This window comes from Enterobacter sp. RHBSTW-00975, from assembly GCF_013615235.1.
GTDB classification, from domain to species: Bacteria; Pseudomonadota; Gammaproteobacteria; order Enterobacterales; family Enterobacteriaceae; genus Enterobacter; species Enterobacter ludwigii.
In genome coordinates this window covers 1,259,785-1,317,455 of record NZ_CP055883.1, presented here as the reverse complement: position 1 = coordinate 1,317,455, position 57,671 = coordinate 1,259,785, and the positions used below count along the sequence as shown (strand labels likewise).

Below are 57,671 nucleotides of genomic sequence, written 5' to 3'. Positions count from 1 at the left end.
CAAGAAGCGTCCCTAAAATCCATGCGAAATACCACATATTCAGCTCCTTACTTAGTACAGAGAATGAGTGTTGCTTTCAATATCTTCTTTCGTGATACGACCGAACATTTTCCAGTAACACCAGGCGGTGTACAGCAGGATAATCGGTACGAACACGCAAGCAACATACGTCATCAGGTTAAGCGTCAGCTGGCTGGACGTTGCATCCCACATGGTCAGGCTTGCATTCATCATCGTGCTGGACGGCATGACGAATGGGAACATCGCGATACCTGCAGTCAGAATAATGCACGCCAGCGTCAGTGAGGAAAATACAAATGCCAGGGCACCTTTTTCCAGACGTGACGTCAGTATCGTCAGCAGCGGCAGCAACACACCCAGTGCCGGAATAGCCCACAGAACAGGCATATTATTGAAGTTCACCAGCCACGCGCCAGCCTGACGCGCCACTTCTTTCGTCAGCGGGTTAGACGGTGCCGTGTGGTTCATTGCAGACGTAATGACATAACCGTCGATACCGTACATCACCCATACGCCGGCCAGTGCGAAGCACACCAGGGTAATAAGCGCAGCAACCTGCGCCGTTGCACGAGAGCGAAGATGCAGTTCACCTACGGTACGCATCTGCAGATAGGTCGCACCCTGGGTAATGATCATTGCCACACTCACCACGCCTGCCAGCAGACCAAACGGATTCAGCAGCTGGAAGAAGTTACCGGTGTAGTAAAGACGCATGTATTCATCGATGTGGAACGGTACACCCTGCAGCAGGTTACCGAACGCCACGCCAATCACTAGCGGTGGAACGAAGCTACCAATGAAGATGCCCCAGTCCCACATGTTGCGCCAGCGGGTGTCTTCAATCTTGGAACGGTAGTCGAAACCAACCGGACGGAAGAATAAAGAAGCCAGCACCAGAATCATCGCCACATAGAAACCGGAGAACGCAGCCGCGTAGACCATCGGCCAGGCAGCGAACAGCGCGCCGCCTGCGGTGATCAGCCACACCTGGTTACCGTCCCAGTGCGGGGCGATGGAGTTAATCATGATTCGACGCTCGGTGTCATTACGACCGAGGAAACGGGTGAGCATCCCCACCCCCATGTCGAAACCGTCAGTGACTGCGAAACCGATCAGCAGAATACCGACCAGCAGCCACCAGATAAAACGCAATACTTCATAATCGATCATTTGATGACTCCTGTCTTAGCGTGCCGGCTGAGTAGTCGCACCGGACTGCTCGTAATGATAGCGACCGGTTTTCAGGCTGCTTGGGCCAAGGCGCGCGAACTTGAACATCAGGAACAGTTCAGCCACCAGGAACAGGGTGTACAGACCACAAATCAGCAGCATGGAGAAGATCAGATCGCCTGCAGTCAGAGAGGAGTTCGCTACCGCCGTTGGCAGCACCTCACCGATCGCCCATGGCTGACGGCCATATTCCGCAACAAACCAGCCGGATTCGATAGCAATCCACGGCAGTGGAATACCATACAGCGCGGTACGCAGCAGCCATTTTTTCTCACCGATGCGGTTACGAATCACGGACCAGAAGGACGCCGCAATGATCAGCAGCATGATGATGCCGCAGCCCACCATGATACGGAATGCGAAGTACAGTGGCGCCACGCGTGGAATGGAGTCTTTGGTCGCCATCTGGATTTGCGCTTCCGTCGCGTCGGAGACGTTCGGGGTATAGCGTTTCAGCAGCAGACCGTAACCCAGATCTTTCTTCACATCGTTGAACTGGTCACGCACGGCCTGGTCGGTAGAACCCGCACGCAGCTGCTCCAGCAGCGCGTAAGCTTTCATACCGTTACGGATACGGCCTTCATGCTGCACCATCAGCTCTTTCAGACCCGTCACCTGCTTGTCGACGGAGCGGGTAGCAATGATGCCGAGCGCGTAAGGAATTTGAATGGCGAAGCGGTTTTCCTGTGCATCCTGGTCGGGAACACCGAACAGAGTAAAGGCAGCAGGCGCGGGTTGGGTTTCCCATTCGGCTTCGATAGCGGCCAGTTTGGTTTTCTGCACGTCACCCATTTCGTAACCGGATTCATCACCCAGCACGATAACAGAGAGGATTGCAGCCATACCGAAGCTTGCAGCGATAGCAAAGGAGCGCTTAGCAAACGCGAAGTCACGACCACGCAGCATGTAATAAGAGCTGATGCCCAGTACAAACATCGCGCCGCACACATAGCCAGACGCCACGGTGTGAACGAATTTAACCTGTGCGACCGGGTTCAGCACCAGCTCGGCAAAGCTGACCATCTCCATACGCATAGTTTCGAAGTTGAAATCAGATGCGATAGGGTTCTGCATCCAGCCGTTCGCGACCAGGATCCACAGTGCGGACAGGTTCGAACCGAGTGCCACCAGCCAGGTCACCGCCATATGCTGGACTTTGCCCAGACGGTCCCAACCGAAGAAGAACAGACCTACAAAGGTGGATTCGAGGAAGAAGGCCATCAGACCTTCAATGGCCAGCGGCGCACCGAAGATATCCCCAACGTAGTGAGAATAGTAAGACCAGTTAGTCCCGAACTGGAACTCCATGGTCAAACCGGTAGCCACGCCCAGTGCAAAGTTGATACCAAACAACTTGCCCCAGAACTTGGTCATATCTTTATAAATCTGTTTGCCGGAGAGGACGTAGACCGTTTCCATGATGGCCAGCAGGAACGCCATACCGAGCGTTAGTGGCACAAACAGGAAGTGGTACATCGCGGTCAAGGCAAACTGTAAGCGCGACAGTTCGACTATATCTAACATCATGACTCCTTGCTCATCGCATGAAGACTCCGAGAGTGAACCCCGTTAGAAAAGGATTCACACACATGCCCCAATACAAATTATTCGCATCCATGTCGTCGCGCTTAGCCTGAGAAAGGATAAAAGCAATGACGATAGGTTACAAATACGTTAATAAAAAACTCAAATTGATCCCGCAAATATAATACGCTGCAAAACCCTTACAATAAACAGGTTTTTATTGAATCACATTTACGTTTTTCGACGGCGATCAATTTATAGCAAAATTACCACTTTTCAGCCATTTTGATCGGGGACAATTTACCGCCTTTCGACACCTTTTTCCAAGGATTAAACTTTGATTTAAATCAAAAATCACCGTTTCTGTTAACCATGTTTAAATGTGGTGTGAATGGTAAAAACCTTGTTAATGCTATGTGTACGACGAGATATTTGGAGTTATCAAAAGCAAGAAAGAATATAAACAGACGTGATTTATTTTAACGCTGAAGAACAACGCATCTTTACATTCGCTTTAACGTATAAAGGTAGTCGTCAGCACGTTTTTTTTCCATTGTGCGACGACAGCCGCAGATAATTACATTTATTTTACCTGCGACACGCTTAAAATTAACACCTCAATGTGACTATTCAATAAAAAAGGCTGCCCTGCGTGCAGCCTTTTGTTCACTTCAGACGCTACCTTTCCGTTTTCAGGCTAAAAGTCCGCGATTGCCCAGGTCTGAACAGGCCCGTAATGCCCTTTTCTTCTCCCCTGCCAGTCAGCACCTGTTCATTTAAATCCGTCTCGCAACAGCCTTTAAGCGCCTGATTCCACGATAGAGAGGCATCACAGGACACAGATTCCGACGGATTGAACAGACGAAGGATAAGCGCGTCCCGATCCTCCGCCTTTTTTATCGCGCTCATAACACAGCCTGTCGGCGAAAGGGTCAGCAGGCTGTATCTGTCTGGCGTGCTGAACGACGCACGGTTAAGCTTCATGGCATCCCAGGGGATTTTGTTATAACACTGGACGGGGGTAAGCCACGCTTTCGCCTGCTGAGCAACGCCGGCGTTCTCGGGAGAGCCGCTAAAACTCAGAAGGCTAAAACGGCAATCGAGACTGCCCCGAAGCTGCGAGTCCGGAACGGCCATTTTTATGCCGGACGGTCGGCCCGGGCGCAACAGCAAATCTTCCTTTCCCAGCACGCCCACACCGCGTAAAAGGGTCAGAGCAAACGCTTTTTCCGCCTCCCCCACCACTTCAAATTCGCGTAACCCTTCTGTGAACAGGGCAAGCCCGTTTCGTTCCTGCTGCAGCACGGCGTAGTTAAGTAAATTCCAGACGGGAACCGGTGCCTCTTTCCAGCCTTCTTCTTGCCAGTTAGCCATCGCGTCATCGCGAACCGGGCGCGTTATGGAGCCAAACTGCGTATCTGACAGTACCTGCTCCGTCATAAACGGCGTCGGGATAAGCACGCGGACCCGGTGATCGTCAGCCTGATTATCCAGACGCGCCACAACATCTACACGCCTGCTGTTATGGCTGAGAGTAACCTCAAATTCAACCGCAAGAGCGCCATTGCGCAGGCGGGCCGACCGCTCGACCAGGTTTGCCGGAACGGCGATGCGATGCTGGATCACCGCCCTGCTCTGCCAGGCTTCCTGTATCACCTCAACATGATGCTGCCCGTGCGCTGAAGTGAGCCGCCACTCTTCCCGGGAAGGCGAGTAGTCGTACTCATCGCCATCATCCGACCCCTCTTCAATTTCCAGTACGCGGTCATAAATAAGTCCGGATTCTTTATCACGCAGGCGCAGCGTGCCATCGTCATTTATATCAATTTGCCAGAAGGCGTTTTCCAGCAGAGCATCCGTTTTTGCCCTCGCGGGAAGCCTCTTTTCAGGAGCCTGGGGCTCGATGTAAAGCGTGCGGTATCCCATCGCGGGCAGGATCTGACAGATTTGGATATCAAACTCCATAAACGGATCGTAATTACCATAGTGCACGATTTGCCGGTCAATCAGCCCCGGGTCAATTTCCCGGGCGCTGCGAATAAAACAGGGGATCTCATTGCCTTTATCATCCCGCAACCGGAACTGGCTCGCGCGCAGACGAAGGGTGGTGTTAATCACCTCTTCACGGGGCCAGGGCATCAGATTGAACATCACCAGCTTGTCGGCCTCGCTTTGCGGCATATTGTCGACAATCTTGCGCATCGAGAAGCGCGTGAGGTTATCGGCCATGTCTTCAGCGAGCGCAAACCGGGCCATAATCTCACGATGCACTTTGTCGCTGCAGCAGCAGCCAATACTGTCGTGAGCATGATTCTTGAGGATCTCTTTCCACATTTTCTCCAGCAAACCGTGGTGATACTCGAAGCCCAGCATCCAGGCGAGCGCCGCCAGCGGTTCGAGGATATTCACGATTTTGTTTTCAATGCGGGCGTGGGCAATTTTGATGTCCATCCGTGTGGAGCCGATTGTCCGGTGTACACGCATGTATTTGCCGTCGATAAACTCCCCTTTCAGCGTCGCCAGTTCGTCACGGTGCGCTTCAGTATGTTCAAAGACCTCCTCGAACCGGCTCATCACAAATTTCCGCTGCGGGTACATCTTTCGAAGGGTATCCATCACCGCGAAAATGTTCTGCTGGAGGGGCATCTGGTCGTGACCGTTAGGCAGCAGAATCTCTTTCGTCACGGAAGCGTTTTCCAGCAATGTAAGCCAGGTATCGAGCCGTTTACGCAGCCCCGCTTCATCCTCCGGTAAGTACTTACCAATCGCGTAGCCCAGCGGTAGTACCTGCGCCGTAACTTCGCTGCCGTCTGCGCTCTGCCATAAAAATTCTGTTTTATCGGTGCCGTGACGCTCAGAACATCCGCGCCAGAACAGCGTGCGGGTGATACCAAAGCCGTTATAGATATGCGGAAGTTGCCCGGACATGCCAAACGAATCCGGCAGATACCCTATTTTCATCGGCTCACCGAATTCCATGCAGTCGCGTATCCCGTACATCAGGTTGCGAACGATCGATTCGCCGCTGACTATCGTGGTGTCGGTCTGGGTATACCACGGCCCGATAATCAGCTTTCCGCGCTCAACCAGCGCTTTTACCCGGGGCCGGTTGTCCGGCACGACGGCGAAGTAATCCTCCAGTACCGCGGTCTGTCCATCAAGAACGTAGTATTTATACTCTTCGTCCTGCTCCAGACGGGTCAGGATCTCCTCCATGTTATTGACCAAAAGGATCCGCGACGCTTCGGTGGTGAAATACCACTCACGGTCCCAGTGCATATGTGGCGTGATATGAACGCGAGATACAGCTTTCATCTTCGTTTCCTGTAAATGAATTTATGGCGTGACGTCTTCCGTCAGGTATTTGCCTTTTTTTACGCCCTGACGTCGCCAGAACAGTAAGATGAGCGTAGAGAGCATCGTTCCCGCCAGCGCAGCACCAAACCAGCCTGCCGCCGCGATCGCGCCACCCATCCCCGCGTCATGCAGTAAAAAGAGAGAGAAGATGCCCGCCCCCGGCGTAGACAACCCGATACCCATTGCACCGATAATCGCCCCTGTTGCCATCGAGCCAACAACAAACGAGCCAATCACCCGCAGCGGATCTTCAATGGCCATCGGAATTGCCCCTTCGGTGATGCCCGCAAGGCCCAGTAGCCACGTCGACTTGCCGGTTTCGATTTCAAACGGTTTAAAGAGATGCGGCGCCAGCATGGTTGAAGCCGTGACGGTAAAAGCCGAGACCATTTTGACGGAAGCAAAAATGGCATACGGCCCGTAAACGCCGTTGGCCATCGCCCCCAGACAGAACGCATAGGCCGCTTTGTTGACCGGTCCCCCCAAATCGAACGAGCACATAAAACCGAGCAGAGTGCCCAGTAGCAGCGCATTGGCACCGGAGAGCCCGTTAAGCCATGCCGTGAGGGAGGAGTTGATCCACGCGACCGGCTCGCCGATCACGAACAGCATCAGGCTGCCCGCGCCCAGCACGCCAATCACCGGGTAGAGGTAATAGGTTAAAAAGCCGTTATAACGCTGACTCAGACGGATATGGTTTTTCACCCAGCGCATCAGATAGCCGGCAATCAGGCCACCTGCAATCGCCCCTAAAAAACCTGAACCGATCATATTGGCGGCAAGACCGGCCGCAAAACCCGGCGCCAGAGCAGGTTTATCTGCCAGCGAGTAGGCGGTATACGCGGCCAGCACCGGCACCATTAACGTGCCTAACATCCCCCCGCCGAGTTTGCGATACATCCACAGCCATGAGTTCTCCTGCTCAAACAGATGCTGTAATCCCAACATCTGTGCCAGCAATACCGCAACGGCCAGCACCGTGCCTCCCGCCACAATCAGCGGCACGGCAAAGGAAATACCGCTGAGCAGGGCCTGCTTAAGCTCCGTCTTAAGGCTCTTGCTCACATCATTGCCGGTGTGCACCTGGCGATCCGTTTCCGCGGGGGGTAAGGCCAACGCACGCTTAATAAGCGCTTCGGCATGGCGAAGCGGTTCCGCGACCGGCACGGACAGCGTCGGGATGCCCTGAAAACGCTCGCTCTCTTTGAGAGCCACTTCTGCGGCAATGATACAGGCCTGCGCAGTGCGTAACTGCTGCGCGGTCAACCGCCCTTCGATACCGTTCGCCCCCTGCTTTTCCACCACCACGTTTACGCCAAGCTTACGCCCCGCTTTTTCCAGATACTCAGCTGCCATATAGGTATGCGCAATGCCGGCGGGGCATGCAGTTACACAAACGATGGTTGGCGCATCCACGAACGCGACAGCGTCATCTTCCTGTGGCACATCGTCCAGCGCGGCGAGTAGCGCTGCTGCCGTGGTAGCCGCCATGACGCGCGCCCGAAGAGTTTCATCCGCCAGACGAGAAGTAAGTTCCGTCAGCACCTGGATATGGGTTGAGCCAGCTTCAGCCGGCGGAATGGCAAGCAGGAAAATCAGCTCGACATTTTCCGGGCCATCCACGCCTTCCCAGCTCAGCGGTTCACACAGGGTGGCTACGGCAAAAGCCGCCTCTTTCACCACCGCTGATTTACCATGCGGGACTGCCAGCCCTTCGCCAAGCGCGGTAGGGCCTAGCGATTCCCGATGAAAGACTTCGGTTAAAAACGCATTGCCGTCGGTAATTTTGCCGAGCGTCACCAGCCGCATCGTGAGCTGGCGTATTGCTTCATCACGACTGGTGTACTGCGCCTGCACGCAGACAGCGTCGGGATGGGTCAGGGTCGTCAGGTTCATCAGGATCCTCACACTCAAGGGGAATTATTCCGGATCAATTGTGACAGACAAACTGATACCTTTATGTGATCATTTTCACTAACACCAACAATTTGTATTTAACTTGTATTATTTACAAATTCTGTGCTGGAGGCATAATTCCGTGAAAAGGTATTAGAAGGCAGACGACATGGGCAATAAACCGATGTACCGGCAGATAGCGGATGCGCTTCGCGAGAAAATTACCGCCGGTGAGTTAAAACCCGGTGATGCGTTACCGACGGAATCCAGCCTGCAGGAGACATTTAGCGTCAGTCGCGTCACGGTGAGGCAGGCACTGAAACTCCTCACTGAAGAGCAGATTATCGAGAGCATTCAGGGCAGCGGCTCCTATGTGAAAGAGGAGCGCGTCAATTACGACATTTATCAGCTTACCGGCTTTTATGAAAAACTGGTGGACCGAAACGTCGATACCCACAGCGACGTAAAAACATTCGAAGTGATCAAAGCGGATGTGAAACTGGCTGAGACGCTTAACATTCGCCCGGATGACAAAGTGTGGCATGTCAAACGGGTGCGCTTTATTAAGCAAAAACCGGTGAATCTGGAAGAGACGTGGATGCCGCTGGCGATGTTCGCCGACCTCACCTGGGAGGTGATGGAAAATTCCAAATATCACTACATCGAACAGATCAAGAAGATGGTTATCGATCGCAGTGAACAGGAACTGGTTCCGATCATGCCCTCTCAGGAGGCGATCGACGCGCTGGCGCTGGATCCGGCAAAACCGATACTGGAAAAGGTGTCACGCGGCTTTCTGAAGGATGGGCGGGTGTTTGAATACAGCCGTAACGTGTTTAACAGCGACGATTACAAATTCACGCTGGTCGCAAAACGCAGGCATTAAAAAAGGCCGCTTTACAGCGGCCAACCATGTCGAAACGGACACTTATTACTTCAACGCTCCCTTTTACAGGGAGCAGAGAGGATTTACTTAATGATGGATTTCAGTGCTTCGCCGATATCCGCCAGGCTGCGAACGGTTTTCACACCTGCGGCTTCCAGCGCGGCGAATTTCTCATCAGCCGTACCTTTACCGCCTGCGATAATCGCGCCTGCGTGACCCATACGCTTACCTTTCGGCGCTGTCACACCTGCGATATAACCGACGACCGGCTTGGTCACATGTTCTTTGATATACGCAGCCGCTTCTTCTTCTGCGCTACCGCCGATCTCACCGATCATCACGATCGCTTCGGTCTGCGGATCTTCCTGGAACATTTTCAGGATATCAATGAAGTTAGAACCTGGGATGGGGTCACCACCGATGCCCACACAGGTGGACTGGCCGAAACCGTAGTCGGTAGTCTGCTTAACCGCTTCATAGGTCAGCGTACCGGAACGGGAGACGATACCCACTTTACCCGGTTTGTGAATGTGACCCGGCATGATGCCGATTTTACATTCGCCTGGGGTGATAACGCCCGGGCAGTTCGGGCCGATCATGCGCACGCCAGCTTCATCCAGCTTCACTTTCACGGTCAGCATATCCAGCGTCGGGATACCTTCGGTGATGGTGATGATGAGCTTGATGCCCGCGTCAATCGCTTCCAGAATCGAGTCTTTGCAGAACGGAGCCGGAACGTAGATAACGGTCGCGGTCGCGCCCGTCGCTTCAACCGCTTCGCGCACGGTGTTGAATACCGGCAGGCCCAGGTGCGTGGTGCCGCCTTTACCTGGCGTTACGCCGCCAACCATCTGCGTGCCGTAGGCAATCGCCTGTTCGGAGTGGAAAGTCCCCTGGCTACCGGTGAAGCCCTGGCAGATAACCTTGGTATCTTTATTAATTAAAACTGACATTATTTCCCCTCCACTGCGGCAACAACCTGCTGAGCTGCATCCGTCAGACTTTTCGCTGCAATAATATTCAGGCCGCTGTCAGCCAGTTTTTTCGCGCCGAGTTCAGCGTTGTTACCTTCCAGACGCACCACAACCGGGACGTTAACACCCACTTCTTCTACCGCACCGATGATACCGTCTGCGATCAGGTCGCAACGCACGATACCGCCAAAGATGTTAACCAGCACGGCTTTGACGTTGTCGTCAGAGAGGATGATTTTGAACGCTTCGGTTACACGCTCTTTGGTTGCGCCACCGCCCACGTCGAGGAAGTTTGCAGGCTCACCGCCGTGCAGCTTAACGATGTCCATGGTGCCCATCGCCAGGCCTGCGCCGTTAACCATGCAGCCGATGTTGCCATCCAGCGCCACGTAATTCAGTTCCCACTGTGCAGCCTGCGCTTCACGCGGGTCTTCCTGAGACTGGTCGCGCATTTCACGCAGATCCGGCTGGCGGAACAGTGCGTTGCCGTCAGCGCCCAGTTTGCCGTCGAGGCAGATCAGGTCGCCCTGAGTGGTGATGACCAGCGGGTTGATCTCGATCAGCGCCAGGTCGCGCTCCAGGAAGATGGTGGCCAGACCCATGAAGATCTTGGTGAACTGCTGAACCAGCTTGCCTTCCAGGCCCAGTTTGAACGCCAGCTCACGACCCTGGTAAGGCATAGGGCCTGCCAGCGGATCGATCGCCACTTTGTGGATCAGGTGTGGCGTCTCTTCTGCCACTTTCTCGATTTCCACGCCGCCTTCGGTAGACGCCATGAACACCACACGACGGGAGCTACGGTCAACAACCGCGCCCAGGTACAGTTCTTTCGCGATGTCAGTTGCAGCTTCAACCAGGATCTGGTTGACAGGCTGGCCGTTCGCATCTGTCTGGTACGTTACCAGACGCTTGCCGAGCCAATGTTCAGCAAACGCACGAATCTCTTCTTTACTCTTAACAACCTTCACACCGCCCGCTTTACCACGGCCACCAGCGTGAACCTGACACTTAACTACCCAAGGGCCGGAACCGATTTTAGATGCGGCTTCTTCTGCTTCACGCGGGGTAGTACAGGCATAACCCACCGGAGCCGGTAAGCCATACCGGGCAAACAGCTGTTTGGCCTGATATTCATGTAAGTTCATGTGTTCTATCCATCCTTCAGGTAATCGTTAGGTAGTGCTTTTGTAGGCCCGGCAGACAACGCGCCGCCGGGCAAGACTGCTAAAACTAGACGTCCAGCAGCAGACGCGTTGGATCTTCCAGCAGCTCTTTGATGGCAACCAGGAAGCCCACGGACTCGCGGCCGTCGATCAGACGGTGATCGTAAGAGAGTGCCAGATACATCATTGGCAGGATCTCAACTTTGCCGTCTACCGCCATTGGACGATCTTTAATGGCATGCATACCCAGGATCGCGCTCTGCGGCGGGTTGATGATCGGGGTAGACATCAGTGAACCGAAAACGCCGCCGTTGGTAATGGTGAAGTTACCGCCGGTCAGATCGTCTACGGTCAGCTTGCCGTCGCGACCTTTTACAGCCAGCTCTTTAATCTTTTTCTCGATGTCAGCCATACCCAGAGTATCGACATCACGCAGAACCGGGGTAACCAGACCACGTGGCGTAGAGACTGCCATGCTGACGTCGAAGTAGTTGTGGTAAACCACGTCATCGCCATCGATAGAGGCGTTAACTTCCGGGTAGCGTTTCAGCGCTTCAACAACCGCTTTCACGTAGAAGGACATAAAGCCCAGACGGATACCGTGACGTTTTTCAAACGCGTCACCGTACTGCTTACGCAGGTCCATGATTGGCTTCATATTCACTTCGTTGAAGGTGGTCAGCATCGCGGTGGAGTTTTTCGCTTCCAGCAGACGCTCAGCCACACGCTTACGCAGGCGAGTCATCGGCACGCGTTTTTCGCTACGGGCACCCAGCGCAGGCTGTGCTGCCGGCGCCGCTGCCGCGGCTGGCGCTTTAGCTTCTGCCTGAGCAGGGGCTTTCGCCAGGTGCTTCTCGATATCTTCACGGGTCAGACGACCACCGACACCGGTGCCTTTAATGGCAGCCGCATCCAGGTTGTGCTCGGCCAGCAGGCGACGGATCGCCGGGCTGAGCGCGTCGTTAGTCTGCTCTTCCAGAGAGGCCTGCTGACGCTGGGCTGGGGTAGACGCTTTTTCGTCAGACTTCGCGCTGGACTCTTTGCCCGCGCTGTTGCCTTCACGCAGGCGACCCAGGATCTGACGGGAGGTTACGGTTGTCCCTTCGTCTTCCAGGACTGCATCCAGAATGCCATCCGCTGAAGCCGGTACTTCCAGTACCACTTTGTCAGTTTCGATTTCTACCAGCACTTCATCGCGCTTAACGCTATCGCCCGGTTTTTTGTGCCAGGTGGCGACGGTCGCATCTGCTACGGACTCAGGCAGGTCGGGAACAAGAATATCTACGCTACTCATTATGTATCCTTTAATTAATCGACGTTCAGCGCGTCATTGACCAGATCTTGTTGCTGCTTCTGGTGAACGGACATATACCCTACCGCCGGAGAGGCGGAGGCCGGGCGACCTGCATAACGCAGGGCAGACCCAAATGGAATGACTTCACGGAAATGATGCTGACTGCAGTACCAGGCGCCCTGGTTGAGCGGCTCTTCCTGGCACCAGACAAAATCATGCACGTGAGCATACGGTTTCAACGCTTCCTGCACCGCCTGGTGCGGGAATGGATAAAGCTGTTCGATACGCACGATGGCGACATCTTTCTGGTCGTTCTTACGGCGCTGTTCCAGCAGGTCGTAATAAACCTTACCAGAACACATCACAACACGCTTAACGGCCTGCGGATCCAGTTCGTCAACCTCACCGATGGCAGGCAGGAAGGTGCCGTTCGCCAGTTCGTCCAGGCTGGACACCGCCAGCGGGTGGCGCAGCAGGGATTTTGGCGACATGACCACCAGCGGACGGCGCATACCGCGCAGCGCCTGACGACGCAGCATGTGGTAGACCTGAGCCGGAGTGGACGGCACGCAGACCTGCATGTTCTGCTCAGCACAGAGCTGCAGATAACGTTCCAGACGGGCGGAGGAGTGCTCCGGACCCTGACCTTCGTAACCGTGTGGCAGCAGCATCACCAGGCCACACATACGGCCCCATTTCTGCTCGCCGGACGAGATGAACTGGTCGATAACGACCTGGGCACCGTTGGCGAAGTCACCGAACTGCGCTTCCCAGATAGTCAGGGTGCGCGGTTCCGCGGTGGCGTAGCCGTATTCGAATGCCAGTACCGCTTCTTCAGACAGGACGGAGTCCCATACCTTGAACTGACCCTGACCGTTATGGACATGCTGCAGCGGAGTATAGGTTGAACCGTTAGTCTGGTTGTGAACTACCGCGTGACGGTGGAAGAAGGTGCCACGGCCCGCATCTTCACCGGACAGACGAACAGGAATGCCTTCATCAACCAGCGTTGCGTAAGCCAGTGTTTCCGCCCCGCCCCAGTCGAACAGCTTCTCGCCCGCCGCCATTGATTGACGGTCAGCATAAATTTTCGCTACGCGAGACTGCATCTCGATAGCGTCTGGTACGGTGCTGATGCGTTTAGCCAGCTCCTGCAGGCGCTTCATCTCTACCTTGTTCGGGTAGCTCTCATCCCACTCGTGGTTGAGGTACGGCGACCAGGTAAAGGAGTGCATGTTCATCGGGCGCAGCTCTTTCACTACGCATTCACCCGCATCCAGCGCGTCGCGGTAGAGGTTGACCATTTCGGTCGCGTCTTCCAGCGTCGTCACGTTGTCGCCTTCCAGCTTGTCAGCATAGATTTTGCGTGGCGTCGGGTGTTTTTTGATTTTCTGATACATCAGCGGCTGCGTTGCACTTGGCTCGTCAGCTTCGTTGTGGCCATGACGGCGGTAGCAGAACAGGTCGATGAACACATCGCGTTTGAAGGTGTTACGGTAGTCCAGCGCCAGACGGGTAACGAACGCCACGGCTTCCGGGTCATCCGCGTTAACGTGGAAGATCGGCGCCTGAACCATCTTACCGATGTCGGTGCAGTACGGGGTAGAACGCGCATCCAGTGGGTTAGAGGTCGTGAAGCCCACCTGGTTGTTGATAACAATGCGAACGGTACCGCCCACTTCGTAACCACGCGCCTTGGACATGTTCAGCGTTTCCTGAACCACGCCCTGCCCTGTGACCGCCGCGTCACCGTGAATGGTGATTGGCAGAACTTTGTTGCTGCTCGGCTCGTCCAGACGATCCAGACGCGCACGCACAGAACCGATAACCACCGGGCTCACGATTTCCAGGTGTGACGGGTTAAACGCCAGCGCCAGGTGAACCAGACCGCCTTCGGTTTCGATATCAGACGAGAAGCCCATGTGGTACTTCACGTCACCGGTGCCGAGGTGTTCTTTATGTTTGCCCGCGAATTCGTCGAACAGGTCCTGCGGTTTTTTACCCAGCACGTTGACCAGTACGTTCAGACGACCGCGGTGCGCCATACCCAGCACCACTTCACGGGTACCGCTTTTGCCCGCGTGACGAATCAGCTCTTTCAGCATAGGTACCAGCGCGTCGCCGCCTTCCAGCGAGAAGCGTTTCGCACCCGGGAATTTCGCGCCCAGATAGCGTTCAAGGCCTTCTGCTGCGGTCAGTTCGCTGAGGAAGCGTTTTTTCTCTTCAGCAGAGAAATTCGCGTGGCCCGCCACAGATTCGATGCGCTGCTGGATCCAGCGTTTCTCTTCTGTAGAGGTGATGTGCATATATTCCGCGCCGATGGAGCCGCAGTAGGTTTGCTTGAGCGCGTCAATCAGTTCGCCCAACTTCATCGTGTCTTTGCCGATGGCAAAGGAACCTACGTTAAAGCTTTCCTGGAAATCGGCCTCGGTCAGATCGTGATACGCCGGATCGAGATCCGCCACACGATCTTGTTTCCACAGTCCCAGCGGATCGAGATTCGCATGCTGGTGACCACGGAAGCGATAAGCGTTGATAAGCTGCAGGACTTTAACCTGCTTCGCATTGGTGTCAGGGTCGGAAATCGCAGAAGAGTAACGTGAGGCATCCTTCGCCAGACGACGGAAATAATCACGTGTTTTGGAATGGAATTGATCCGGTTTGACTCCAGTGCCAGGTAATTGCTGGAACATGGAACGCCAGTTTGCGTCCACTGAGTCAGGATCGGTTAAGAAGTCTTCATAGAGCTGTTCTATCCAGCTCTGGTTTGAACCAGAGAGGTAAGAAGAGTCCAGCCAGGCTTTCATTGCGCCGTTCTGCATCGTGATCCCTTAAGCATTTTTATGCTTACTTTCGCCGTAGAAACTACCACGTACAACACGTACGTGCCGGGGTTCACCTGCGAGCTCTTATGTTGTCTTGGGCTCGCGAAGGAACCTTTAAAAACTGTCTGCACCTCGGGGCAGTTTTTAGAGGTTTCCTACATTTTATCCCCTCTCCTGTCAGGAGAGGGTCAGGGCGAGGGGAACAACGCTCCCCTCCTGTTACTTATGCACTGCGCTGCAGCAGCATCGACTTAATATGGCCGATGGCGCGCGTCGGGTTCAGCCCCTTAGGACATACACTGACGCAGTTCATGATGCTATGGCAGCGGAATACGCTGAAAGCATCACTCAGTCCTTCCAGACGACTGTCGGTTTCGGTGTCGCGGCTATCGATCAGGAAGCGATAGGCAGCCAGCAGACCGGCCGGGCCGATAAACTTGTCCGGGTTCCACCAGAACGACGGGCAAGAGGTCGAGCAACATGCACAGAGAATACACTCGTACAAACCATCGAGTTTTTCACGCTGCTCAGGAGACTGTAAGTGCTCACGAGCCGGTGGATTTTGCCCATTATTCAATAAGTAAGGCTTAATCTTCTCATATTGTGCATAGAATTGCCCCATGTCTACCACCAAATCACGAACGACTGGCAGACCTGGCAAAGGACGGATAACAATTTTCTGGCCCGCGCGCTGCAACGCTGAAATTGGCGTGATGCAGGCCAGACCATTTTTACCGTTCATGTTCACACCGTCAGAGCCACAAACGCCTTCACGGCATGAGCGACGGAACGACAGTGTCGGATCTTTTTCTTTCAGCTGGATTAAGGCATCCAGCAGCATCATGTCACGGCCTTCTTCCGCTTCCAGGGTGTAATCCTGCATACGCGGAGCATCATCTACATCCGGGTTATAACGATAAACTGAGAATTCGAGTTTCATTATCCTGTCTCCGCATTAGTAAGTACGAATCTTCGGCGGGAACGCCGGACGCAGTTTCGGTTCCATATTGACGCTACGACGCGTCATGGATTCCGACTCTGGCAGATACAGGGAATGGCACAGCCAGTTTTCATCGTCACGATCCGGGAAGTCGAAGCGGCTATGCGCGCCACGGCTCTCGGTACGGAAGTTTGCCGACATCGCGGTAGCGAACGCCGTTTCCATCAGGTTATCCAGCTCCAGACACTCAACGCGCTGGGTATTGAACTCGCTGGACGTGTCGTCCAGACGGGCATTTTTCAGACGCTCGCGGATCGCTTTCAGCTGCTCAAGACCTTTGGCCATCGCATCCCCTTCACGGAATACCGAGAAGTTGTGCTGCATACATTCCTGCAGCGCTTTGCGGATTTCCACCGGATCTTCACCATTACGGTTGCCGTTCCAGCGGTTCAGACGCTCAAGCGACGCATCAATTTCATCGTCGGTGGCATCACGCAACGCACCCTGCTCGGCAATAGACTCTTGCAGATGCAGACCTACCGCACGACCAAATACCACCAGGTCAAGCAGGGAGTTCCCGCCCAGACGGTTTGCACCGTGTACGGATACGCAGGCAATTTCGCCGACGGCAAACAGGCCCGGGATAACAACGTCTTCACCCTGCTCGTTCACGGTCAGCGCCTGGCCGGTCACTTTGGTCGGAATACCGCCCATCATGTAGTGACAGGTTGGGATTACCGGGATAGGCTCTTTCACTGGATCGACGTGCGCGAAGGTACGAGACAGCTCCAGAATGCCTGGCAGACGTGATTCCAGAACCTCTTTACCCAGATGGTCGAGTTTCAGCTTCGCGTGTGGACCCCATGGGCCGTCACAGCCGCGGCCTTCACGGATTTCGATCATGATGGAACGCGCCACCACGTCACGACCCGCCAGGTCTTTCGCATTCGGGGCATAACGCTCCATGAAGCGCTCGCCGTGTTTGTTCAGCAGGTAACCCCCTTCACCACGGCAGCCTTCTGTTACCAGCACGCCGGCACCGGCGATGCCGGTTGGGTGGAACTGCCACATTTCCATATCCTGCACCGGTACGCCGGCGCGGATAGCCATACCTACGCCGTCACCGGTGTTGATGTGGGCGTTGGTGGTAGATTGATAAATACGGCCTGCACCGCCGGTCGCCAGCACGGTAGCACGCGCTTTGAAGTAGACCACTTCACCGGTTTCAATACACAGCGCGGTACAACCTACAACGGCGCCATCGGCGTTTTTCACCAGATCCAGCGCATACCACTCGGAGAAAATAGTCGTGTGGTTTTTCAGGTTCTGTTGATACAGCGTGTGCAGCAGTGCGTGACCGGTACGGTCAGCCGCAGCTGCAGTACGTGCCGCCTGCTCGCCGCCGAAGTTTTTCGACTGGCCGCCAAACGGACGCTGATAAATGGTGCCATTTTCCAGACGGGAGAACGGCAGCCCCATGTGATCCAGCTCCAGAATCGCTTCCGGGCCAGTCTTACACATATATTCGATAGCATCCTGGTCGCCGATGTAGTCGGAACCTTTGACCGTGTCATACATGTGCCATTCCCAGTTATCTTCATGGGAATTGCCCAGCGCAACGGTAATACCGCCCTGCGCGGAGACAGTGTGGGAACGGGTCGGGAAGACTTTAGAGAGCAGCGCACAGGTCTGGCCGCTCTGGGAAATTTGCAGTGCTGCACGCATACCTGCGCCACCAGCACCAATCACAACAGCATCAAATTCTCTGACTGGCAGTTTCATTACACACCCCACACCACAACGAATCCATAAATAACGTAAACCACCAGTGCAACGACAATGACCAGCTGCAGAGGAAGGCGAATCGCCAGTGGTTTAACGTAATCGGTCAACACCTGCCACATACCAATCCAGGCATGAATAAGGATGGAGAACAGAGCCAGCAGGGTGAACACTTTGGTGAAGGCAGATCCGAAGAACCCACTCCAGATTTCCCACGTCAGCGTGCCGCTGGTCGCGAAGAAACCAATCATATAGATGATATAAAGGGTGAGAACGATGGCGGTAGCACGGACCAGAATGAAGTCATGTACGCCGTTGCGTCCTAATGCGGAGGCGTTGCTTACCATACGAGAACTCCTGCGAGAAGTGAAAGCACGACAGTCAATACAAATGAAATATTAGCGGAGCGTTTACCGGCTTCGAAAGTCTCTTCCAGGTAGCCAAAGTCCATCAGCATATGACGAATGCCCACGACAACGTGGTACGCCAGCGCAGTCAGAATGCCCCACATGATAAATTTCACGAAGAAGCTGTTCATGATGGCAGAGGCCTGGAGGAATCCTTCAGGAGAAGAGAGGCTGGTACCCAGTAACCACAGCAGAATGCCGACCGCCACAAACGTAATCACACCAGAAACGCGGTGCAGAATGGACGCTATTGCTGTTACAGGGAACCGGATCGTTTTGAGATCCAGATTGACAGGTCTTTGTTTTTTCACATTTCTTATCATGAATAACGCCCACATGCTGTTCTTATTGTTTCCTTCCTCCGGACTGCGATGCGGGTCAGACAGCGTTCCTTTTCTATAACTGCGCGTCATGCAAAACATTGCTTCCAAATGCTAAAACGACACGTTACAACGCTGGGTGGCTCGGGATTGCAGGGTGTTCCGGAGACCTGGCGGCAGTATAGGCCGTTCACAAAATCATTACAATTAACCTACATACAGTTTGTCGGGTTTTCTCTGGAACAGTGATCAGGGTCACGATAACAACATCTTTTTAATTTTTAATCATCTGATTTGACAAATGTTAAACAATATTGTTACAAACGTCATCAGAAAAGGCATATAATGCGCAAAAGTTATGAGGTCTCACTTTCACCTGACAAATAGTTATGTAACAGTGTGATGGTATTGACCGAAGTTATCAGGACAGTTATTAGTGATATACAGGTTTGAATAATTCGGACTGCGAAGACACTGATTTGCTGTTGTTTCACTGATTTTTCATGTTTTTACCTGCAAGGCGCCATAGCTCTGTACCCTGGTTTCTCCTCGTGAGCTGAGCGGTAAGCCAAATAACAAACTGGTAACGGTGAGAAATCAGCAGAATGCAAATCCGGTAATTGGCAGTCTTAAGCAATAAGGCGCTAAGGAGACCGTAAATGGCTGATACAAAGGCAACGCTCACCCTAAATGGTGACACTGCTGTTGAACTGGATGTGCTAAAAGGCACGCTCGGTCAGGATGTTATTGATATCCGTACGCTGGGTTCTAAAGGTGTATTCACCTTCGACCCTGGATTTACCTCTACCGCATCTTGCGAATCCAAAATCACCTTCATTGATGGTGACGAAGGTATCCTGCTCCATCGCGGCTTCCCCATCGATCAGTTAGCCACCGAATCCAACTATCTGGAAGTGTGCTACATCCTGCTGAACGGCGAAAAACCGACGCAGGCACAATACGATGAATTCAAAACCACCGTGACCCGTCACACCATGATTCATGAGCAGATTACCCGTCTGTTCCATGCTTTCCGTCGTGATTCTCACCCAATGGCGGTGATGTGCGGTATTACCGGTGCGCTGGCAGCGTTCTACCACGACTCGCTGGACGTGAATAATCCACGTCACCGCGATATCGCGGCGTTCCGCCTGCTGTCCAAAATGCCGACCATGGCAGCGATGTGTTACAAATACTCCATCGGTCAGCCGTTTGTTTATCCACGTAACGACCTCTCCTACGCCGGTAACTTCCTGCGCATGATGTTCTCCACGCCGTGTGAAGAGTACGAAGTGAACCCGGTTCTGGAACGTGCGATGGACCGTATTCTGATCCTGCACGCCGACCACGAACAGAACGCCTCCACCTCCACCGTCCGTACCGCAGGCTCTTCAGGTGCGAACCCGTTCGCCTGTATCGCTGCGGGTATCGCCTCCCTGTGGGGACCGGCACACGGCGGCGCGAACGAAGCGGCACTGAAGATGCTGGAAGAGATCAGCTCCGTTGAGCACATTCCTGAATTCGTGCGTCGCGCGAAAGACAAGAATGACTCCTTCCGTCTGATGGGCTTCGGTCACCGTGTGTACAAAAACTACGACCCACGCGCTACCGTTATGCGTGAAACATGCCACGAAGTGCTGAAAGAGCTGGGTACAAAAGACGATCTGCTGGAAGTGGCGATGGAGCTTGAGCACATCGCGCTGAACGACCCGTACTTCATCGAGAAGAAACTCTACCCGAACGTCGATTTCTACTCTGGCATTATTCTGAAAGCGATGGGCATTCCGTCTTCCATGTTCACCGTGATCTTCGCCATGGCACGTACCGTTGGCTGGATTGCGCACTGGAACGAAATGCACAGCGAAGGCATGAAAATCGCCCGTCCTCGTCAGCTGTATACTGGCTACGAGCAGCGTGATTTTAAGTCTGACATCAAACGCTGATGTTAACGGGGTGTGGCCTGATGTCCTCACCCCATCCCTCTCTTACTCCGAGAGAGTGAAGACATTAAAAACGGTAACCCCCTGGGTTACCGTTTTCATTTTACTTCTGGCAGTGCGGACACCAGTAAAACGGTCTCGATGACAGCGTGGTTTTCGCAATTAACCCGCCGCACCGCTCACACGCCTTCCCTTCACGATGAAACACCTTAAAGCGGAACAATGCCCCATGGTGCTTGTTGTCATCCACCACGCCACGCGTGTTGTAGGACAGGCGCGGGATATCCAGCAGTGCGTGGGATAACGCCTCCAGCTGTTCATCACTGAGTTGCGATGCCTTATGCTGCGCCGCCAGGCCCACCTCCCAGAGGATTTCCACCCGCAGGTAATTTCCTAATCCAGCCAGAAACGCCTGATCGAGCAACAATCCGGAAAACTGTCGGTTACGAAACCGAGGTGACACCAGACGGGCTTTCACCTCGCCCGGGGTCAGGCTCATATCCAGCACATCCGGCCCGACGCGCTGCAGGAACGGATGAGTGAGCAGCTGCTCTGGCGTTAACATTTCGATATCGGATGCGCTGTAGAGCAGAACCGCGTTGTCTGCCGTCTGGAGCCTGACGCGCAGCACGCGGGTTGTTTGCGGCTGCTCGTTTGCCTTCACCACGCGCCAAACGCCGTACAGCTGATTATGGCTATATAACGTCAGGTTATGGGAGAAATGCGTGAGCAGCGCTTTGCCGCGCGTTTCAATGTGCGTCACCGTCTGCCCCACCAGCTGGGCTTCAAACGGTTTCAGTTGAGGAAAAGCAAACCAGACATCCGTCAGCGGTTTGCCCTTTATCGCCGCCTCGAGGCTATCCGCTGCACGGCGGATCTCCGGGCCTTCAGGCATTTTTCTGTCCTTATCGTTATGTCATGCACTCACGAGAATACCCTGCTCCGCAAAGGCCGTCCGTAAGCGGCGTGCAAACTGCAGCGCATGCTCACCATCGCCGTGTAAACACACCGTATCCGCCTGGACTCTGGCCGTTGAACCATCAATTGCCTTTACCGAGCCCTCACATACCATCGCCAGCGTTTGCGCCAGCGCCTGTGATTCATCGGTAATAAGCGCACCGGGCAGTGAACGGGGAACCAGGCTGCCGTCCGGCTGATACCCTCTGTCAGCAAAAACTTCCTGACGGGTGGTTAACCCCAGCCGCTGTCCCGCGCGAATAAGCTCGCTCCCCGCCAGCCCCACCAGGATGAGCTGCGGGTTGCAGTCCCGCACCGCGCGGGCAATGGCATCCGCGAGAGCCGGATCTTTGGCCGCCTGATTGTAGAGCATGCCGTGGGGTTTCACATGGCGCAGCACGCCCTGCTGGGAACGCACAATCGCCTCCAGCGCGCCCGTTTGATAAAGCGTCTGGGCATACACCGTCTCAGGAGGGAGATCCATTGCCGTGCGGCCAAAATTATCCCTGTCAGGAAAACTGGGATGTGCCCCTATCGCCACGCCGTGCTTAATCGCATTACGCACGCTGTCCAGCATGGTTTGCGCGTCACCCGCGTGAAACCCGCAGGCAATATTGACCGAAGAGACCAGCGTCATCAGTTCAGCATCGGCACTTCCGCCCTCACCCAGATCGGCGTTTAAATCAATCTTTGCCATCGAGCCTCCATGCCAGTTGTTCCAGATAACGCTGCTGATCCTGGCGTGCCTTCAGCGCCTCCTCCAGCGAACATTGCACAAAATGAATCGGCTGTCCGAGAGGAATTTGCGCCAGATGGTAGCGATCTGCTTCAATGATGCAGGCAATACGCGGGTATCCCCCCGTGGTTTGCGCATCGTTCATCAGCACGATCGGCTGACCATTACCCGGCACCTGAATGACACCAGGTAATAAACCGTGTGAGAGCAATTCCCGATCTGTCGTACGGGTCAATGGCTGCCCCTGCAGGCGGTATCCCATACGGTTACTTTGCGGGCTGATCTTCCACGGCGAACGCCAGAACGTCTCCTGAGCGACTTCATCGAACTCCTGATATTCCGGCCCCGGTAAGGCACGGATTTGGTTGGTCCATAACAGCTGTTTTACCCCCTGGGCCGTCGAGAAGTGGCGCGTTGAGGGGTTAACCGCCAGACGATCGCCGTCACGCAGCAGGCGCCCTTCATGACCGCCAATGCCGGCTTTCTGATCGGTACTGGATGAACCCAGCACCTCTGGCACATCAATCCCTCCTGCGACCGCAAGATAGCTTCGCACGCCGTGCACAGGACGTTTGAGGGTCAGACGCTGCCCGGCTTTCGCCCGCAGCCGCCAGCCTGTCCAGACCGCTTTGCCATCCAGCTCGGCGTCACAGGCGGCCCCGGTTAAGGCAAACCAGGTCTCCTCGCCGAATTCAATCACACACTGGCCAAGCGTAATTTCGAGTGCCGCCGTGCTGCCAGGGTTGCCCACCAGCACATTAGCAATCTCCAGCGCAGGCCTGTCCAGCGCACCACAGTAGCTCACGCCCGACTGGCGCATGCCAAAGCGGCCGGCATCCTGTACGGACGTGTAAAGCCCGGCGCGAATCAGCGTTAACATACCCCCTCCTTCTGCGGGATAAAGCGCAGGGTATCGCCGGGACGGAGGAGTATGGGAACCTCCTGCCCTGGTTCAAATAACGGCCTGGACGTATGCCCGATAAGCTGCCAGCCACCCGGTGACGTCAGAGGATAAATGCCGGTCTGCTCACCCCCGATAGCCACCGTGCCCGCCGGCACGCTCAGGCGGGGTTCGGCGCGACGCGGCGTATGCAACTGCGGTGAGAGCCCCCCCAGATAGGGGAAGCCCGGCTGGAAACCTAAGAACCAGACCACGTAATCAACGCAGGCGTGCAATTCAACCACCTGCTTTTCCGTTAATCCGCAGTGTTCCGCCACCACGCCAAGATCGGGTCCATGCTCGCCGCCATACACCACCGGGATCTCAATTGTCCGGGAATCCGGCTCCAGCGCCTCGCTCTCTTCCCACCAGCGCTGCAAACGTTCAATAGCATCCAGCGCCAGCGTATGCGGATTACGCAGCACCACGGTGATGTTATTCATACCCGGAATCGCTTCAACCACTTCCGGCACATCGGCCAGGCGCTGCGTTAGCCGCCAGATACGCTTTTGCGTGGCAAGGGTCACTGGCGGTTCCAGCTCCAGAACCACTGCCGTTTCGCCCAGAAGATAACAACGCGCTCGCTGCACTCAGATACCTCTCATCAGGCCGGGTTAGGGATATCAATAAACGTGACATCCAGATCGGTATTTTCGGTCAGCCATTCACTGAGGGCGCGAATTCCGCCACGCTCGGTGGCATGGTGACCTGCCGCGTAAAAATGCAGACCTTGTTCACGCGCCGAATGGACGGTCTGCTCGGACACTTCTCCAGTGATGAAGGCGTCGACACCAAAGCGTGCCGCGCTGTCAATAAAGCCCTGACCACCACCAGTACACCAGGCAACCCGCTTCACCGTATCCGGACCGGTGTCACCGCACCAGAGCGGACGGCGTCCCAGACGCGCTTCAATCCATGAGGCCAGCTCCAGGCCGGGCACCGGCATGGCCAGCTCTCCCCAGGGCACCAGCGGCTCAATTTCACCCATGACGGTAATCCCCAACAGCTGCGCGAGCTGTACGTTATTGCCCAGCTCCGGGTGCGCATCCAGCGGCAGATGGTAACCGTACAGGTTGATATCATTTGCCAGCAGCGTTTTCAGGCGGTTTCGCTTCATACCGCGAATGATCGGTGCTTCGTTTTTCCAGAAATAACCGTGATGGACAATAACGGCATCCGCTTCCTGACGGACGGCTTCGTCCAGCAGCGCCTGGCTTGCCGTCACGCCAGTGATAATTTTCTGCACCGTTTCGCGTCCTTCAACCTGGAGGCCGTTCGGGCCGTAATCGCTGAAGGAGGCGCTGTTCAGTTTTTCGTTAATCAGGCTTTCCAGTTCGCTGTTTTTCATCATTACTCTCTTAAGCTTTGCGGGCGGCCTCGTACGCCGCCAGCGTGGCGACACGCGCCTGTTTATGGTCAACAATCGGACGGGGATAATCGAGCTTCACGCCCTGTTTATCCGCCCATGCCCACGGGTCGTGGATCGCTTTTGCAGGGACACTGCTCAGCGCGGGCAACCAGCGGCGGATAAACTCGCCGTCTGCATCAAATTTTTGTCCCTGCGTGGCAGGATTAAAAATACGGAAATAGGGCGCGGCGTCGGTTCCGGTGGACGCCGCCCACTGCCAGCCGCCGTTATTCGCCGCCAGATCGCCATCGATCAGCTGAGAAATAAAATACCGCTCCCCGACACGCCAGTCGATAAGCAGATCTTTCACCAGGAAGCTGGCGGTAATCATTCGCAGCCGGTTGTGCATCCATCCGGTTTCATTGAGCTGGCGCATCGCGGCATCAACAATCGGGAAGCCCGTTTCGCCTTTCTGCCAGGCCTGTAAGTGGCTCTCGTTGTGTTGCCAGTTTACGTTATCAGTCCAGGGTATAAACGGACGATGCTTACATAAATCAGGGTGATACGTCATCAAATGGCGATAAAACTCGCGCCAGATAAGTTCGTTAAGCCAGACGGAGCCGGGCCCCCCGTCCAATGCCTGCGGTTGTTCCGCCAGAAGACGATGCAGGCACTGGCGCGGAGAGAGCACACCCAGTGCCAGACAGGCCGATAAACGGCTGGTGCCCTCTGTCGCGGGAAAATCCCTGCGCGCGTCGTAATCGCCTGCGCCCGCTTTACAAAACTGGCGCAGCTTCGCGATAGCGTTTTTTTCGGTAGCCGGGAACAGAGTCTCATCAAACGCCTGTTGCGGATAGTCAAACTCCCGCTCGGGTATCTCCGTTATGGCGTCTCCCCTCACGGTAGGTGCAGCCACGCATTCCGGCAGTGCCTCCTTCAGTCTTTTAATGAAGGCATTTTTAAACGGCGTAAAGACTTTATACATCTCGTGGTTGCCGGTCATGACACTGCCCGGCGGCAGCATGACGCTGTCATCAAAACCCTGACACTCTACATCCTGCAGGATTTTCTCCAGCTGACGATCCCGCTGACGTTCATTGAATTCGTACTGATAGTTGTAAAAAAGGTGGGTGACATCGTACTGCTCACAGATTGCCTTCACAGCCTGGCATTGCGCGGAGAAGTCACTGACCTCTTTATAAATGAGCGGGATCCCTTTTTCGGCAAGCGAACACTGCAAGCCATTCAGATGTGAGCTGAGGTAAGCCGCCTGGCGTGGTGCCATAGCATGCTGCTGCCACTGCCCGGGGGTGGCGATAAACACTGCCAGCACGCGGGCTTCCGGGGAGCGGCAGGCAGCCGCAAGGGCGAGATTGTCATGTACGCGCAGGTCCGCGCGAAACCAAACCAGATGGGTGGGCATAAAACTCCTGGCAATTATCCATTATGTCCGTAAGGCCATGCCACTAAAGAGAAAATGCGGCTGGCTTTTATCTACTTTGCCATGAAGTGTAGACGCGATGAAATAAAAAAGGCCGCCCGGGGCGGCCTTAACGCTACGTGTCCTGCGCCATCATGGTAAAAGCAATAGACACTGTCGGTTCATCACGTCTTACCACGAGTACGCTGGTGACAATGAACGCAATGCAAAAAGAGCGTTTCATCATGCGGTCCCTGCTGCTAACCGCTCCACCGTTCACCACTGGTGATAAGTCGGTGGACACACGCTCTGACGATAGCCCAAAAACGGCCCAACGGACCGCGGATCCTGAGGGATAAAAAATACCGCCACATTGCTGTAGGCGGTTTTTTTATTGCTGTGTGTCGTCTTCGTATCAGTAAAAATCGCAGGTCGCTTTCTCGGCCTGATCCATCCACACCGGCTTCTCGCTGGTTTTGGCCCAGACGCGGTGCAAATAGCTATAAAAACGTGCGCGGTCTTTCCAGAAGAGCATCACCGGCAGGGCCAGCACGCCAGCCACTACGGCGAAAGTGCGACGCATGAAAACGATATGAGCCGGATACGCTTTATAAAGATCCATCTTTTCTCCCCTATAGTTGGCCGGAAACATGCTCCGGAAAATTTGAAATCTGTGATCTGGCTAAAATAATACCGCTTTGTTTGTAATTTTACTACTCATCAGACCAGTTATTTTCATCCATTTAGTGAATATTTACATTTCCGCCGTAAGTAAGTTACAAAAAAGTTAACGATTTACTTACCAATAGTTAAATTGTGCCTTTTCCATTTTTATACTTTTTTTACACCCACCCTGCCGATTTTTGCGAAATCTTTGCGCCATAAATCCTACCGTTAACACAAATACAAATGTCACTCGGAGGTGGATTGTGAGTGCAGGTCTGATTACCGGCATCGTGCTGGTGTTCCTGTTATTGGGTTATCTGGTCTACGCCCTGATTAATGCGGAGGCCTTCTGATGGCTGCTCAGGCGTTTTTACTTATAGCCAGCTTTTTACTGGTCTTATTGGTGCTTGCCAGACCGCTGGGAACGGGGCTCGCGCGGCTGATCAACAACGTGTCCTTACCGGGTACGGGAAGTATCGAAAAAGGGATCTGGCGCGTACTGGGAATACGCGATCAGGAGATGAACTGGCGTCAGTATCTGGTCGCTATTCTGTTGCTGAATATTGTTGGGCTGGTCGCGCTCTTTGTTATGCTGATGTTGCAGGGTAGCCTGCCGCTGAACCCGCAACAGTTACCGGGCCTGTCCTGGCATCTTGCGCTGAATACGGCCGTCAGCTTTGTCACCAATACCAACTGGCAATCCTACGCCGGCGAAACCACGCTGAGCTACTTCAGCCAGATGGTGGGATTAACCGTACAAAATTTCCTCTCAGCAGCCAGCGGCATCGCGGTTGTCTTCGCGCTGACGCGTGCGTTTGCACGTCAGAATATGGGTACGCTGGGCAATGCCTGGGTTGATCTCACGCGCATTACTCTGTGGGTCTTACTTCCAATTGCTCTGCTCATCGCGCTGTTCTTTATTCAGCAAGGTACGCTGCAAAACCTGCTGCCTTACGCCCCTTATACCTCGCTTGAAGGGGCAAAACAGCTTCTGCCGATGGGGCCTGTGGCCTCACAGGAAGCCATTAAGATGCTCGGTACGAATGGTGGCGGTTTCTTCAATGCCAACTCATCGCATCCGTTTGAAAACCCAACGGCACTGACCAACGCTGTGCAAATGCTGGCGATCTTCCTGATCCCCGCAGCGCTGTGCTTTGCTTTTGGCGATGTAGTGAACGATCGTCGTCAGGGTCGCACCCTGCTCTGGACCATGTCGCTCATCTTTGTCGTCTGTGTTGCGCTGGTGATGTGGGCCGAATGGCAAGGTAACCCGCATTTCCTGACGCTGGGCGCTGACGGCACCATGAATATGGAAGGGAAAGAGAGCCGCTTTGGCATTCTCGCCAGCAGCCTTTATGCCGTGGTCACGACGGCGGCATCCTGCGGGGCGGTCAATGCTATGCACGACTCCTTCACGGCACTGGGCGGCATGATCCCGATGTGGCTGATGCAGATCGGTGAAGTGGTATTCGGCGGCGTAGGCTCGGGTCTTTACGGCATGCTGCTGTTTGTTCTGCTGGCGGTGTTCATTGCGGGTCTGATGATTGGTCGCACCCCGGAATATCTGGGCAAAAAAATCGATGTCCGTGAGATGAAGTTAACCGCGCTGGCGATTCTGGTCACTCCCGCCCTCGTGCTGGCTGGTACCGCACTGGCACTGATGACGGAGGCCGGACGCAGCGGCATCTTCAACCCTGGCATCCACGGCTTTAGCGAAGTGCTTTATGCCGTCTCTTCTGCTTCTAACAATAACGGTAGTGCCTTCGCAGGCTTAAGCGCTAACTCACCGTTCTGGAACTGTCTGCTGGCGTTCTGCATGTTCGTGGGCCGTTTCGGGGTCATTGTGCCGGTGCTGGCGATTGCCGGGTCGCTGGTGAGCAAAAAAATTCAACCGACCACCAGCGGGACGTTGCCGACCCACGGCGCGCTGTTTATCGGACTGCTGGCCGGTACCGTGCTGCTGGTCGGCGCCCTGACCTTTATCCCCGCCCTCGCGTTAGGCCCGGTCGCGGAATACCTCTCTTTACGCTGATTTTGCGGAGAATTTGTCATGAGTCGTAAACAAATGGCCCTGTTCGAACCGTCGTTAGTTCGACAGGCCCTCATGGATGCGGTGAAAAAGTTGAGCCCGCGCGTGCAGTGGCACAACCCGGTGATGTTTATCGTCTGGATAGGGAGTTTACTCACCACCGCGCTGGCGATTGCTATGGGAACGGGTCATCTGCAGGGGAATGCGATGTTCACCGGCGCTATCAGCCTGTGGCTGTGGTTCACTGTACTGTTTGCCAACTTTGCGGAAGCGCTGGCGGAAGGCCGCAGCAAAGCGCAGGCCAATAGCCTCAAAGGGGTGAAAAAGACCGCTTTTGCGCGCAAATTACGCGAACCGAAATACGGTGCCCAGATGGACCATGTCCCGGCAGATGAACTGCGTAAAGGTGACGTGGTGCTGGTCGAAGCCGGGGACATTATCCCCTGCGACGGTGAAGTCATCGAAGGCGGCGCGTCGGTAGATGAAAGTGCCATCACCGGGGAATCCGCTCCCGTCATACGTGAATCCGGGGGTGATTTCGCCTCCGTAACGGGCGGGACACGCATTCTCTCCGACTGGCTGGTGATCCAGTGTAGCGTCAACCCGGGTGAAACCTTCCTTGACCGTATGATTGCCATGGTGGAAGGCGCGCAGCGTCGTAAAACACCAAACGAAATTGCCCTGACCATCCTGCTGGTGGCGCTGACGATTGTCTTTTTGCTGGCAACCGCCACGTTGTGGCCATTCTCCGCTTACGGCGGTACCGCGGTCACCACCACCGTCCTGGTGGCGCTGCTGGTCTGCCTGATCCCGACCACCATCGGGGGGCTGCTGTCGGCCATCGGCGTGGCCGGTATGAGCCGAATGCTGGGCGCGAACGTCATCGCGACCAGCGGACGTGCGGTCGAGGCCGCAGGGGATGTGGACGTTCTGCTGCTGGATAAAACCGGGACAATTACCCTCGGTAACCGCCAGGCGTCAGAGTTCTTACCTGCCCCCGGCGTGGATGAAAAAACGCTGGCGGATGCGGCGCAACTCTCTTCCCTCGCCGATGAAACGCCGGAAGGCCGCAGTATCGTGATCCTCGCCAAGCAGCGCTTTAACCTGCGCCAGCGCGACGTTCAGAGTCTCCATGCGACTTTCGTTCCCTTCACGGCACAAACCCGAATGAGCGGCATCAACATTCAGGACCGCATGATCCGTAAAGGCTCCGTCGACGCAATTCGTCGCCACATTGAAGCCAATAATGGTCATTTCCCACCAGAAGTGGACAGCCTGGTCGAGAGCGTGGCACGTCAGGGCGCGACGCCGCTGGTGGTGGCTGAAGGGGCACATGTGCTGGGGGTGATTTCGCTGAAGGATATCGTAAAAGGCGGGATCAAAGAGCGCTTTGCCCAGCTGCGGAAAATGGGGATCAAAACGGTGATGATCACCGGGGACAACCGTCTGACCGCCGCCGCGATTGCTGCCGAAGCGGGCGTGGATGATTTTCTCTCGGAGGCAACGCCTGAAGCCAAGCTGGCGTTAATTCGTCAGTATCAGGCGGAAGGCCGCCTGGTGGCGATGACGGGTGATGGCACCAACGATGCCCCAGCCCTTGCGCAGGCCGACGTGGCGGTGGCCATGAACTCCGGTACCCAGGCGGCGAAAGAGGCGGGCAACATGGTCGACCTCGACTCGAACCCGACCAAGCTGATTGAAGTTGTGCACATCGGTAAGCAGATGCTGATGACGCGCGGTTCACTGACAACGTTCAGTATCGCCAACGACGTCGCAAAATACTTTGCCATCATTCCCGCGGCGTTTGCGGCCACCTATCCGCAGCTTAATGCGCTGAACGTGATGCATCTGCACTCGCCAGCATCAGCCATTCTCAGTGCGGTTATTTTTAACGCCCTGATTATTGTCTTCCTGATCCCGCTGGCGCTCAAAGGGGTGAGCTATAAACCGCTGACCGCGGCCGCCATGCTGCGCCGCAACCTGTGGATTTACGGGCTGGGTGGGCTGATTGTCCCCTTCATCGGTATCAAGGTTATCGACCTGCTGTTGACGCTGTTTGGGCTGGTTTAAAAGGTGAATCAAATGACGATGTTACGTCCCGCTATACTTCTGTTTATTCTGTTGTCGCTTATTACCGGCGGGCTTTACCCGCTGGTGACCACCGCGCTGGGCCAGTGGTGGTTTAAGGATCAGGCCAACGGCTCGCTGATCATGCAAAACGGTGAAAACCGCGGTTCGCGTCTGATTGGACAGAATTTTACCGACGCCCGTTACTTCCAGGGACGCCCTTCCGCCACTGCCGAAAGCCCGTATAATCCGATGGCATCCGGTGGCAGTAACCTGGCCGGCAGCAACCCGGAGCTGGATAAAGCCATTGCCGAACGTGTAGCCGCCCTGCGCGCCGCAAATCCACAGGCCAGCCGGGAGGTGCCTGTGGAACTGGTGACGGCCTCTGCGAGCGGGCTGGACTACAGCCTGACGCCGAAAGCGGTGGCATGGCAGATCCCCCGCGTCGCAGCGGCCCGTCAGCTGACGGTGGAACAGGTGAGCAAGCTGGTCGCAGAGCATACGCAAAAACCGCTGGTCAGCTTCATCGGCATGCCCGTGGTGAATATTGTTGAGCTGAATCTGGCGCTGGACGCGCTAAGGAAAAACTAAATGACCGACGAGCCCATGCGCCCGGATCCGGACAGGCTGCTTGAACAGACGGCTGAAGCCCATCGCGGCAAACTGAAAATCTTCTTCGGCGCCTGTGCTGGCGTCGGGAAAACCTTCGCCATGCTGACAGAAGCCCAGCGGCTTCGGGCGCAGGGGCTCGATATTCTTATCGGCGTGGTGGAAACCCACGGCCGGAAAGAGACGGCAGCACTGTTGAAGGGGCTGGCGACACAGCCGCCTCGCCGTATCAGCCATCGTGGGCGTCTGGTCACGGAGTTCGATCTCGACGCCGCCCTCGCCCGCAGGCCCGCGCTTATCCTGATGGACGAACTGGCACACAGTAATGCTTCAGGCTCGCGCCACCCCAAACGCTGGCAGGACGTTGAAGAGCTGCTTGAAGCAGGCATTGATGTTTTCACCACGGTAAATGTTCAGCATCTCGAAAGCCTGAACGACGTGGTCAGCGGCGTGACCGGCATTCAGGTTCGCGAAACCGTACCCGATCCCTTTTTCGACTCTGCGGACGAAGTGGTGCTGGTCGATCTGCCTCCAGACGATCTGCGCCAGCGACTGCATGAAGGAAAAGTCTATATTGCAGGTCAGGCCGAACGCGCCATTGAACATTTCTTTCGTAAAGGCAACCTGATAGCCCTGCGCGAGCTGGCCCTGCGTCGCACGGCGGATCGCGTGGACGATCAGATGCGCGCCTGGCGTGACCTGCAAGGGCAGGAGCGCGTCTGGCATACGCGGGATGCCATTCTGCTGTGTGTGGGTCACGGCAGCGGCAATGAAAAGCTCGTCCGCACCGCAGCGCGCCTGGCGGCCAAGTTTGGCAGCGTCTGGCATGCGGTCTATGTCGAGACGCCGCAGCTTCACGCGCTGCCTGAAAACCAGCGCCGCGCGATCTTAAGTTCGCTGCGTCTGGCACAGGAGCTGGGCGCAGAAACCGCCACCCTCTCCGATCCCCAGGAAGATAAAGCCATTCTGCGCTACGCGCGTGAGCACAACCTCGGGAAAATTGTCATTGGCCGTCGTCAGCATCGTCGCTGGTTTAGCCGCGAATCCTTTGCTGACAAACTGGCCCGGCGTGCTCCCGACCTCGATCTGGTGATTGTCGCACTGGATGACAAACCCACCCCTTTACCCAACCGCGCACCGGACAGCCGCACTTTTAATGATAAATGGCGAATTCAGATCCGCGGCTGTCTTGTTGCCGTCGTGCTCTGCGCGCTGATCACCGTGATTGCCAGCCACTGGCTGATTGCCTTCGACGCGGCCAATCTGGTGATGATCTACCTGCTCGGCGTGGTCGTGGTGGCGCTCTTTTACGGGCGCTGGCCCTCAGTACTGGCGACGTTCATCAACGTCATCAGCTTCGATCTGTTCTTTATCGCGCCCCGCGGAACGCTCGCCGTTTCGGATGTGCAGTACATTCTCACCTTTGCCGTGATGCTCACCGTCGGGCTGGTGATCGGTAATCTGACGGCGGGTGTGCGTTATCAGGCCCGTATCGCCCGCTACCGCGAACAGCGCACACGGCATCTCTATGAGATGTCCAAATCGCTGGCGGTTGGCCGTACACCGCTGGATATTGTGCAGACCAGCGAGCAGTTTATCCGCTCGACCTTTCACGCCAGCAACCTGATTTTACTTCCGGACGAACACGGGAAACTGCGCCCGCTGACCTCGGCCTCAGGTATGACGCCCTGGGATGAAGCCATTGCGCGCTGGAGCTTTGATAAAGGACTCCCTGCGGGTGCAGGGACGGACACCCTGCCCGGCGTACCGTATCAAATTCTGCCGCTGCGCAGTGCCGATAAAAATCAGGGGCTGGTGATCGTTGAACCGTCGAATCTGCGCCAGCTGATGATCCCCGAACAGCAGCGATTGCTGGAGACATTTACCCTGCTGGTGGCAAGCGCGCTGGAACGGCTGGCGCTTACCGCCAGCGAAGAACAGGCCCGTCTGGCAAGCGAGCGCGAGAGCATTCGTAACTCATTGCTGGCCGCCCTCTCCCACGACCTTCGCACCCCACTCACCGTGCTGTTTGGCCAGTCAGAAATTTTGACGCTGGATTTGGCAGCGGAAGGCTCGAAACATGCGTTGCAGGCCAGCGAGATCCGCCAGCATGTGCTGAACACCACACGCCTGGTAAATAATCTGCTTGATATGGCGCGCATTCAGTCGGGCGGATTTAACCTCAAAAAAGAGTGGCTCACGCTCGAAGAGGTGGTGGGTAGCGCTTTGAAAATGCTGGAGCCGGGCCTCGGTGGGCGCCACATTGCGCTGAACATGCCCGAACCGCTGACGTTAATTCACGTTGATGGCCCGCTGTTTGAACGCGTGCTGATCAATCTGCTGGAAAATGCCGGCAAATACGCAGGAGCAAACGCCCGGATTGGGGTGGATGCCACGGTGGAAGATCACACGCTACGGCTTGACGTCTGGGATACCGGGCCGGGTATCCCTGCCGGACAGGAGTTCGCTATTTTCGAGAAATTTGCCCGCGGTAATAAAGAGTCGGCCATTCCCGGCGTGGGTCTGGGTCTGGCGATTTGCCAGGCGATTATTGACGTTCATGGCGGTACCATTTCGGCGGAGAATCGCCCGGAAGGCGGCGCACGTTTTTGTGTTAAACTTCCTCTGGAAGCCCCGCCAGAACTTAATGAATTACCAGAGGATTTGTGATCAACGTTCTGATTGTTGAAGATGAGATCGCCATTAGCCGGTTTCTGCGTGCTGCGCTGGAAGGCGATGGCCTGCGCGTTCATGACGCCGGCACGCTCCAGCGGGGTTTGATTGAAGCGGCCACGCGCAAACCTGATCTGGTGATCCTCGATCTCGGCCTGCCGGATGGCGACGGCATCGATTTTATTCGTGAGGTTCGACAGTGGAGTCAGATGCCCATTCTGGTGCTGTCAGCCCGTACCGAAGAGTCGGATAAAATCGCGGCGCTGGATGCCGGAGCGGATGACTATCTGATTAAGCCTTTTGGTATTGGCGAACTGCAGGCTCGCCTTCGTGTCGCGCTGCGTCGTCACAGCGCCACCACCCCTGCCGACCCAACATACACGTTTGGTGATATTCGGGTTGATCTGGCAGCACGGCGCATTGTTCGCGGTGAAGAGGAAATCCATCTCACCCCCATCGAGTTTCGGCTACTCGCCGTTTTGCTCAATAATCACGGTAAGGTACTCACCCAGCGCCAGCTGTTGAGTCAGGTGTGGGGGCCAAACGCCGTGGAACATAGTCACTATTTACGCATATATATGGGACACCTTCGACAAAAACTGGAAGTTGACCCCGCGCGTCCTCGTCATTTATTAACTGAAACCGGTATCGGTTATCGGTTCATGCTTTGAATAACTATTCAGTTTATTTTTAAATAAACGCCTACCCTCCCATAAAATACGCGCAAAAATAATCTCCGGGTTATTTTTTGGTGTATTTATGTCCATCCAGCACATTCATAACACAATTCGTTAACGCAACATCAACATATCAGCATTTTGATCTGCAATATTCATCAAAAGCGAATATTTATTTCTGATTTGATCGGTTAACGGTGATCTGTTTCACAGTTAATCGCTTTTTCTAGGATAAAATGTCCATGCTTTCAATTACTGAAAGGAAATGAAACATGGAAAACAATAATCGTTTAATGCCCCATATAAGGCGGACAACTCATATCATGATGTTTGCCCACCGAAACTGTTTTGACTTTCATATCTTTAATGCCCGGTAGTCCTTCGACTTCTGGCGCACCCGCTTACAGGTTATCCTGAAACACCCTATTTTACAGGCCTTTGCCTGTGAACCCGTGCGCTCATTCATCTTAATTCAGGCTCATCCGCGACCGGGCGGACTGAATTCTATTCAGCAAAAAACGCATTACTGATTTTTTTAATCAGCGGCCTCCTTTTGCTGTTTTCCGGCATATTATCGATTTCTTTTCTGCAAGAAATCGAGGGACTGTTATTACCTAAAATAAAGAGAGAAAGATGAAAAGTTTAAAAATTGCAGCCAGCCGCGCCTGCCCTGATTGCTTTACCACTCACCGTGAACTGGTGGATATCAACGCCACGGATTATATTGATGTTGCCGCCATTGTTCTGGCCGTCAGCGATATTTTCACTGGTCGTATAGAAGAAATAGAAGCAACCGGATTTGGCATTCCTGTTTTTGTCGCGACGCATAAAGAAGAAATTATCCCGGCAGAGTATTTATCGCGGATCCACGGCGTATTCGAAGCATCAGACACCAGCAACGACTTCCACGGACGCCAACTGGAAGCGGCCGCGCAGAAGTATGAAACCCAACTGCGTCCGCCGTTTTTCCGGGCTCTGGTCGACTATGTCAAACAGGGTAACAGCGCCTTCGACTGTCCGGGTCACCAGGGCGGGCAATTCTTCCGCCGTCACCCTGCCGGCAATCAGTTTGTCGATTTCTTTGGCGAAACCCTTTTCCGCTCAGACCTGTGCAACGCCGACGTGGCGATGGGCGATCTGCTGATCCACGAAGGGGCACCCTGCATTGCGCAGCAGCATGCGGCGAAAGTCTTTAATGCCGATAAAACCTACTTCGTGCTGAACGGAACCTCATCGTCCAACAAAGTGGTGCTCAACGCCCTTCTCACTCCGGGCGACCTGGTCCTGTTCGATCGCAACAACCATAAATCCAACCACCACGGAGCACTTCTTCAGGCGGGCGCAACGCCGGTCTATCTGGAAACCGCACGTAACCCATACGGCTTTATTGGCGGCATCGACGCCCACTGCTTCGAGGAGAATTATCTGCGTGAGCTGGTGTCCGAAGTGGCGCCGGGCCGTGCCCGCGACGCGCGTCCGTTCCGCCTGGCGGTGATCCAGCTGGGTACCTACGATGGCACCATCTATAACGCTCGCCAGGTCGTGGATAACATCGGCCATCTGTGCGACTACATCCTGTTTGACTCTGCCTGGGTGGGTTACGAGCAGTTTATTCCGATGATGGCCGATTGCTCTCCGCTGCTGCTGGAACTGAATGAAAACGATCCGGGGATTCTGGTCACCCAGTCAGTCCATAAACAGCAGGCCGGTTTCTCGCAGACCTCGCAAATCCACAAGAAGGACAGCCACATCAAAGGCCAGCAGCGCTATGTTCCGCATAAGCGGCTGAATAATGCCTTCATGATGCACGCGTCCACCAGCCCGTTCTATCCGCTGTTTGCTGCACTGGATATCAACGCCCGCATGCATGAGGGACAGAGCGGCCGCAACATGTGGATGGACTGCGTGGTGACCGGTATCGAAGCCCGTAAGCTGATCCTGCAGAACTGCCAGTATCTTCGCCCGTTCGTGCCGGAACTGGTTGATGGCCGTCCGTGGGAAAGCTGGGACACCGCTGAGATTGCCACGGACCTGCGCTTCTTCCACTTCGTGCCCGGTGAACACTGGCACGCCTTCGAAGGCTATGCCGAACATCAGTATTTTATCGATCCGTGCAAACTGCTGCTGACCACGCCGGGTATTAACGCCCGGACCGGTGAGTACGAGGATTTCGGCGTCCCCGCCACTATTCTCGCCAACTTCCTGCGTGAAAACGGCATCGTGCCGGAAAAATGCGATCTCAACTCCATCCTGTTCCTGCTCACGCCTGCCGAGGATATGGGCAAACTGCAGCAACTGGTCGCGCAACTGGTGCGCTTCGAAAAACTGCTCGAGACGGATGCCCCTCTAAAAGAGGTGCTGCCTTCTGTCTGTAAACAGTATCCGGAGCGCTATGCAGATTACACCCTGCGCCAGATTTGCCAGGAAATGCATGAGCTGTACGCCCGCCACAACGTGAAGCAGCTGCAAAAAGAGATGTTCCGCAAGTCTCACTTCCCGCGCGTCATGATGAACCCGCAAGAGGCGAACTATGCCTACCTGCGGGGTGAGGTCGAGCTGGTCTCACTGCGCGATGCGGAAGGTCGCATTGCCGCCGAAGGCGCCCTTCCTTATCCACCGGGGGTATTGTGCGTTGTGCCGGGTGAAGTCTGGGGCGGTTCCGTGCTGCGCTACTTTGCTGCGCTGGAAGAGGGTATTAACCTTTTACCGGGCTTCGCGCCAGAACTGCAGGGCGTTTACGTTGAGGAGTGTGACGGTCGTAAGCAGGTTCGTTGTAACGTCATCAAACACGCTGCCGCTCAGCCATCGCTGCTGAAAGGAGAAAAAATATGAGCAAGTCCAATAAAATGGGCGTGGTGCAGCTGACCATTCTCACCATGGTAAACATGATGGGGTCCGGGATCATCATGTTGCCCACCAAGCTTGCGGAAGTAGGAACCATTTCGATTATCTCCTGGATGGTGACCGCCGTGGGGTCAATGGCACTGGCCTGGGCATTCGCCAAGTGCGGTATGTTCAGCCGCAAGCCCGGCGGGATGGGCGGCTACGCTGAATATGCCTTTGGCAAATCTGGTAACTTCATGGCCAACTACACCTACGGCGTCTCTTTGCTGATCGCTAACGTGGCGATTGCCATTTCCGCCGTGGGTTACGGTACGGAGCTGTTCGGTGTGGCGCTGACCCCGGTGCAAATCGGGCTGGCCACCATCGGCGTGCTGTGGATCTGCACCGTGGCTAACTTTGGCGGCGCGCGCATTACCGGACAGATCAGCAGTATTACCGTCTGGGGGGTCATTATCCCGGTGGTTGGGCTGTGCATCATCGGCTGGTTCTGGTTTAGCCCCACGCTGTACGTCAACTCCTGGAACCCACACCATGTTCCGTTCTTCACCGCAGTGGGCTCTTCCATCGCCATGACGCTGTGGGCCTTCCTGGGGCTGGAATCTGCGTGTGCTAACGCCGAAGTGGTGGAAAACCCGGAGAAGAACGTACCGATTGCCGTGCTTGGCGGTACGCTGGGCGCTGCGGCCATTTACATTGTCTCAACCAACGTGATTGCAGGGATTGTACCGAACATGGATCTTGCCAGTTCCACGGCACCGTTCGGTCTGGCCTTTGCGCAGATGTTTACGCCGGGTGTCGGAAAAGTGATCATGGGGCTGATGGTGATGTCCTGCTGCGGCTCGCTCCTCGGCTGGCAGTTCACCATTGCTCAGGTCTTTAAATCATCCGCTGACGAAGGGTATTTCCCGAAAATCTTCTCCCGGGTCAGCAAAGCAGAGGCACCGGTTCAGGGCATGCTGGCGATTGTTATCTTCCAGAGTGGGTTATCTTTGATGACCATCAGCCCGTCGCTGAACAGCCAGTTCAACGTGCTGGTCAACCTGGCGGTAGTGACCAATATCATTCCGTATATTCTGTCGATGGCGGCGCTGGTCATCATTCAGAAGGTGGCGAAGGTGGACGCAGGCAAAGCGAGGGTGGCGAATATTGTGGCGCTGATTGGGGCAATTTACAGCTTCTATGCGCTCTACTCTTCCGGCCAGGAAGCCATGCTGTATGGTGCGATGGTGACCTTTATGGGCTGGACGCTGTACGGTCTGGTATCACCACGGTTTGAATTGAAAAATAAACACAGTTAATGCAAAAGCAAAACGGCAACCCTGGGGTTGCCGTTTTGACTGCATCATGAGGGCATCAGCCCACCGCGATTTACGCGTTTTTCAGCACTTCGCTGACAATCTCTACCGCTTCTTTCTCAATCAGCTTACGGTGTTCGTCACCGAGGAAGCTCTCACAATAGATTTTGTACGCATCTTCCGTACCGGATGGACGCGCGGCAAACCAGCCGTTTTCGGTCATCACTTTCAGACCACCGATAGAGGCACCGTTACCCGGGGCCGCCGTCAGACGGGCCGTGATAGGGTCACCGGCCAGCGTGCTGGCACTGACCATCTCCGGAGAGAGTTTAGACAGCGCCGCTTTCTGCGCGGAGGTCGCGCCAGCCTGAATACGGTTATAGCTTGGCGCGCCAAAGCGTGCCGCCAGCTCGTTATAGTGTTCCTGCGGATTTTTACCGGTGACAGCGGTGATTTCCGCCGCCAGCAGGCACATGATGATCCCGTCTTTATCGGTAGACCATGGCGTGCCGTCGAAACGCAGGAAGGATGCGCCCGCGCTCTCTTCACCGCCAAAACCGAAGCTGCCGTCGTGCAGACCGTCAACAAACCATTTGAAGCCTACCGGTACTTCCACCAGCTTACGGCCCAGCGCCTCAACCACGCGGTCAATCATCGCCGAGGAGACCAGCGTTTTACCTACAGCCACCTCTTTGCCCCACTGCGGACGATGCTGGAACAGGTAGTTGATGGCAACCGCAAGATAATGGTTCGGGTTCATCAGCCCTGCCGGGGTGACAATACCGTGGCGGTCATAATCCGGGTCGTTGGCAAACGCCAGGTCAAATTTATCACGCAGCGCCAGCAGGCCCGCCATCGCACACTCGGAAGAGCAGTCCATACGGATTGCGTCGTCTTTATCCAGGTGCATAAAGCGGAAAGTCTGATCAACGTGATCGTTAACGATGGTCAGGTTCAGCTTGTAATGCTCTGCGATGCGTTTCCAGTATTCGATACCGGAGCCGCCGAGAGGGTCAACGCCCAGCTTCAGACCGGCTTTCTGGATGGCCGCCATATCGACGATATCCGCCAGACCTTCCACAAATGGCTGTACCAGATCCTGCTCTTTCACATGGCCGGATGCCATGGCCGCATCCAGAGAGAGGCGTTTCACCCCTTTCAGGCCATCCGCCAGCAGCGCATTGGCACGATCTTCAACCACTTTCGTGACGTTCGTGTCTGCCGGTCCACCGTTAGGCGGGTTGTATTTGATCCCACCGTCTTCCGGCGGGTTGTGTGATGGAGTAATCACAATCCCGTCAGCCAGCGCGCCGCCTTTTTTGTTGTGGACAAGGATCGCGTTAGAGACCGCAGGGGTCGGCGTGAAGCCGTTATTTTCCTGAACAATGACGTCAACGCCATTCGCCGTCAGCACTTCCAGCACGGAAATGAACGCCGGTTCAGACAGAGCATGGGTATCTTTTCCCACATAGCACGGACCGGTAACGCCGTTTTTAGCGCGCTCTTCCGCGATGGCCTGAGCAATAGCCAGAATGTGCGGTTCGTTAAAGCTATGGCGCGCCGCGCTACCACGGTGGCCAGATGTACCAAACTTCACTGCGTGTTCTGCGTTGCCCACGACCGGTTTCAGCACGTAATACTGCGCGGTCAGCTGAGCGACGTTAATCAAATCGCTTTGTTGTGCAGGTTGGCCTGCACGGCTGTGATTTGCCATTACCGGGTCCTTCTGATGCAAGGGTTAAATTGTACCGCAAACCTTTTCAATCAATTCCGCCGGGAACTGCATGGACTGCATGATGTGTTCAACCATGCTGCACTTGCGGCCCGTATTAGTATTGGTGATGACCCAGTACGGTGTGCCCGGGACATGTTTAGGTTTGGTTTGGTTGCCATTTTGCAGCAGCGTTTGCTCGTCGCCTGCGAAATAGACGCGGGTACGACCGTGCAGCGACTCGGTCGCTTCAGCAAACGCTTTGTTATCCAGTGAATAGAGTGTAGACAGCACCAGCATGAAGCGGTTAACCGCTTTTTTCTGCTCGGCGTACTCATCAGAGAGCAGCAACTCGCGCATCGCACGTACTTTGTCTTTCACTTGCGCGACGGCAGGTTTTGCTTGTGCAACAACGTTTTGTTGAGACACGACATCTTTAGTGACTGGGGTAGCAGGCTGTGAGGCGGCGGAAATTTTAAGCATGCGCCGTAAAATGTCGGACGCGCTCTCCCCGATATGCCGCGTCTGGCTGGCAATATACTGATAGAGTTCGTCATCAACTTCGATTGTTTTCATCTTAATCCAGTGCGATATCTTATCTGAATACAAGTCGTTGGGATTATAAAGTTAAATTCCAACAGCGGATAGCGTCAAACCAGGTTGGCGGCAAAAGTCAGATTAAACTGGAACCTTGCAGCCGGGCGGCAGAATGGTCAACATGATACCCTAACCTGACATACGTAAAAAAAGAACTTTGCCATGAAATTGAATACCCGAGCGCAAACTGCACAATCACCGAACAATAATTCTCCCATCGTACTGGTTCACGGGCTTTTTGGCAGCCTGGATAACCTGGGGGTGCTGGCGCGCGATCTGGTTACCGATCACGATATTTTGCAGGTCGATATGCGAAATCACGGTCTTTCCGGGCGTTCAGAGGAGATGACCTACGCGGCAATGGCCCAGGATCTGCTCGATACGCTTGATGCCAACCATCTTCAGAAGGTGACGCTCATCGGGCATTCTATGGGCGGCAAGGCGGTAATGGCCCTGACGGCGCTGGCACCGGACAGAATCAACGGTCTGGTCGTGATCGACGTTGCCCCGGTGGATTACGACGTGCGCCGTCATGACGACATTTTTGCTGCCATCAATGCGGTGACAGAGGCTGGGGTTTCAACCCGCCAACAGGCCACAGCCGTCATGCGCGAACATCTTAATGAAGAAGGCGTTATTCAGTTTCTTCTGAAGTCGTTTGTCGACGGCCAGTGGCGTTTCAACGTGCCGGTACTCTGGGCGCAGTACAACAACATCGTCGGCTGGGATACGGTGCCCGCCTGGCAACACCCTACCCTCTTTATTCGCGGCGGTAACTCCCCTTATGTCACCGACGCCTACCGCGACACGTTGCTGGCGCAATTCCCGCAGGCCCGTGCCCATGTCATCGCCGGTGCCGGACACTGGGTTCACGCGGAAAAACCTGACGCCGTGTTACGCGCCATCCGACGCTATCTCTCTGATACTGCGAATTGATTAAAAAGAGAGCGACTGGAAGGTTGCGGGCTTCCAGTCGTTGGCGTGCCGTTTTTGGTGATGTATGATGGCGCGCTCATCGCCCGGGCAATAGCAGGGCGGCTTGTTTCCCCCGAAGTCTCAGAATCATGGCCAAAGAACAAACGGACCGTACGACACTAGATCTGTTCGCGAATGAGCGTCGACCGGGACGACCGAAAACGAATCCGCTTTCGCGCGATGAACAGCTGCGTATTAATAAACGCAACCAGCTTAAACGCGATAAAAATCGTGGGCTTAAGCGTGTCGAACTGAAGCTCAATGCCGACGCCGTCGATGCGCTTAACGAACTGGCTGAAGCGCGTAATATCAGCCGTAGCGAGCTCATTGAAGAGATGTTGATCGCCCAGCTTGAGACGTTGCGCCGCCAGGCATAAGTCTGAAAATCCCCTTTCTTACCCTTTTCATGTAGCACAGAGTGCAGTCCTGCGCGATAGCTGTTTCCGCGGGGTTGCCAGTTCTGCTATTATTGCCCTTATCCGTGGACAAATTGCGCCACCATACCATTAAGTTTCAAGAGGTTATTTTACTCATGGCAATCATCGGCATTTTCTTCGGCAGTGATACCGGCAATACCGAAAATATCGCAAAAAACATTCAAAAACAGCTCGGTAAAGACGTTGCCGATGTGCATGACATCGCCAAGAGCAGCAAAGAAGATCTCGAAGGCTATGACATCCTGTTGCTGGGTATCCCAACCTGGTACTACGGTGAAGCCCAGTGTGACTGGGATGATTTCTTCCCGACGCTGGAAGAAGTGGACTTCAACGGCAAGCTGGTCGCCCTGTTTGGCTGCGGCGATCAGGAAGACTACGCTGAGTACTTCTGTGACGCGCTGGGCACTATCCGCGATATCATTGAACCGAATGGTGCAGTTATCGTAGGCCACTGGCCGACTGCAGGTTACCACTTCGAAGCGTCTAAAGGCCTGGCCGATGACGACCACTTCGTGGGTCTGGCGATCGACGAAGACCGTCAGCCAGAACTGACCGCAGAGCGCGTTGAGAAGTGGGTGAAGCAGATCCGCGAAGAACTGCACCTGGACGATATTCTTAACGCCTGATTGTTATTGTGGCGCAACCCCGGTTGCGCCCAGGAACCGGGTCAAACGATTAAATTAATCGCTACAATCTTTTAACTTTTTCGCCCAGACCTGTACAATGTCTCCCAGGTAAAATGGGGTGCCATTGAGTAAGTTTGTCGGTGATACCACGTTTTTATAAGCATACTTTGCCTGAGACTTGCAGTTTTCATTTAGCCATGGCAGTTCTATAATGAGACGCATTATTCCAGGTGCATTTTCTGTCACTTCCTCCAGAAGTGAATCGTTTAGCAACAGGACAGATTCCGCATGACTGACAACAATACCGCATTAAAGAAGGCTGGCCTGAAAGTTACGCTTCCTCGGTTAAAAATCCTTGAAGTGCTTCAGGGTCCAGACAATCACCATGTCAGTGCGGAAGACCTTTACAAGCGTCTTATCGACATGGGTGAAGAGATTGGGCTGGCAACCGTCTATCGCGTGCTGAACCAGTTTGATGACGCGGGCATTGTTACCCGTCATAATTTCGAAGGCGGTAAATCTGTATTCGAACTGACCCAGCAGCAGCACCACGATCACCTGATCTGCCTGGATTGTGGCAAGGTCATTGAATTTAGCGATGATTCCATCGAAGCACGTCAGCGTGAAATCGCTGCTCGTCATGGTATCCGCCTGACCAACCATAGCCTGTATCTGTATGGTCACTGTGCTGAAGGTGATTGCCGCGAAGACGATCACGCACACGACGCCAAATAAGTCGAACTTTCATACTCTGAGCCAGCCGCAAGGTTGGCTTTTTTTTGCCTGTCACCCGGCGAAAAAAAGCCCGGTAAGCACAGCGCCACCGGGCCTTAACACGCTTAATTAATTTCCGTTGTTACTGCGTATTTCCTTCCAGATCTGGTCGCAACGCTTCGCCACTTCCTGATCGTTACCGGTTTTACGCGCCTGAATACAGGCCTGATAGTCCATCACGCGAACATTTTCCTGCGTCGCAAACTGCTCATGCGCCTTCTCTTTCTTCAGCACATTCAGCACGCTCTGGCAGGCTTCAATTTTCTCCGGTGAACCTTCAGCGGTGTTAATGCAGGCGCTGTAAGCCTCCTTCAGGCGAGAATCTTCTTTCGGTGCCGGGTCCTGGGCGCAAGCCACCAGCCCCGAGGCCAGCAACGCGACGATTACCATTTTTTTCATCATGTGCAGTCTCCATTCCGGCGGGACGGAACCCGCCGGAGCGTTCATCAGAAGATAGTGAATGGTGCGATAACCATGAATTTCACGTCACGTTCATCCTGGAAGATGTTGCCGTAACCGCCCGCGTAGCTTGGAATATCAGAGTGGTTGTCATACTGCGTGAAGTGCAGCTTGAACATCGTGCCTTTCGCACGTCCATCCTGCACGGTATAGATGGCATCCAGGCTGTAAGAGGACTCTTTCAGACGGTAGTTCGGATCGTAGTATGCATCCGGTGTGGCCATGTCGCCCGGTTTGGCATCCCAGGCATACGCATAGGAGGCGCCCACCGCCCAGCCCGGCAGGTTCCAGTTTTTCAGGTCATACATTGCGCCGAAGAAGACCGCTTTTTCGCCGTCGGCGTTGAAGTCAGAGCGGTTATCCCACCAGATATCCAGACGACCGTTGGAAGATGCGTAAGTCGGGGTCATACGCTGCAGGAAGTAGCCCTGCTGCCCTTCCGCCTTCACCCATGTTCCTTCCAGACGCAAATCCACCTGACCCACTTTATAGCCAAAGGTCAGCGCCTGCAGCCAGGCCGTGCCGTCATAAATATCGTTGACGCCACCATCGCTGACTTTGTCTCGCGTGCCGTAGAACTGGTAACTGGTACTCAACGGACTCCCTGCGATATCAAATTTGTAGCTGGCTTTGGCAAAATACTGATCGATATAGCCTTCAGCCTGACCAAAGGCGGCTTCTAACACGAGGTCGTTTTTAAAATCGTACTTCGCACCCAGCGAGTGGAGGTAATCCACTTTGGTCTTTTTATCGTTCTGGTAAAACTTATCCATTTCGATATGCCACGGGGCTTTGTATTCGTTGGTCCACATATAGGAGAAACTCAACGCACCCGCATCACCGTAGTCAAAGTTAGCGCCAGCTTCAGCGCCCTGGTAAGTACCAGGCATAAAACTCCAGTGTGGCGCTAACAGGGTTTGGCCAGTTGGCTGAATATATCCGCCGCGCGCCCAGACTGGACCATATTTGAATTTTGCAGCGGCTTTATACAGGCTGATACCGCTTTTATCGCCGGACCAGTCTTCTTTATAGGCCTTATTGCTGGACGAGAAGGCAATTTCGTTCGGGTGTCCGCTGTCGCCATTTTCCGCCATTTCGATTGCCGTGAATGCGGCAATATCCAGGCCGAACATATCGGCGGCATAGCCTGACTGGAAGTCGAGGTTGGCGTTCCAGGTAGAGTGAGAAAGGTTGGTTTTGTATTTGTCTTCGGTAACGTCTTTACGGTCACGTTCACGCTGCCAGTAATAAATACCGCCCGTGAGGGTAGAATCTTCGATGAAACCTGCTGCCTTAGCCTCTGGCGCAATCACCAGGCCTGACATTGCTGTCATACCGGCGATAGCCAGCGCCAGCGCACTACGTTTGCCACTGAACGTACGCATAGATTATTCCTCTTTGACGAATTAAAACGCCTGAACGGCGAAAAATATAAAAGACCAAAAGGTCAGGGGTAGTCAGAAATACCCTCGAATTAACTACCGCCTTTAGGTTATTTTTCGCGACGCGAATTATCAATGCTTTTCAGTGGGCAAAAGTCAGGATTATGACGAAGTGCACATAATTCGTAGTGCTTTGTAACATTTAGCGGGAGACGAGATTTGGCGGGGCAAGTCATTAAATTTAAGCCAGTAATTGTGTAAATTACTGGTTATTTTCAGGTCTTCACTATTTTCAGAAATATACAAACTTTTTTTAGAAAAATAAGTAGCACCACATTGACCTGAATATTGCGCAGACATTATTTTTGCTCGCGCTTAACGATATGATCATTCAATAAAAAAACGCCGCATTACGCGGCGTTTGTCTCTCATTGACCAGAGCAGCGTTATTATTCGCCGACTTTAGTCCAGGTATCACGCAGACCAACGGTACGGTTAAACACCGGTTTTTCCGAGGTACTGTGACGGCTGTCGAGGCAGAAGTAGCCTTCACGTTCGAACTGGAACGCTTTGCCCGCTTCAGCGGCTTTCAGAGACGGCTCAGCATAACCCTGCTTGATGACCAGAGATTCCGGGTTGATTGTCGCCAGGAAGTCTTCTGCTGCACCTGGGTTAGGCACGCTGAACAGACGATCGTACAAGCGAATTTCAACCGGCAGCGCATGTTTTGCACTTACCCAGTGGATCACGCCTTTCACTTTGCGGCCATCTGCCGGATCTTTGCTCAGGGTTTCAGCGTCGTAAGAGCAGAAGATGGTGGTGATATTCCCTTCTGCATCTTTCTCAACACGCTCAGCTTTGATCACGTATGCGTTACGCAGACGCACCTCTTTACCCAGCACCAGACGCTTGTACTGCTTGTTCGCTTCTTCGCGGAAGTCAGCACGATCGATCCAGATTTCACCGCTGAACGGCACGTCACGGGTGCCCATTTCCGGTTTGTTCGGATGGTTAGGCATGGAGACCATTTCGCTCGCGCCCTGCGGGTAGTTTTCGATAACCAATTTAACCGGATCGATGACGGCCATTGCGCGCGGCGCGTTGTCGTTCAGATCTTCACGGATGCAGGATTCCAGAGAGGCGATCTCAATGGTGTTATCCTGCTTGGTCACGCCGATGCGCTTACAGAACTCGCGAATAGACGCGGCAGTATAACCACGGCGACGCAGACCCGAGATGGTTGGCATACGCGGATCGTCCCAGCCCTCAACATGCTTGTCGGTCACCAGCAGGTTCAGCTTACGCTTGGACATCACCGTGTATTCCAGATTCAGACGAGAGAATTCGTACTGACGCGGATGCACAGGGATCGTGATGTTATCCAGAACCCAGTCGTACAGACGGCGGTTATCCTGGAACTCCAGCGTACACAGGGAGTGCGTAATGCCTTCCAGCGCATCGCTGATGCAGTGGGTAAAGTCATACATCGGGTAGATGCACCACTTGTTACCGGTCTGATGGTGTTCAGCGAACTTGATACGGTACAGAACCGGATCGCGCATCACGATGAACGGAGATGCCATGTCGATTTTGGCACGCAGGCACGCTTTACCTTCCTCGAAGCCACCCGCACGCATTTTTTCAAACAGCGCCAGGTTCTCCTCAACGCTGCGATCGCGGAACGGGCTGTTTTTACCCGGCGCGGTCAGCGTGCCGCGGTATTCGCGGATCTCGTCAGCAGACAGCTCGTCGACATACGCCAGACCTTTATTGATAAGCTCGACCGCATAGGCGTACAGCTGATCAAAATAGTCAGAGGAGTAGCAGATATCGCCAGACCAGTTGAAGCCCAGCCATTGCACGTCATTCTTAATAGACTCAACGTATTCGATGTCTTCTTTTACTGGGTTGGTGTCATCGAAACGCAGGTTGCACTGTCCCTGGTAGTCTTGCGCGATGCCAAAGTTCAGGCAGATCGATTTTGCATGACCAATATGCAGGTAGCCGTTTGGCTCCGGCGGGAAACGGGTATGAACTGTGGTGTGCTTACCACTGGCCAGATCTTCATCGATGATCTGACGAATAAAGTTACTCGGGCGGGCTTCAGCCTCACTCATCGTGGATTCCTCAAAGCGTAAACAACGTATAACGGCATATGATCTTATAAGCCGGACGTAGTGACAACCCTTAAAACGTTTCTGAAGAAAATAATGGGGGCAATTGCTGCAAAAAAAAGCGGCGGAGGAAAACCCCCGCCGCTTAAGGCATGACTCTACTCAGGAGCGATTACTTGCCTTTAATCTCATACAGTGGCGTCTGGCCCGCAACGACCTGACCTTTCGCCTGAATTACCAGGCCGCTGAAGTCGTCGATATTGCTGCAAACGACCGGGCTAATCATGGAGCGCGCGTTAGCGTTCAGGTAATCCAGATCCATTTCCAGAATCGGCTGACCTGCCACCACGTCGGCCCCCTCTTCCACCAGGCGAGTGAAGCCCTGGCCGTTCAGCGCGACGGTATCGATACCCATATGGACAACGATCTCCGCGCCCTTTTCAGTTTCGAGGCAGAACGCATGGTTGGTGTTGAAGATTTTAACGATGGTCCCGGCAGCCGGTGACACCACGGTTTTGTCCGTTGGTTTCACCGCCACACCGTCACCGACAGCTTTGCTGGCAAACGCTTCGTCAGGCACCTGCTCAATCGCAACCACTTCACCGGTAATCGGTGAAACCAGCGCGGCAATGGTCGTTGCGTTAGGGACGGCCTGCGGTTTTGCCACCGGGGCTTCCGTCACTGGCGCGCTGTTCGCTGCAGAAGCCGCGATCGGTCCACGGGCAACCACTTTCTTCATTTCATCGCCAATCGATTCCGCTTTCGCACCCACGATAACCTGGATGGTCTGCTTGTTCAGTTTCACCACGCCGGATGCGCCAAGGCGTTTACACATGGCATCGTTAACGCGCGCAGAATCCCCTACCGTCAGGCGCAGACGGGTAATACATGCATCGATAGCTTTCAGGTTATCCGTACCGCCTACTGCGGCAATATAATTGGTTGCCAGCTGGGTCAGCCCTTCTTCGGTATTGCTGTTAGCTTCGCCAGTAACGATGTCGTCTTTCGTATCTTCGCGGCCTGGTGTTTTCAGGTTAAACATACGAATGACTGCGGTGAACAGAACGAAGTAGATAACGAAGAACACCAGACCCATTGCGACCAGCATCCAGACGTTCTTGCTCGCCGCAGGCAGGTTGTACATCAACACGTAGTCGATCGCGCCGGCGGAGAAGGAGAAGCCCGCATGGATACCCAGCAGCGTTGCAACAAACAGGCTAATACCCGTCAGCACAGCGTGCATGAGGTACAGCAGCGGAGCCAGGAACATGAACAGGAATTCCAGCGGCTCAGTAACACCGGTCAGGAACGCGGTGATGGCAACTGACAGCAGCATCCCGCCAACCATTGGACGACGCGCTTTCGGTGCGGCCAGGTACATAGCCAACGCCGCGCCCGGCAGACCAAACATCATGATAGGGAAGAAGCCCGACATGAACATGCCCGCGGTGCCGTCACCTGCATAGAAGCGGTTGATATCCCCGTGGAATACCGCGCCCGCGGCGTTGGTAAACTCACCAATCTGGAACCAGGCAATGGTGTTCAGCACCTGATGCAGGCCGGTTGGGATCAACAGACGGTTGATGAAACCGAAGATACCCGCACCCACTGCGCCAGCGGAAACAATCCACTCACCGCCCGCATGGATAGCGTGCTGCACCGGTGGCCAGATGTAACCAAAGATCGCGGCCAGAATCAGACAGAAGAAGCCTGTCGCAATCGGCACAAAACGTTTTCCACCGAAGAAGCTCAGGAAGTCTGGCAGTTTGATCCCCGCCCAACGGTTATAAACAGCCCCGCCGACCAGACCGGTAATGATACCTGCCAGAACACCCATGTTAATTTCTGGGTTTATCGTCACCATCGCTTTCGTCAGGATGAAGTAACCGACAGCCCCGGCCAGCGCCGCTGCACCCGCGCTGTCTTTTGACCAGCTGGATGCCACACCGATGGCGAAAATCAGCGCCAGATTGTCAAAAATCGCGCCACCCGCTTGCGCGATAAATGGCACATTAAGCAGATCGGGTTGCCCGAATCGCAGCAGCAGTGCTGCAACCGGTAGCACGGCGATAGGGAGCTGCAAAGCCCTACCGAGGCGCTGGAAAAAACCTAAAATATTCATCCTATTCCCCCTACGAGACCCTTATTAAGGCTCGTGCATAAACTATGTTTTTATTGTGTCGACAACGATAAATACAGTTGATGATTCACTGGCATTGTGAGTGTGTGAAAAATTAATTCGTATCGCAAATTAAACACGTATTTTTTGTGATTTTTGTCACCAAATATCGTTAATAACCCTCCCTTTCTCTGGCTAACAGTGAAAACTTATTTTATCATTCAAAAAATCAAGACGGATTGATCCGGCCTGAAAGGTTCCAGGTTACGCTTAGTTCAGGTTCCGATAGCCATCCGCCCACTCTTCTACTTTAACTCTTGAGGTGAACAATGAGACTGATTCCCCTGGCAACTGCTGAACAAGTCGGTAAATGGGCCGCCCGTCATATCGTTAACCGTATTAACGCGTTCAAACCCACCGCCGATCGTCCTTTCGTTCTCGGCCTTCCTACCGGCGGCACGCCGCTGACCGCGTATAAAGCCCTGGTTGAGATGCATAAAGCAGGCCAGGTTAGCTTTAAACATGTTGTGACCTTCAACATGGATGAGTATGTCGGCTTACCCAAGGATCATCCGGAAAGCTACCATAGCTTTATGCACCGTAATTTCTTTGATCACGTTGATATTCCGGCTGAAAACATTAACCTGCTGAATGGAAACGCGCCTGATATTGACGCAGAATGCCGTCAGTATGAAGAAAAAATCCGTTCCTACGGTAAAATCCACCTGTTCATGGGTGGCGTGGGCAACGATGGTCATATCGCGTTCAACGAACCGGCCTCTTCTCTGGCTTCCCGTACGCGTATTAAAACCCTGACCCATGACACGCGCGTGGCAAACTCCCGCTTCTTTGACGGTGATGTTAACCAGGTTCCAAAATACGCCCTGACCGTAGGCGTAGGCACCCTGCTGGATGCCGAAGAAGTGATGATTCTGGTTCTGGGCGGCGTGAAAGCGCAGGCGCTCCAGGCTGCCGTTGAAGGCAACGTTAACCACATGTGGACCATCAGCTGCCTGCAGCTGCATCCAAAATCAGTCATCGTGTGCGACGAACCGTCCACGATGGAGCTGAAAGTGAAAACGCTGAAATACTTCAACGAGTTAGAAGCTGAGAACATCAAAGGTCTGTAATTGAATAACCGCCTCTTCATCAAGAGGCGGCCGCTTTTTTTAACCGGGGGTCGTTATGTACGCTTTAACCCACGGTCGGATTTATACCGGCCATGATATTCTGGATGACCATGCGATTGTTATCGCCGATGGCCTGATTGAACGTGTTTGCCCGTTAGCAGAGCTGCCGCCGGGGATTGAACAGCGCTCACTCAATGGAGCAGTAATCTCCCCCGGTTTCATCGACGTACAGCTGAACGGCTGCGGCGGTGTGCAATTTAATGACACCGCGGAGGCGGTGACGGTCGACACGCTGGAAATCATGCAGAAAGCCAACGAGAAATCGGGCTGCACCAGCTATCTGCCAACCCTCATCACCAGCAGTGATGATCTCATGAAACAGGGTATCCGCGTGATGCGCGACTACCTGGCAAAACACCCTAATCAGGCGCTGGGTCTGCATCTTGAAGGACCGTGGCTGAACATCGTAAAAAAAGGGACGCATAACCCGGATTACGTGCGTAAACCTGACGCTGAGCTGGTCGACTACCTGTGTGCCAACGCCGATGTGATCACCAAAGTGACGCTGGCTCCTGAAATCGCGGGACCTGACGTTATCAGCAAACTGGCCGCCGCCGGGATTGTCGTTTCAGCGGGCCATTCAAACGCAACGCAAAAAGAAGCGAAAGCAGGTTTCCGCGCCGGCATTACCTTTGCGACGCACCTGTACAACGCGATGCCGTATATCACCGGTCGTGAACCTGGGCTGGTCGGGGCGATTCTCGATGAGCAGGACGTTTACTGCGGCATTATTGCTGACGGCTTGCACGTCGATTACACCAACATTCGCAACGCCAAGCGCCTGAAAGGTGACAAACTCTGTCTGGTAACCGATGCCACCGCACCGGCAGGGGCAAATATTGAGCAGTTCATTTTTGCCGGTAAAACAATATACTACCGCAATGGACTGTGTGTTGATGAAAACGGTACGCTGAGTGGTTCCTCCCTGACGATGATTGAAGGGGTGCGTAACCTGGTTGAACATTGCGGGATTGTGCTTGATGAAGTCCTGCGTATGGCGACCCTTTATCCTGCGCGCGCGATGGGCGTAAATAAACAGCTTGGCGGAATTGCACCAGGTATGGTTGCAAACCTGACGGCATTCACACACGATTATAAAATTATCAAGACCATCGTTAATGGTAACGAGGTCGTCACTGAGTAAGTAAAAGTATGACACCAGGCGGACAAGCTCAAATCGGTAATGTCGATCTCGTTAAACAACTTAACAGCGCGGCGGTTTATCGTCTGATTGACCAACACGGGCCAATCTCGCGCATTCAGATAGCCGAACAAAGCCAGCTTGCTCCCGCCAGCGTGACAAAAATTACCCGTCAGCTCATTGAGCGCGGACTGATCAAAGAAGTCGATCAGCAGGCCTCCACCGGAGGCCGCCGCGCCATCTCCATTATTACCGAAACCCGCAATTTTCAGGCGATCGGCGTCCGTCTTGGTCGTCATGACACCACCCTTACGCTCTATGATCTGAGCAGCAAAGCCATCGCGGAAGAACACTACCCGCTTCCGGAGCGCACTCAGGAGACGCTGGAACACGCGCTGCTGAATACCATTGAACACTTTATCGAGAGCTGTCAGCGCAAAATCCGTGAACTGATTGCGATCTCGGTGATCCTGCCAGGCCTGGTGGACCCCGAAAGCGGCGTGATCCGTTATATGCCCCATATAAAGGTTGAGAACTGGGGGCTGGTAGATGCGCTGGAAAAACGCTTTAAAGTGACCTGTTTCGTGGGTCACGACATCCGCTCTCTGGCCCTGGCAGAGCACTACTTTGGTGCGAGCCAGGATTGTGAAGATTCGATTCTGGTGCGCGTACACCGCGGGACAGGGGCAGGCATCATCTCTAACGGGCGCATTTTTATTGGCCGCAACGGTAACGTCGGTGAGATTGGTCATATTCAGGTAGAGCCGCTTGGCGAACGCTGCCACTGCGGAAACTTTGGCTGTCTGGAGACGATTGCCGCCAACACGGCGATTGAACAGCGGGTGCGCCATCTGCTTGAACAGGGTTACCAGAGCCGCGTCACGCTGGACGATTGCAAGATAGGGACTATCTGCAAAGCCGCCAACAAAGGCGACGCGCTGGCCTGTGAAGTTATTGAGCAGGTGGGTCGCCATCTGGGTAAAACCATCGCCATCGCCATCAACCTGTTTAACCCGCAAAAAGTGGTGATCGCCGGTGAGATTGTGGAGGCCGAGAAGGTCCTGCTGCCCGCCATTGAAGGCTGCATTAACACTCAGGCGCTGAAAGCCTTCCGCCAGAACCTTCCCGTCGTTCGTTCTAAGCTTGACCATCGCTCAGCGATAGGCGCATTTGCGCTGGTTAAACGCGCCATGCTCAACGGTATTCTGTTGCAACATTTGCTGGAAAGTTGATCGGGTCTTATAGTAACGCCTTCTTTTTTTGATGTCGGAATGTCCATGACCATTAAGAATGTAATTTGTGATATCGACGGCGTGCTGATGCACGACAACGTTGCTGTACCAGGTGCTGCGGAGTTTCTTCACCGCATCATCGACAAAGGAATGCCTCTGGTTCTTCTCACGAACTACCCTTCTCAGACCGGTCAGGACCTGGCAAACCGCTTTGCCACAGCAGGCGTCAACGTGCCGGACAGCGTGTTTTATACCTCTGCCATGGCCACCGCAGATTTCCTCAAGCGCCAGGAAGGAAAAAAGGCCTACGTGGTGGGTGAAGGGGCGCTGATCCACGAGTTATATAAGGCAGGGTTTACCATCACAGATGTGAACCCGGACTTTGTGATCGTTGGCGAAACGCGCTCCTATAACTGGGAGATGATGCACAAAGCCTCCTACTTTGTTGCCAACGGTGCGCGTTTTATTGCCACCAACCCGGATACCCACGGCCGTGGTTTTTACCCTGCCTGCGGCGCGCTGTGTGCCGGTATCGAAAAGATCTCTGGCCGGAAACCATTCTACGTGGGCAAGCCCAGCCCGTGGATCATCCGTGCTGCGCTGAACAAGATGCAGGCCCACTCTGAAGAAACGGTGATTGTCGGCGACAACCTGCGCACCGATATCCTGGCCGGATTCCAGGCGGGCCTGGAAACCATTCTGGTGCTTTCCGGTGTCTCCACGCTCGACGATATTGACGCCATGCCCTTCCGACCGAGCTGGATTTATCCCTCCGTCGAAGAAATTGATATTATCTGATCCCAAACCACGCCTCAGCGCGTGGTTTTTTATTTTCACGCCCGATAAACAACCCCACATCTAACAAAACAGCCATTTTATTGCATAATCATCAATAAAAGCGTTTATGACGTACTCGTTTTTCACTATTCGGTAATCAGCATTGCACTATTTCCGTTTTATCCCGTAAAACCCTTGCGCGCCCTCCCCCTTTGCGGCATTTTCATAAGCAAGCAACATTACAAAGCAACAGGGTTAACGGAGAAGGTTATGTGTTCAATTTTTGGCGTACTGGATATTAAAACTGACGCAGGCGAACTGCGTAAAAAGGCACTCGAATTGTCCCGCCTGATGCGCCATCGCGGCCCGGACTGGTCCGGCGTTTACGCCAGCGATAAAGCCATCCTGGCACACGAACGTCTGTCCATTGTTGACGTCAACGCCGGTGCGCAGCCGCTGTATAACGAGAAAAAAACACACGCGCTGGCTGTCAACGGTGAAATCTATAACCATCAGGCGCTGCGCGCCGAGTACGGCGACCGTTACGCCTTCCAGACTGGTTCTGACTGTGAAGTGATCCTGGCGCTGTATCAGGAGAAAGGCCCGGAATTCCTCGATGATCTGCAGGGTATGTTTGCCTTCGCCCTGTACGACAGCGAAAAAGATGCCTATCTGATTGGCCGCGACCATATTGGTATTATCCCGCTGTATATGGGTCACGATGAACACGGCAACTTTTATGTCGCCTCAGAAATGAAAGCCCTGGTGCCGGTTTGCCGCACCATTAAAGAGTTCCCGGCAGGAAGTTACCTGTGGAGTAAAGACGGCGAGATCCGTCAGTACTATCAGCGCGACTGGTTCGACTATGATGCGGTTAAAGACAACGTGACTGATAAAGCCGAACTGCGTCAGGCGCTGGAAGATTCTGTTAAAAGCCACCTGATGTCAGATGTGCCATACGGCGTACTGCTCTCCGGCGGGCTGGACTCGTCCGTGATCTCCGCGATCACCAAGAAATTCGCCGCGCGTCGTGTTGAAGATCAGGAACGTTCAGAAGCCTGGTGGCCGCAGCTGCACTCCTTTGCTGTGGGCCTGGAAGGCGCACCGGATCTGAAAGCCGCGCAGGAAGTGGCAAACCATCTCGGTACCGTGCACCATGAGATCCACTTCACCGTGCAGGAAGGCCTGGATGCGATCCGCGATGTTATCTACCACATCGAAACCTACGATGTGACCACCATTCGCGCTTCCACGCCGATGTACCTGATGTCGCGTAAGATCAAAGCGATGGGCATTAAGATGGTGCTCTCCGGTGAAGGGTCTGACGAAGTGTTTGGCGGCTACCTCTATTTCCACAAAGCGCCGAACGCAAAAGAGCTGCATGAAGAGACAGTACGTAAACTGCAGGCGCTGCATATGTTTGACTGCGCACGCGCCAACAAAGCAATGTCTGCCTGGGGTGTGGAAGCCCGTGTTCCCTTCCTGGATAAGAAATTCCTCGACGTGGCAATGCGCATCAACCCGCAGGACAAAATGTGCGGCAACGGCAAAATGGAGAAACATATCCTGCGTGAATGTTTCGAATCCTACCTGCCGGCGAGCGTGGCATGGCGTCAGAAAGAGCAGTTCTCTGACGGTGTCGGGTATAGCTGGATCGATACCCTGAAAGAGGTGGCGGCAAAACAGGTTTCCGATCAGCAACTGGAAACCGCGAGCTTCCGCTTCCCGTACAACACGCCAGGCTCCAAAGAAGCGTATCTGTACCGTGAAATCTTTGAAGAGTTGTTCCCGGTGCCGAGTGCGGCGGAGTGTGTTCCGGGCGGCCCGTCCGTTGCCTGTTCTTCGGCTAAAGCCATTGAATGGGATGAATCTTTCAAGTCAATGAACGATCCATCAGGACGTGCGGTAGGCGTACACCAGTCTGCCTATAAGTAATCGAAAAGCATCCAATCAGGCCCTGCGGGGCCTGATTTTTTTTGCCCCCTATTTCACTCCCTAAAAACGATAAATAACCAATAATTGCCGAATATTCGGTCACGCTGTTCGCAACCTAACCAAACAGTCACATTCCGGCTATTTTCGTTGAAAAAGGTGTTGACGCTGCAAGGGTCTATACGCATAATGCGCCCCGCAACGCCGATAAGGTAACGCGAAAAAAAGATGGCTACGTAGCTCAGTTGGTTAGAGCACATCACTCATAATGATGGGGTCACAGGTTCGAATCCCGTCGTAGCCACCATCTTTTTTTGCGGGAGTGGCGAAATTGGTAGACGCACCAGATTTAGGTTCTGGCGCCGCAAGGTGTGCGAGTTCAAGTCTCGCCTCCCGCACCATTCCCAGGTAAGCGTTGCACGGATGGGGTATCGCCAAGCGGTAAGGCACCGGTTTTTGATACCGGCATTCCCTGGTTCGAATCCAGGTACCCCAGCCATATTTCTTCGATTTTGCGGTTCTCCGCGGTATTGGGGTATCGCCAAGCGGTAAGGCACCGGTTTTTGATACCGGCATTCCCTGGTTCGAATCCAGGTACCCCAGCCATCGAAGATTGCAGTACTGGCTACGTAGCTCAGTTGGTTAGAGCACATCACTCATAATGATGGGGTCACAGGTTCGAATCCCGTCGTAGCCACCAAATTAGTCATCTGTCGAATGATTCGGTAGACGAGAAAAAATTGTTGGGGTATCGCCAAGCGGTAAGGCACCGGATTCTGATTCCGGCATTCCGAGGTTCGAATCCTCGTACCCCAGCCAATTTAAAAAAGTCGTTAAGCACATTGTTTAACGCAATTGGGGTGTCGCCAAGCGGTAAGGCTCTGGTTTCTGATACCAGCATTCCGGGGTTCGAATCCCTGCACCCCAGCCACTTAGTAACAAAAAAGCCCGCTCTGCGGGCTTTTTTGTTTTTGTTGGATTATGTACCGCATCCGAAAGCCCTCTCCCGCAGGAGAAGGCACTCAGATTAAAGGCCTAACGCGTACTTCAGCGCCTGACGCTTCAGCCCACCGGCACGCTCCGCCGCCATCAACCCAATGTTACGCAGAATGCGCACCGGACCAAGATCGTTACTGAACCCGGCGTAAAACAGATCCATCCCCGACTGCATGATAAAGTTATCCGCCATACGCCACGTCTGGTAACGTTTCAGTACCGGATGGCTGGCCCAGGCCTCCGCGTGAGCGCGCGCATTGCCCAGCACATCCAGTAAAGCCTCAACGTCACGGTATCCCAGGTTCACGCCCTGCCCCGCCAGCGGGTGAATGGTGTGTGCCGCATCCCCCACCAGCGCCAGCCCTGCACGGGCATACTGCAATGCATGG

Annotated in this window: 47 protein-coding genes, 7 tRNA genes and 1 pseudogene (2 of these 55 only partly in view); 28 read left to right on the top strand and 27 right to left on the bottom strand. The window is 54.4% G+C overall.

The genetic code is table 11. The features are described from left to right. The 5 genes from cydX to mngA form a co-directional block, all read right to left on the bottom strand. Positions 1–37: the start of a cytochrome bd-I oxidase subunit CydX gene (gene cydX / locus HV340_RS06325; protein WP_014169181.1), read on the bottom strand. It extends 77 nt beyond the left edge of the window; only the first 37 of its 114 coding nucleotides appear in the window; its start codon is at positions 35–37; its stop codon lies beyond the left edge, outside the window. Between the two features lie 14 nt (positions 38–51). Next, positions 52–1,191, bottom strand: coding sequence for a cytochrome d ubiquinol oxidase subunit II (gene cydB / locus HV340_RS06320; RefSeq protein WP_047357115.1), 1,140 nt, complete (start codon positions 1,189–1,191; stop codon positions 52–54). 15 nt (positions 1,192–1,206) lie between these two features. Then, a complete protein-coding gene (gene cydA, locus HV340_RS06315) occupies positions 1,207–2,775 on the bottom strand; it encodes a cytochrome ubiquinol oxidase subunit I (RefSeq protein WP_020884962.1) in 1,569 nt (522 codons plus the stop codon). Positions 2,776–3,453: 678 nt separating this feature from the next. Then, positions 3,454–6,090 (bottom strand): mannosylglycerate hydrolase, encoded by a 2,637-nt coding sequence (gene mngB, locus HV340_RS06310; protein ID WP_059305962.1) that lies wholly within the window; start codon positions 6,088–6,090, stop codon positions 3,454–3,456. A 21-nt stretch (positions 6,091–6,111) separates the two neighbouring features. After that, positions 6,112–8,028: a PTS 2-O-a-mannosyl-D-glycerate transporter subunit IIABC gene (gene mngA, locus HV340_RS06305; RefSeq protein WP_063925290.1), complete on the bottom strand. Its 1,917-nt coding sequence runs from the start codon at positions 8,026–8,028 to the stop codon at positions 6,112–6,114. Positions 8,029–8,197: 169 nt separating this feature from the next. Here mngA and HV340_RS06300 point away from each other — a divergent pair, with 169 nt between their 5' ends. Beyond that, on the top strand, positions 8,198–8,914 hold the full coding sequence (locus HV340_RS06300) for a GntR family transcriptional regulator (RefSeq protein ID WP_020884965.1): 717 nt from the start codon (positions 8,198–8,200) through the stop codon (positions 8,912–8,914). Positions 8,915–8,997: 83 nt separating this feature from the next. Here HV340_RS06300 and sucD read toward each other — a convergent pair whose 3' ends face one another. The 8 genes from sucD to sdhC form a co-directional block, all read right to left on the bottom strand. Continuing rightward, positions 8,998–9,867, bottom strand: coding sequence for a succinate--CoA ligase subunit alpha (gene sucD / locus HV340_RS06295; RefSeq protein WP_014169173.1), 870 nt, complete (start codon positions 9,865–9,867; stop codon positions 8,998–9,000). Further along, entirely contained in the window at positions 9,867–11,033 is a 1,167-nt protein-coding gene (sucC, locus tag HV340_RS06290; RefSeq protein ID WP_006809579.1) for an ADP-forming succinate--CoA ligase subunit beta, read from the bottom strand. Before sucC ends, sucD begins: the two co-directional genes overlap by 1 nt. A gap of 85 nt (positions 11,034–11,118) precedes the next feature. Beyond that, a complete protein-coding gene (gene odhB, locus HV340_RS06285; protein ID WP_025204653.1) occupies positions 11,119–12,345 on the bottom strand; it encodes a 2-oxoglutarate dehydrogenase complex dihydrolipoyllysine-residue succinyltransferase in 1,227 nt (408 codons plus the stop codon). A 14-nt stretch (positions 12,346–12,359) separates the two neighbouring features. Then, the gene (sucA, locus tag HV340_RS06280) at positions 12,360–15,167 is read right to left on the bottom strand and encodes a 2-oxoglutarate dehydrogenase E1 component (RefSeq protein WP_014169171.1); all 2,808 of its coding nucleotides are present in this window, start codon (positions 15,165–15,167) and stop codon (positions 12,360–12,362) included. Between the two features lie 226 nt (positions 15,168–15,393). Further along, positions 15,394–16,110: a succinate dehydrogenase iron-sulfur subunit SdhB gene (sdhB, locus tag HV340_RS06275; protein WP_014169170.1), complete on the bottom strand. Its 717-nt coding sequence runs from the start codon at positions 16,108–16,110 to the stop codon at positions 15,394–15,396. 15 nt (positions 16,111–16,125) lie between these two features. Beyond that, a complete protein-coding gene (gene sdhA, locus HV340_RS06270; RefSeq protein ID WP_014883036.1) occupies positions 16,126–17,892 on the bottom strand; it encodes a succinate dehydrogenase flavoprotein subunit in 1,767 nt (588 codons plus the stop codon). After that, positions 17,892–18,239 carry a succinate dehydrogenase membrane anchor subunit gene (gene sdhD, locus HV340_RS06265; protein ID WP_010428702.1) on the bottom strand — a complete coding sequence of 116 codons (348 nt, stop codon included), beginning with the start codon at positions 18,237–18,239 and terminating at the stop codon, positions 17,892–17,894. Before sdhD ends, sdhA begins: the two co-directional genes overlap by 1 nt. Then, on the bottom strand, positions 18,233–18,637 hold the full coding sequence (sdhC, locus tag HV340_RS06260) for a succinate dehydrogenase cytochrome b556 subunit (protein WP_025204654.1): 405 nt from the start codon (positions 18,635–18,637) through the stop codon (positions 18,233–18,235). Before sdhC ends, sdhD begins: the two co-directional genes overlap by 7 nt. Before the next feature lie 641 nt (positions 18,638–19,278). Between sdhC and HV340_RS06255 the strand changes: the two genes are divergently transcribed. Next, positions 19,279–20,562, top strand: coding sequence for a citrate synthase (locus tag HV340_RS06255; protein WP_014169167.1), 1,284 nt, complete (start codon positions 19,279–19,281; stop codon positions 20,560–20,562). 100 nt (positions 20,563–20,662) lie between these two features. Here the strand turns inward: HV340_RS06255 and nei are convergent, their stop codons facing one another. The 7 genes from nei to HV340_RS06220 form a co-directional block, all read right to left on the bottom strand. Further along, on the bottom strand, positions 20,663–21,454 hold the full coding sequence (gene nei, locus HV340_RS06250; RefSeq protein WP_014169166.1) for an endonuclease VIII: 792 nt from the start codon (positions 21,452–21,454) through the stop codon (positions 20,663–20,665). A 21-nt stretch (positions 21,455–21,475) separates the two neighbouring features. Then, entirely contained in the window at positions 21,476–22,213 is a 738-nt protein-coding gene (gene pxpA / locus HV340_RS06245) for a 5-oxoprolinase subunit PxpA (protein WP_014169165.1), read from the bottom strand. Continuing rightward, positions 22,200–23,132: a 5-oxoprolinase subunit PxpC gene (pxpC, locus tag HV340_RS06240; RefSeq protein ID WP_014169164.1), complete on the bottom strand. Its 933-nt coding sequence runs from the start codon at positions 23,130–23,132 to the stop codon at positions 22,200–22,202. The genes pxpA and pxpC overlap by 14 nt, the downstream gene beginning before the upstream one ends. After that, positions 23,126–23,782, bottom strand: a complete 657-nt coding sequence (pxpB, locus tag HV340_RS06235; protein ID WP_014169163.1) for a 5-oxoprolinase subunit PxpB — start codon at positions 23,780–23,782, stop codon at positions 23,126–23,128. Before pxpB ends, pxpC begins: the two co-directional genes overlap by 7 nt. Before the next feature lie 14 nt (positions 23,783–23,796). Next, positions 23,797–24,540, bottom strand: coding sequence for a type 2 GTP cyclohydrolase I (locus tag HV340_RS06230; protein WP_020884971.1), 744 nt, complete (start codon positions 24,538–24,540; stop codon positions 23,797–23,799). Between the two features lie 10 nt (positions 24,541–24,550). Continuing rightward, positions 24,551–25,963: a deoxyribodipyrimidine photo-lyase gene (phrB, locus tag HV340_RS06225; protein WP_063925294.1), complete on the bottom strand. Its 1,413-nt coding sequence runs from the start codon at positions 25,961–25,963 to the stop codon at positions 24,551–24,553. A 412-nt stretch (positions 25,964–26,375) separates the two neighbouring features. Next, a complete protein-coding gene (locus HV340_RS06220; protein ID WP_014883027.1) occupies positions 26,376–26,582 on the bottom strand; it encodes a YbfA family protein in 207 nt (68 codons plus the stop codon). Positions 26,583–26,889: 307 nt separating this feature from the next. Here HV340_RS06220 and kdpF point away from each other — a divergent pair, with 307 nt between their 5' ends. The 9 genes from kdpF (at position 26,890) to potE (ending at position 38,823) form a co-directional block, all read left to right on the top strand. Beyond that, on the top strand, positions 26,890–26,979 hold the full coding sequence (kdpF, locus tag HV340_RS06215; RefSeq protein WP_015386886.1) for a K(+)-transporting ATPase subunit F: 90 nt from the start codon (positions 26,890–26,892) through the stop codon (positions 26,977–26,979). Further along, positions 26,979–28,658: a potassium-transporting ATPase subunit KdpA gene (gene kdpA, locus HV340_RS06210; RefSeq protein ID WP_020884973.1), complete on the top strand. Its 1,680-nt coding sequence runs from the start codon at positions 26,979–26,981 to the stop codon at positions 28,656–28,658. The genes kdpF and kdpA overlap by 1 nt, the downstream gene beginning before the upstream one ends. A gap of 18 nt (positions 28,659–28,676) precedes the next feature. Next, positions 28,677–30,725 carry a potassium-transporting ATPase subunit KdpB gene (gene kdpB, locus HV340_RS06205; RefSeq protein ID WP_063925296.1) on the top strand — a complete coding sequence of 683 codons (2,049 nt, stop codon included), beginning with the start codon at positions 28,677–28,679 and terminating at the stop codon, positions 30,723–30,725. 12 nt (positions 30,726–30,737) lie between these two features. After that, positions 30,738–31,313 (top strand): potassium-transporting ATPase subunit KdpC, encoded by a 576-nt coding sequence (kdpC, locus tag HV340_RS06200; RefSeq protein ID WP_020884974.1) that lies wholly within the window; start codon positions 30,738–30,740, stop codon positions 31,311–31,313. Continuing rightward, positions 31,314–34,001, top strand: coding sequence for a two-component system sensor histidine kinase KdpD (kdpD, locus tag HV340_RS06195; protein ID WP_014169155.1), 2,688 nt, complete (start codon positions 31,314–31,316; stop codon positions 33,999–34,001). After that, positions 33,998–34,675: a two-component system response regulator KdpE gene (kdpE, locus tag HV340_RS06190; RefSeq protein WP_014169154.1), complete on the top strand. Its 678-nt coding sequence runs from the start codon at positions 33,998–34,000 to the stop codon at positions 34,673–34,675. Before kdpD ends, kdpE begins: the two co-directional genes overlap by 4 nt. A gap of 278 nt (positions 34,676–34,953) precedes the next feature. Further along, positions 34,954–35,058, top strand: coding sequence for a leader peptide SpeFL (gene speFL, locus HV340_RS06185; protein WP_106503839.1), 105 nt, complete (start codon positions 34,954–34,956; stop codon positions 35,056–35,058). A 256-nt stretch (positions 35,059–35,314) separates the two neighbouring features. Further along, positions 35,315–37,513: an ornithine decarboxylase SpeF gene (gene speF, locus HV340_RS06180; RefSeq protein WP_044866355.1), complete on the top strand. Its 2,199-nt coding sequence runs from the start codon at positions 35,315–35,317 to the stop codon at positions 37,511–37,513. Further along, positions 37,510–38,823: a putrescine-ornithine antiporter gene (gene potE / locus HV340_RS06175; protein ID WP_014169152.1), complete on the top strand. Its 1,314-nt coding sequence runs from the start codon at positions 37,510–37,512 to the stop codon at positions 38,821–38,823. Before speF ends, potE begins: the two co-directional genes overlap by 4 nt. Before the next feature lie 70 nt (positions 38,824–38,893). Here potE and pgm read toward each other — a convergent pair whose 3' ends face one another. Beyond that, positions 38,894–40,534: a phosphoglucomutase (alpha-D-glucose-1,6-bisphosphate-dependent) gene (gene pgm / locus HV340_RS06170; protein ID WP_063925298.1), complete on the bottom strand. Its 1,641-nt coding sequence runs from the start codon at positions 40,532–40,534 to the stop codon at positions 38,894–38,896. A gap of 24 nt (positions 40,535–40,558) precedes the next feature. Further along, positions 40,559–41,107 (bottom strand): replication initiation negative regulator SeqA, encoded by a 549-nt coding sequence (gene seqA, locus HV340_RS06165; protein ID WP_020884977.1) that lies wholly within the window; start codon positions 41,105–41,107, stop codon positions 40,559–40,561. Between the two features lie 183 nt (positions 41,108–41,290). Here seqA and ybfF point away from each other — a divergent pair, with 183 nt between their 5' ends. From ybfF to fur, 4 genes are all read left to right on the top strand, one after another. Then, positions 41,291–42,064 carry an esterase gene (ybfF, locus tag HV340_RS06160; RefSeq protein WP_014169149.1) on the top strand — a complete coding sequence of 258 codons (774 nt, stop codon included), beginning with the start codon at positions 41,291–41,293 and terminating at the stop codon, positions 42,062–42,064. Positions 42,065–42,192: 128 nt separating this feature from the next. Next, entirely contained in the window at positions 42,193–42,480 is a 288-nt protein-coding gene (gene ybfE / locus HV340_RS06155) for a LexA regulated protein (RefSeq protein ID WP_014169148.1), read from the top strand. A 155-nt stretch (positions 42,481–42,635) separates the two neighbouring features. Further along, positions 42,636–43,166: a flavodoxin FldA gene (fldA, locus tag HV340_RS06150; protein WP_008501067.1), complete on the top strand. Its 531-nt coding sequence runs from the start codon at positions 42,636–42,638 to the stop codon at positions 43,164–43,166. Positions 43,167–43,454: 288 nt separating this feature from the next. Further along, positions 43,455–43,901 carry a ferric iron uptake transcriptional regulator gene (fur, locus tag HV340_RS06145; RefSeq protein WP_014169146.1) on the top strand — a complete coding sequence of 149 codons (447 nt, stop codon included), beginning with the start codon at positions 43,455–43,457 and terminating at the stop codon, positions 43,899–43,901. Between the two features lie 108 nt (positions 43,902–44,009). Here fur and chiQ read toward each other — a convergent pair whose 3' ends face one another. After that, entirely contained in the window at positions 44,010–44,339 is a 330-nt protein-coding gene (gene chiQ, locus HV340_RS06140) for a ChiQ/YbfN family lipoprotein (RefSeq protein WP_025204664.1), read from the bottom strand. Positions 44,340–44,386: 47 nt separating this feature from the next. After that, positions 44,387–45,784, bottom strand: coding sequence for a chitoporin (gene chiP / locus HV340_RS06135; protein WP_063925300.1), 1,398 nt, complete (start codon positions 45,782–45,784; stop codon positions 44,387–44,389). 92 nt (positions 45,785–45,876) lie between these two features. Here chiP and HV340_RS24405 point away from each other — a divergent pair. Then, positions 45,877–45,960 (top strand): annotated as a pseudogene (locus tag HV340_RS24405) (methionine synthase); the annotation flags it as partial. A 270-nt stretch (positions 45,961–46,230) separates the two neighbouring features. Here the strand turns inward: HV340_RS24405 and glnS are convergent. Further along, entirely contained in the window at positions 46,231–47,898 is a 1,668-nt protein-coding gene (gene glnS / locus HV340_RS06130; protein WP_014169143.1) for a glutamine--tRNA ligase, read from the bottom strand. Positions 47,899–48,067: 169 nt separating this feature from the next. Continuing rightward, positions 48,068–50,017 carry a PTS N-acetyl glucosamine transporter subunit IIABC gene (nagE, locus tag HV340_RS06125; RefSeq protein WP_040016938.1) on the bottom strand — a complete coding sequence of 650 codons (1,950 nt, stop codon included), beginning with the start codon at positions 50,015–50,017 and terminating at the stop codon, positions 48,068–48,070. A gap of 326 nt (positions 50,018–50,343) precedes the next feature. Between nagE and nagB the strand changes: the two genes are divergently transcribed. From nagB to HV340_RS06065, 12 genes are all read left to right on the top strand, one after another. Further along, positions 50,344–51,144, top strand: a complete 801-nt coding sequence (nagB, locus tag HV340_RS06120) for a glucosamine-6-phosphate deaminase (RefSeq protein WP_008501061.1) — start codon at positions 50,344–50,346, stop codon at positions 51,142–51,144. Between the two features lie 55 nt (positions 51,145–51,199). Then, complete coding sequence (gene nagA / locus HV340_RS06115; protein WP_181216379.1) at positions 51,200–52,348, top strand: N-acetylglucosamine-6-phosphate deacetylase; 1,149 nt, start codon at positions 51,200–51,202, stop codon at positions 52,346–52,348. 8 nt (positions 52,349–52,356) lie between these two features. Next, positions 52,357–53,577, top strand: a complete 1,221-nt coding sequence (locus HV340_RS06110; protein ID WP_014169139.1) for an N-acetylglucosamine repressor — start codon at positions 52,357–52,359, stop codon at positions 53,575–53,577. Positions 53,578–53,622: 45 nt separating this feature from the next. Beyond that, complete coding sequence (nagD, locus tag HV340_RS06105; protein WP_020884984.1) at positions 53,623–54,375, top strand: ribonucleotide monophosphatase NagD; 753 nt, start codon at positions 53,623–53,625, stop codon at positions 54,373–54,375. A gap of 249 nt (positions 54,376–54,624) precedes the next feature. Continuing rightward, positions 54,625–56,289: an asparagine synthase B gene (gene asnB, locus HV340_RS06100; RefSeq protein WP_010428626.1), complete on the top strand. Its 1,665-nt coding sequence runs from the start codon at positions 54,625–54,627 to the stop codon at positions 56,287–56,289. 227 nt (positions 56,290–56,516) lie between these two features. Further along, a tRNA-Met gene (locus tag HV340_RS06095) sits at positions 56,517–56,593 on the top strand. A 9-nt stretch (positions 56,594–56,602) separates the two neighbouring features. Then, a tRNA-Leu gene (locus HV340_RS06090) sits at positions 56,603–56,687 on the top strand. A 23-nt stretch (positions 56,688–56,710) separates the two neighbouring features. After that, positions 56,711–56,785 (top strand) — tRNA-Gln (locus HV340_RS06085). Between the two features lie 32 nt (positions 56,786–56,817). Beyond that, positions 56,818–56,892, top strand: a tRNA-Gln gene (locus HV340_RS06080). Between the two features lie 17 nt (positions 56,893–56,909). Further along, positions 56,910–56,986 (top strand) — tRNA-Met (locus HV340_RS06075). Positions 56,987–57,030: 44 nt separating this feature from the next. Further along, positions 57,031–57,105 (top strand) — tRNA-Gln (locus HV340_RS06070). 37 nt (positions 57,106–57,142) lie between these two features. After that, positions 57,143–57,217: transfer RNA gene (locus tag HV340_RS06065), tRNA-Gln, on the top strand. A 96-nt stretch (positions 57,218–57,313) separates the two neighbouring features. On the opposite strand, the gene ubiF is transcribed toward HV340_RS06065, so the two are convergent. Then, positions 57,314–57,671, bottom strand: partial view of a 3-demethoxyubiquinol 3-hydroxylase gene (ubiF, locus tag HV340_RS06060; protein ID WP_181216378.1) — the end only. It continues 818 nt past the right edge of the window; only the last 358 of its 1,176 coding nucleotides appear in the window; its start codon lies beyond the right edge, outside the window; it ends in the stop codon at positions 57,314–57,316.

What these genes read in the sequence shown, in the direction of transcription:
- asnB (WP_010428626.1), top strand. Translation starts at nt 54,625, where the DNA reads ATGTGTTCAATTTTTGGCGTACTGGATATTAAAACTGACGCAGGCGAA.
- cydB (WP_047357115.1), bottom strand. Translation starts at nt 1,191, where the DNA reads ATGATCGATTATGAAGTATTGCGTTTTATCTGGTGGCTGCTGGTCGGT.
- sdhB (WP_014169170.1), bottom strand. Translation starts at nt 16,110, where the DNA reads ATGAAACTCGAATTCTCAGTTTATCGTTATAACCCGGATGTAGATGAT.
- fur (WP_014169146.1), top strand. Translation starts at nt 43,455, where the DNA reads ATGACTGACAACAATACCGCATTAAAGAAGGCTGGCCTGAAAGTTACG.
- fldA (WP_008501067.1), top strand. Translation starts at nt 42,636, where the DNA reads ATGGCAATCATCGGCATTTTCTTCGGCAGTGATACCGGCAATACCGAA.
- sucC (WP_006809579.1), bottom strand. Translation starts at nt 11,033, where the DNA reads ATGAACTTACATGAATATCAGGCCAAACAGCTGTTTGCCCGGTATGGC.
- sucD (WP_014169173.1), bottom strand. Translation starts at nt 9,867, where the DNA reads ATGTCAGTTTTAATTAATAAAGATACCAAGGTTATCTGCCAGGGCTTC.
- odhB (WP_025204653.1), bottom strand. Translation starts at nt 12,345, where the DNA reads ATGAGTAGCGTAGATATTCTTGTTCCCGACCTGCCTGAGTCCGTAGCA.
- speF (WP_044866355.1), top strand. Translation starts at nt 35,315, where the DNA reads ATGAAAAGTTTAAAAATTGCAGCCAGCCGCGCCTGCCCTGATTGCTTT.
- pgm (WP_063925298.1), bottom strand. Translation starts at nt 40,534, where the DNA reads ATGGCAAATCACAGCCGTGCAGGCCAACCTGCACAACAAAGCGATTTG.
- nagA (WP_181216379.1), top strand. Translation starts at nt 51,200, where the DNA reads ATGTACGCTTTAACCCACGGTCGGATTTATACCGGCCATGATATTCTG.
- kdpB (WP_063925296.1), top strand. Translation starts at nt 28,677, where the DNA reads ATGAGTCGTAAACAAATGGCCCTGTTCGAACCGTCGTTAGTTCGACAG.
- HV340_RS06300 (WP_020884965.1), top strand. Translation starts at nt 8,198, where the DNA reads ATGGGCAATAAACCGATGTACCGGCAGATAGCGGATGCGCTTCGCGAG.
- ybfE (WP_014169148.1), top strand. Translation starts at nt 42,193, where the DNA reads ATGGCCAAAGAACAAACGGACCGTACGACACTAGATCTGTTCGCGAAT.
- mngA (WP_063925290.1), bottom strand. Translation starts at nt 8,028, where the DNA reads ATGAACCTGACGACCCTGACCCATCCCGACGCTGTCTGCGTGCAGGCG.
- phrB (WP_063925294.1), bottom strand. Translation starts at nt 25,963, where the DNA reads ATGCCCACCCATCTGGTTTGGTTTCGCGCGGACCTGCGCGTACATGAC.
- nei (WP_014169166.1), bottom strand. Translation starts at nt 21,454, where the DNA reads ATGCCTGAAGGCCCGGAGATCCGCCGTGCAGCGGATAGCCTCGAGGCG.
- kdpA (WP_020884973.1), top strand. Translation starts at nt 26,979, where the DNA reads ATGGCTGCTCAGGCGTTTTTACTTATAGCCAGCTTTTTACTGGTCTTA.
- sdhD (WP_010428702.1), bottom strand. Translation starts at nt 18,239, where the DNA reads ATGGTAAGCAACGCCTCCGCATTAGGACGCAACGGCGTACATGACTTC.
- nagD (WP_020884984.1), top strand. Translation starts at nt 53,623, where the DNA reads ATGACCATTAAGAATGTAATTTGTGATATCGACGGCGTGCTGATGCAC.
- kdpC (WP_020884974.1), top strand. Translation starts at nt 30,738, where the DNA reads ATGACGATGTTACGTCCCGCTATACTTCTGTTTATTCTGTTGTCGCTT.
- cydA (WP_020884962.1), bottom strand. Translation starts at nt 2,775, where the DNA reads ATGTTAGATATAGTCGAACTGTCGCGCTTACAGTTTGCCTTGACCGCG.
- kdpD (WP_014169155.1), top strand. Translation starts at nt 31,314, where the DNA reads ATGACCGACGAGCCCATGCGCCCGGATCCGGACAGGCTGCTTGAACAG.
- sucA (WP_014169171.1), bottom strand. Translation starts at nt 15,167, where the DNA reads ATGCAGAACGGCGCAATGAAAGCCTGGCTGGACTCTTCTTACCTCTCT.
- HV340_RS06220 (WP_014883027.1), bottom strand. Translation starts at nt 26,582, where the DNA reads ATGGATCTTTATAAAGCGTATCCGGCTCATATCGTTTTCATGCGTCGC.
- HV340_RS06255 (WP_014169167.1), top strand. Translation starts at nt 19,279, where the DNA reads ATGGCTGATACAAAGGCAACGCTCACCCTAAATGGTGACACTGCTGTT.
- pxpA (WP_014169165.1), bottom strand. Translation starts at nt 22,213, where the DNA reads ATGGCAAAGATTGATTTAAACGCCGATCTGGGTGAGGGCGGAAGTGCC.
- sdhC (WP_025204654.1), bottom strand. Translation starts at nt 18,637, where the DNA reads ATGTGGGCGTTATTCATGATAAGAAATGTGAAAAAACAAAGACCTGTC.
- chiP (WP_063925300.1), bottom strand. Translation starts at nt 45,784, where the DNA reads ATGCGTACGTTCAGTGGCAAACGTAGTGCGCTGGCGCTGGCTATCGCC.
- speFL (WP_106503839.1), top strand. Translation starts at nt 34,954, where the DNA reads ATGGAAAACAATAATCGTTTAATGCCCCATATAAGGCGGACAACTCAT.
- pxpC (WP_014169164.1), bottom strand. Translation starts at nt 23,132, where the DNA reads ATGTTAACGCTGATTCGCGCCGGGCTTTACACGTCCGTACAGGATGCC.
- potE (WP_014169152.1), top strand. Translation starts at nt 37,510, where the DNA reads ATGAGCAAGTCCAATAAAATGGGCGTGGTGCAGCTGACCATTCTCACC.
- mngB (WP_059305962.1), bottom strand. Translation starts at nt 6,090, where the DNA reads ATGAAAGCTGTATCTCGCGTTCATATCACGCCACATATGCACTGGGAC.
- seqA (WP_020884977.1), bottom strand. Translation starts at nt 41,107, where the DNA reads ATGAAAACAATCGAAGTTGATGACGAACTCTATCAGTATATTGCCAGC.
- nagB (WP_008501061.1), top strand. Translation starts at nt 50,344, where the DNA reads ATGAGACTGATTCCCCTGGCAACTGCTGAACAAGTCGGTAAATGGGCC.
- nagE (WP_040016938.1), bottom strand. Translation starts at nt 50,017, where the DNA reads ATGAATATTTTAGGTTTTTTCCAGCGCCTCGGTAGGGCTTTGCAGCTC.
- ybfF (WP_014169149.1), top strand. Translation starts at nt 41,291, where the DNA reads ATGAAATTGAATACCCGAGCGCAAACTGCACAATCACCGAACAATAAT.
- HV340_RS06110 (WP_014169139.1), top strand. Translation starts at nt 52,357, where the DNA reads ATGACACCAGGCGGACAAGCTCAAATCGGTAATGTCGATCTCGTTAAA.
- chiQ (WP_025204664.1), bottom strand. Translation starts at nt 44,339, where the DNA reads ATGAAAAAAATGGTAATCGTCGCGTTGCTGGCCTCGGGGCTGGTGGCT.
- sdhA (WP_014883036.1), bottom strand. Translation starts at nt 17,892, where the DNA reads ATGAAACTGCCAGTCAGAGAATTTGATGCTGTTGTGATTGGTGCTGGT.
- HV340_RS06230 (WP_020884971.1), bottom strand. Translation starts at nt 24,540, where the DNA reads ATGAAAAACAGCGAACTGGAAAGCCTGATTAACGAAAAACTGAACAGC.
- glnS (WP_014169143.1), bottom strand. Translation starts at nt 47,898, where the DNA reads ATGAGTGAGGCTGAAGCCCGCCCGAGTAACTTTATTCGTCAGATCATC.